This is a genomic window from Pediococcus sp. M21F004, assembly GCF_051122535.1.
Taxonomy (GTDB): domain Bacteria; phylum Bacillota; class Bacilli; order Lactobacillales; family Lactobacillaceae; genus Pediococcus; species Pediococcus inopinatus.
Window position 1 is genome coordinate 458,363 of record NZ_CP177314.1, and the last position, 57,671, is coordinate 516,033.

Below are 57,671 nucleotides of genomic sequence, written 5' to 3' on the forward strand. Positions count from 1 at the left end.
TTTAAAATAATTGCTGACGTTTTTATATGCGTTTTACGAAAATTAGGATCATTTATTTTTGATTCAAATGTTTGAAATCCAACTTGTTTATAATGCTGTTTTCCCTCTGCTGGATCTAAATTCCAAAGCGCCCAACTACTATACTTGCCATACTTTTTTTCTAATTCTTCATAATTTTTATCAGTTAACATAATGAGTCTCTCCTTTAGATGTTATCGTTTTTACTTTTTTAGTTACGCCATTATCTCCTAATCTTCATACTGTTCCAAAGATTTTTTGAGAATCTCTCTAATTTTTCTAACTAAAGAAATTGGTTCAATTACTTGGACGTTATTACCCTGACTTAATAACCAAAGCAGCGCTCCGTCTTCTCTTGCTGTGACTTTAATAATTGGATCGGCATTTTTCTCTGTATGAATAACTTCAGAAATCGGGAAATTGTTTAAGGCCGTGAGTACTGATATCCGACATTTGAATTTAAAAGTTATCGGATTCCCCAGAGGAATTAAATAAGCTTCCTTACGCTGATCCTGTAAATTATAGTGATTCGCATTCCTTTTAGTGTTTCCCGCTTCTTCTTTGATGATTTTATCTATCCGATCTAAACGGTACACCCTTACATTTTTTTGACCTGCGTGTTGCATCACGATATAAAAGAAGTGCGTATCAAAATATAAGATCTCTGGTTGTGCCTCATGAATTGTTATTTCAGAATTCGCATTTTTATAAGCAAACTTCAAAATATTTCTACTGATGATCGCCTGTGTACAGGCAGATATTTTTTTAAATAAGGCCGTTTTTTCGTATAGTTCAATATATCCATATTTTGGTATTTTTAAGTACTCTGTAAATTTTTCTTTTTGCGCCCTATCCATATTTTCAGATAGATAATCAAGCAATTGGTCTCGTTCCTTCTTAATCAAAGCACGACTACCTAGTATAATTTGAGCAATGGTCACGGCATAAGTAAATTTATCTTCTGCAGATGTTTTATTTTTAACATGATACACGGCATGCCGTTTAGAAAACGAACTATTTTGCATCTGACTTACAAGTTGCGTTTTGGACCCCGGAACATCTAGTACTGTTCTAATTTCGGCCAAATCGCGTTGAAACTTTCGTCTTCTAGCTTTCTCCTTCTCACCTTCTATTCCGTAAAAATCTTCCCAACTGTTAAAAGTAAACTGCTCTCCTTCAAGCAAGCGAAACATAACATCAAGGACTCGTTGTCTACTTGTATACTTCATCTCAAACACCCCTCGACCTTGTAAGAATCAATTACTCAACAATATCATTTCCGGAACATTGCCATTTTGCCGATTCTATTTTTTTTAAGCGTTGTGTTATCTCTCCACCATTCATAATTTGTAAGTGTCCGCATTTTTCAAAAAAATCATGTGCTGTTTTTTCTTCTAAACTCGGACCATTCTCTAATTTCTCTCCATCAATAAAAATATCAACATCCTTACTGATTTCTTGTGTCACCCGACCACCATACTTGACTACTAATTGTTTCATCTGAGAATTAGAGATCCCTTCAAATGTGCCGTAAACTACCACCTTTTGATGATCGAAAATACTCTGGTGATGGTTTTTTACCAGTACAGAAGCTAGCTCATCAGCGGCCAGATGCTGATAAACAATCGCTGTGGTTTTACAATCATTTAAAGAGTTATGAGAACGATTGTGAATGTCAAAATAATTTTTGAGCGTAGGTAAACTATATTTAGAGGCCGTTACTCTTTTGGTCTTGGCGAGCAAAAAGGTATCAATGAGTCGATTATCACCAAAAGTCATGCCATTGGCCTTCAAAAATGGGATATCAAAACGAACAATATTATGTCCAACAATTGGATAATTACCAATAAAAGACCGATAGCTAGAAGCTATTTCATGAAATGTCGGTGCATCTTCAAGCATCTGCGCTGTTATTCCAGTAAGATTACTGATGAAGCCTGTGAGTGGTTGTACTGGTTTCACAAACGTATCAAATTGTTCAACCTGTTTATCGTTATAATATTTAATCGCGCTAAGTTGAATCACTTCGTCTTTGTCTCTAGCCAACCCAGTTGACTCGATATCAATGACCACATAATCATGAGGGAGGTTTGCAACTGATCCTTGAGCATTTTTACCGTATTTTAACGTCTGGATAATTATATACATCAAAAATTCTTTTTTGGCTTTAGTTGTCATATCCGCTTCATCCAAATAAGAATTAATTTGGGAATCTTTAACTAGTTTGGCGTACACCTCTTCGTAACTTATCATCTCGATACCACCTATTTTGATTATTCAAATGCTTCGTTATTTGTAATAATACTCATGTTGACGACACCATGTGTCATTCGTAAAGTTTATATTCTCAGGTAAATTTTAAATTGTATTTTTTTTGAACAACCGCAAAAATAGTCATGAAAACAAAAATATTCTTTGATAGGTGATTGTCTTTTATAGACCCAACCTTACCAAAGAATATTTCTTTTAATCTCTTATATTATTTTGACATAAATCTTTTGAAATAACCTGGCGCCGATGGTTTTTCAACAAGAAGTGTCTCAATAATTGATTGAATTCATCCGGAACTTCCGCCATGATTACATGGCCACAATTATTAAGTTTAACGCCGCTGACACAGGAATTGGTGCCCGATACTTCATCCACAAAGGCGGCTTTATAGTATGGACTTTGAACTGCTGACATTAACATTACTGGAACAGTTGTATTGGCTAGTGTTTCTCGCCAATCTTTCCGAAAATGATCCAACAGAAGTTGATAATTAGCTTCACGTCTAAACGGATTTTTATTTTTGGCATTAAACAATTCACCTATCACCCGTTGATCCAATCCATTTAAAGTTTCGTGAACTTCTGGAGAAATTTTTGAAACTTCTTGATAATTATTTTCATTTGCGTTTAAAAAACCAAACGACCAGTCCTTTGTATTCAACATTTTTGGTGTTTGATCCACACCGATTACACCTGCTACATCCGAAAACTGATCAATGTAGCCATAACATACACTAGCCCCCATCGAATGCCCAATTAAAAGGGGCGCGTGGATGTTTAACTTTTGAACAAGTTCCCGTAAATCTAAAATAAGCCTATTCATTGATTGTGGAAAAACATTTCGTTGTGAACCACCCTGATTTCGATGGTCATACGTGATCACACGATACCCCATCTTTAACAAATATTGAACCTGCAACACCCAGATCTCTTTATAGCCACCAAAACCAGTCACCAGAATCACTGGATTTCCTTTACCTTGATCTAGATAATCAATCCAGACACCATCTGTTGTTTGAAATTTCATAAACTCACCATTCTAAGCTAAAAAGCGTCGCAACAATTAGTGTTACGACACTTTCTAGAATTTATTTTTCAGTTACTACTTTCCAAGGATCCGTTACTAAACGCGGGCCCTGATCTGTCTTCATTAAAATTGTTTGACTTCGGTTATTCGCATACTCTTCAAGAGAGAAACCATTTTGCTCCTCAACAACTTGCAAATCAATATGCACGCCATACTGATTTAATTCTGCAAGCAATTTTAAAGCCTCTTTATCACTAATTTTAGGAAATTTCTGAACAATGATATCTAAATCACTATGCACGTTAGCCATGGATCTACCACTGGCCAGCTCGTATCCAGCACTTCCACCAATTCCCCACTCAAACTCACGCATAATTGGAACAATTGCTTCTAGAGCCTGAAAAACCGGCAGTGCCTTTCGGGAAGTATCTACGGAAACCCAAGCCTTTTTATGAACAAGTTCATATGGTGAAACTTTAGTTATGACCGCCTGTTCCGACACCGTCAAAGCTTGTCTTTGACTTCGAGTCTTCCCTCGCACACCCACTGGAATCATTCCAACTTTTTGCTCTCCTCGACGAACAACTACCCAAGGTGCGGATAATAAAGACTGACTTACCCATTCTGGAAAAGTCGGATTCTGTTTTAAAATCTTAACAATGTTTAGTTTAACTAAATCATGCGGGTAAAAATTCATAATTACTCACGCCACTGGTCAGCAACTGCTTGCCGCATCTTGATCGTTGCTACTCGGCCGCTTTCTTTAGCGATCTTTGTTTCATAACGGAAATGAAGGTTGTTGGCATCGCCTTTAGCACTATCAATCGCTTCATTAATAATTTTCTTCACTTTATCCACTGATTGGTTATCAGCATCCCATGAAGAAACACCCTTAACTAATTGATATAAAGCGCCAAGTTTTTCATAATTGTCAATGTCATAGGCCATGGCTGGTACATGTTTGGTTGCTTCTTCAAGTTCTGCAATCGTCCTTTGTGTAATCCGAGCTGCACTAGCTTTGGACATTGCCTGAATTGTAATTGAATCATCATCTAAGGCAATTAGACGGTTAGATTGTAATCCATGGGCCAAAAAGCCACCAGATACTGCATCACCTGGAATAAAGGAGATAACAGGATGTCCAGCTTGACGTGCTTTAGCATATGCTGCAGCACTAGAAGCCAAAGACACATGAATACCAATTAGTTCTTCCTTATATCCGTACGCCTGACTAGGAACATCCACGATAATAATAATTGGTCGTTTATTTTCTTTGTCTGCATCTTCTTTGATCACCTGATTGACCACGTTGGCAATCGCGAATCCTTCTTGTAAACCAGCTTCACCATTACGAACACGTGGAAAATGATTTTTTGGATCGGGCACAATTGCAATATAAGTTTTGCCACTGACGGTTGCTTGTAGAACGGTTGAAACGTTTGTTTCGGCATTTTTAATACCGGTTAATTTTTCAAACCAAAGACGTCCGCGGCTTTTGGCCTTCTCATCTGGTGTAGAAACTGCCTCACTAATTGGGTGCGAAATAGTTTTTACATCTTTGTATAAGTTACGATACTCAGTTGTATTCAATGATTTACTCATATCTAGTTTGTCTAACAACGAAAGATAAAAATCTGCTTTTTCAGTTCGTTTTGCATCTTTCTTTTCAGAAATAGCTTTACTAACAGCATCTCTCATCACTTCAACGGAATCTTCTACAACTTCATCAACAATCCCAGTTACTGAACGCTGTTTTGTCCCCAATGTATCCCAGATAAGATCTTTGTCGCTTGAATCAAATTCACGAACACCAGCTTCTTGTTCAATAACTTCAGGACCATTTAAACCAATCCGTGCTTTCTTGGTCGCAATCAAGTACGACAAAATTGCTGAGGTAATTGACATTCCACCAAAAGAGCCAACCCTTCCAGGCACAAGCCCAATGACTGGCACATATTTTTTAATAGCAACAACGGCATTTTGAATTTCTGAAATTGAAAGCAACCCGTAATTAGCTTCCTGTAAACGAACTCCACCAGTATCCAAAATAATAATTGGATAAATTGTTGTGCCGTTTTGATTGTCTTTTAAAACTTGTTCCAAAGCAGCAACAATTTTGGCACCACTGACTTCACCGATTCCGCCGCCTTGAAAAGCAGATTCAATTGAAATAACTAAAACGTTTTTCTTTTCCAGTTGACCTTTCATTAAGATCACACCATCATCACTCTCAGGCACGATTCCTTGCGGTTCCAGGTGTGGCGAAATCATGTTATCAAATGGTCCGACAAGTTCTCGTCTCGTTCCTTCATCCAATAAGGCGGTCGCTCTGTCACGACCACTTAATTCAACAAAACTATTCTTCATTGTCCAGCGCCTCCATTGCTTGAGTTAAACGTAAGTTCACAACACCGGGAGTAGCTCCGAAATCATTAATTTCAATATCTGCTAATAATGGATAACGTTCAAAGAACCGGGCCAACACATTTTGCCAAACCTCTTTAAAACCGTCACTTCCAGTTACAATATTTAAAGTAGTTTCTTTTGAAGTAGCTGGTTTGAAAATAACTTCCAAGTCCCCTGATGCTACAACACCCACATGAACGGGATGCTGAACAGGTTTTGTATTTTTAAAAGAAAAAGTTAATTTTTCCATTTTTATCCTCCTTATAAATCAAAATTGTGTAAGAAATAGGTTGCAGCAAAAAGATCCGCACATCCACCAGGAGATATTTGATAATGATCCACCGTTTTTTGTAAATCTCGAAAAGCAAGGCTGTTTAAAGTGTCCGATTCTTCATAAGCGGACCGAGCTTCGTTTTGAAACTGCCTCAAAACTTTGAGATTACTCCGATGAATAACATTTGTATCATCGACGTTTGCGTATAGTGTGCACAATACTTTGAGCCATTGGTCTTGATCAATTTGTTTACTAGTCCTGATAATATTTAGGGCCTTTTCTACATTTGGAAAACCATCTGCGGCTTCCTCACGAGCGCCGTTTACATGATACTGTTGCTTAGCTTTAGACCCGTACGTAGGTTTGGCATGCGCATTTACAAACCGATCAGGGATTTGCGCTAACTGTCCTGCTTTTTCAAAAATATCAGTTGTATTAGTGGTGTTAGCACTACTCGTCACGGAAACCAATACGCCTAGCGCCCAAATAGCTCCTTTATGAGTATTAATCCCATGGGTTGTTTCGAACATTTTTTGTTCTCCTTTACGCCCAATTGCCCCAATTTGTTCTCGCAGATCTCGTGAGATTGGTGCATGCTCGGAAACAACTGCAATTTGTAAAAATGTTTCATACAGACTATCAGCAGAACGCAAAAATAAGTCGATGTTCATGTCAGTATGAGATCCGTTAGAGATTTTAGTAACCAGTCCCGGTTTGGGTGAAAACCTGGCTTCCCATTTCAATGCATTTACGGCCTGAGTGGCTAATTTTTCTGCTGAACTTACTCTTATCACAATCCTCACTCCAAATTATTTTATGACCAACTACGGAATTTTGCTGGTGGCGTATAAAGTCCATTCGACCACTCAACTAAATCATCCATTGTCTGGGCCGCCAATAAAGAACGTTTTGCTTGCCCACGAGCTACACCAATATCCTCTGGTAATGCAACAATGCCACGAGCACGTAAATCTGCTAATGTTTTAGCATTACTTCGCAAACCAACAGGTGTTACTCCGGCAATCGCTTCAATTGCAGCTTGGCGTTCCGCCATACTGTCTGTCTTGTAAAGATATGCAATTCCTTCTTCAGTCACGATATGGGTCGTATCCTCACTATAAATCATGATTGGTACATTCTTTAATTTAGCTTCCTTACGAACCTCTTCGGCATCCAAATGATCGACAAAAACTGGTTTCTTGTTAGCTCCAAAGGTTTCTACCATTTGAACAACTAATTTTTGACCTTTACCAAGCGGATCGTTATCAGGTCGCAAACTCTGCCAGGCAGGTGTTGAATGACGACGTCCAGTAGGGTTACTTCCCATGTTTGGGGCACCACCAAATCCTGATAGACGGCCATTTGTAACCGTTGAAGAATTACCAAATTTATCGATTTGTAAAGTTGAACCTACAAACATATCTAAAGCATATTGGCCAGCCATTTGGCCGTAAGCACGGTTGGAACGCATACTGCCATCTTTTCCAACGAAAAAAATGTCAGGTCGGGCCGCAATATACTTTTCCATCCCAACTTCGCCACCAAAACTATGAATAGATTTAATCCATCCACTTTCAATGGCGGGAATTAACGTCGGCGTTGGATTAACTTCCCAGTTAGGAATAATTTTTCCTTTTAATCCAAGTTGTTCGCCATATGTTGGTAAAAGTAATTCAATAGCTGCTGTATTAAAACCAACTCCATGGTTTACAGACTGAACATTGTGCTTTTCGTAAATTCCGCGAATAGCCATCATGCCCATTAAAACTTGCAATTCAGTAATGTTTTGTGGGTCTCTTGTAAACAATGGTTCCAATTGATAAGGCTCATCAGCTGGAATCACCACATCTACCCAATCACTAGGAATATCAACGCGCGGAACTTTATCAACAATTTCATTAGCCTGGACAATAACAATTCCATCCTTGAACGCTGCCGACTCAACAATGACTGGCGTTTCCTCAGTGTTGTTACCTGTATACAAGTTTCCGTCACGATCAACCTTATCTGCTGCAACCAAAACAACATTTGGAATTAAATCAACAAAAAGACGCGCATATAATTCAAGATACGTATGAATATCCCCAACCTGCATCGTACCATCAGCGATCATTTGAGAAACTCGCGTACTTTGCGGACCAGCAAAAGAAAAGTCCATCTTATTTGCAATCCCTAAATCGAACAGGTCCAAATGTTCTGGACGTGAAATACTCGACATAATCATATGCAAACCATGAACCTTTTCAGGATCAACACTGGCTAACACTTTAGATAAAAAGCTTGCTTGTTTCTGATTATCGCCTTCTAAAACTACCTTATCGTCTGAATCGATTAACAATTCTAATAATTCTTTTGCATTTTGAGTTTTAGCAAACTTGCCATCAAGTAAACTAGCAGCATTTTCTATTTTTTGCTGTTTTGCATCCCGATGAGTTGTCCAACTTTTAATTTCACTCATGTTATTTCTCCTCTTCGTAATTAATGTCTATTTTGCTTTCGCATTGCTTTCGCAAAATCTTATTCACATTACCATCAATTCTTTAACTTAATTTCTGCCATTTTGTTAATAAAAACTTAGCATCATCCAAACCCATATCCGCCATTGAAATGGTCCGCATATCTGGTAACTTAGTTTTAAGTAACCCGGTCATAACATGGCCTGGTGAAAATTCAACTGCTGAATCCATCAAATACTCCTTAGCCACATCCATCATGACATCCCAATACACCGGGTAGGCCAAATTATTTCCTAAATCATAAGCTACTTCTTCAACGCTTCTGGTTGCATGGCCGTTATAATCTGCTAAATAAATACAAGTTGGTTTTTGTAATTGAATCTTTCCCAACGCATCCGTTAACTCTTTTGCAACACCTCTCATCAAAGGCGAGTGCGATGGAACTGGGACTCTAAGTAATTTTGCTTTTTGAGCACCCTTTTGCTTTGCTTTTTCCAAAATTTGCTTGATTCCTGCAATATTTCCAGATATCGTAACCTGTAATTGTGAATTTTGATTGGAAACATAAACAGGCGCTTTTTCATCAAATTCACTATCCACAATTGCGGCCACTTCGTTACGCAAAAGCCCAACAATGACGCCCATTCCGTATCCTTTAGGGTATGCATTCTGCATTTCTTTTGCTCGAAGTGCAACAATTTTAATTGCATCTGTCGTCTTAATTACTCCTGCTGCATACGCTGCCGCAAAAACACCCAGAGAATGCCCTGCGACCAGATTGGGCTGCCAACCCGTAGCCTTCATTTCATCTACTTGACTTAACTGTAAAATTAGAATACTTAACTGAATCTGAACAGAATCCATATAACCTTGATCGGTATCTTCCAATTTAATACCAGTTAATTCAGTAACCTGCTTTCGTAAGGATAGTGCCGTGGTTGATAACATTCCTTGGCGTTGTGATCCTTGACCTGGAAACATCCATAAAGTATTCATATTTCACATGCCAGCTTTCATTTTAATTAATCTCACAAGGGTTACTTTAATATCATTTCGGTAATATGTATAATAGAAAGATGGAATGATACATAACCAAATGGTTAACTATAAAAGGAGCGTCATTAAAATGAATCTCACTCACCTACGTTATTTTTCGGTTGTCGCCAGCCAAGAAAGCATTACAAAAGCATCTGAACTTCTTTTTGTATCACAATCTGCTGTAAGTAAGACCATCAAACAGCTCGAATCCGAGCTTAACGTACAGCTCTTTGATCGGGTAGGAAGAACTATCAAACTCAACCGTGCTGGTAAACTATTTTACAGTTATGTGAATGACAGTCTGAACTTGCTTGATCGGGGTATTTCCTCTGTGTCCGGTGGAATCAAAACTTCTGAACAACCAATCTCAATTCTATTTGAAGTCGGTTCTACTTTGATTCCTCAAATAGTGAACCGCATCCAAAAAAATTTACCCAATGTTCGTTTGAATATTGCTCAACATGTTCAAATGGATACGGATTTGCAGCAGTACGACTTTATCGTTACGACCCGGAAGATTCCGAAATATTTTACTGCCCCTATAATTAGTGAAGAGATTTTTGTTGGCTGGAAATCCGACTACCCAAACAACACCATAAATCCATCCACTCTGATTAACACGCAGTTTGTCGGCCTCGGCAGTCATAATCAACTACGAAAAACTATTGATACTTATTTTGAACAACATCAATTAACAATAAAATTTAAATACGAAACTGATGATCCAGCAACTGTCCGCGGCCTGATCGATGAAGGCGTTGGGATGACGTTTATCCCCGCAGTTACCTGGCAAAATGTCGGTAACCATTTGCATCTTGCCCGATTAACTCCTGATGTAATGCGTCGAACGATATATCTTTGTTCATCGACCCATCAACTAAACAATATTCAGCGAGAAATCAGCAACGAATTGGTTGAAATTTTTGTGGATGCTCAAAAACATGAATTAAAAATTTAGTTTGCCAATTTTTAAATAACCTGCTATATTTACTTTGCAATCTACTTTGTCATTTTTAATTGATCTCACAACTTCAATAAAGGTGGCAACTCTATCAATGACAACAAAAACAAACACACCAGCAGCTGATGTTGGTGATTATATGAAAGTTTTTGCCTGTACTGCAGTTATGATGCAAACTGTCCTTTCACTTGTCTTAACAACTGGACCCAGTCTGAATGTGCAAACAGGAATCGGTGTTGTATATAATCTTGTGAAATATACAGCGCCGGCATTTATTTTTGGAATCTTATTCACAACCATTCGAACAAATGAGACTTCTGACCTTCGTAATTACGGAAGTTATATGTCTAAACAGTTTTCAGCTTTGTTCGTACCAACTTTTTGGTGGACGCTAATTTACCTAATTTGTTTACCGAATGTTCAACAAATTACCAAATTTCATAATATCACCAGCTTTTTATGGCAATTTATCAATGGTAATGCGGCTCCTCATCTTTGGTACAACACGATGATGCTTCAATTTATCATTTTGATGCCATTTTTTTGGTGGTTGTCACGGTGGACAGTGAAATCTACTAAACGCTTGTATGTCGTTTTAGCAATCACTATAATTGGTTATTTCTGCTGGCTATTGTTTTATGATCACTTTGTTTTCTACGGATCACAAATGCAAAATTGGTATTTATTGGATCGAATTTTTATTAGTTTTATTATTTACGGTATTTTAGGTGCTTTAGCTTGGAAGAAACACGCTCAGCTAGAAAACCTGCTTCGTAAATTTTGGTGGCTTATTGCGATTGTCCTTGTCCTCTCCTTCGTTTGGACCAATGCCGAATTAAGTGGTTTTGGACATCCCGTAAGTTTGGCCAATGCAATTTACTACAAACCATCAATGACGATCTATGCCTTAGCGGTAATCGGACTGGTTGCTGCTTTAGCATTTATGAATATTCGTCAACGCTCAACAATTTTAAATCCAATGCACTTTTTAGCTACTTATGCTTACCGTGCATATTTATCAAACGTATTTTGGTTACAACTTATCTGGCATGTATTTGGTCATAGTTTAGGGAATGTTCATCCTGTATGGGCAATTATCAGTTGCTATATCATTACTTGGATATTATCTTTTGTTTCTGCGTACCTCTTTCATGTTGGTTGGTTTTCGATTAAAAATAAAATTCATGGTTAATTCCAAAAAAAAGTCTCTGAAAAATATTTTCAGAGGCTTTTTCTATTTTTAAAAGTTTGATTAACCAATATATCTTATTCATTAATTAAGTATTTTCTAATTAAATACGTCGGCGTGCAGCTCCACGCATGGCAATAACTATTAATAATCGGAGAGCCATACGGTGAGAAGTGAAGATCCTCAGGTTTAAAGGCTTCCCAAAAAGTATCAGCACCCAATTGAATCATTTTACCCCAATAATTTTTGATCAATTGAATTCCTTCTTTTTGATGGTCCGATTCAAACAATGCTTCCGCAATGTGATGGTACATGTACGGTGTTGCAATGCCAGTCACCGGGAAAAATCGTTTTATGCCATTGGTCATTAACTGTTTGTTTTGCTCATCAGTCAATACATGTGCCAGAACCATCCATACTTGACTAGCAATATTAATTTCTTGTTTAGAGCCACTAACAAAGAATCCCTTTGTCTTATCAAATAACTGTTTTTGCGCAAAGTTAGAATACTTTTCGATTAACCGTTGATATTTAGCGGCATCTTCGTTTGCTTGCACTTTAGCTAACTCAACAAATTGCTTCAGCACATAGATGAGAATTGCTTGCCCAGCAGTTTGCTTATCAAAATTGTTTGACCAATCAACAAATACTGGCCATTTTTCATTTGGCTGGAGTTTTCCTTGACTGTCTACTTCTTCTAAAGCCAAATCCATTTCTTTTTTTGCAACGGGATATAAGTCGTTAAGAACTTCAGTGTCACGAAAATTATCAAAGTAATCCTTCAATACTGAAATAAAAAACAAACTATAATCATACATAAATGTATCATCCGGTATTGGATTTGAGTTAGTAAAAATATTTGCAGAAATTTTTCCGTCCGTTGTGGGCATTGAGCCAAATAAATACAAGCAGCGTTTAACTAATTTTTGATTATTAAACGTCTTGTAGTTTGCTAAAGCCTGTAACCTTAAATCCCCTAACCAAAGCCTACGATCTCGCTTAGGTCCGTCCTCAAAGACCTCCTGCATACAATCATGCAAGGTCTTAATACTTATCTCATCGATTTTTTTTAACTCAGGATCTTTAATTTCCACTTTTGGAACATCTTGCAACGAAACGGCACTTTCTGTTGTGACAATTGGCTTGCTAAAACTAGCCAGCCATTTAGGTGAAGAATCTTTCACTTCAATTTCAACATATCGAAACGCATATCTTCTTGGTAATTCCAGCCGTGTCGGTAAGACATCTAAATGGATAAATTCTTCTGAAATCCAAGCACTGCTTAACCAACCCTCATAAGAGTTTGCATCAATACCAATTTCAGCCGGCGTTTCAGCAAAGGTTAGATGTAAAAATAGTGGTGAATCCATTGGTGATCCCACTGAATCAATGTTGATACTGAAGCGTCCCACTTGATGATCACCAAAATCTAGAACTAATTTACCATTTTTACCTAAGCTATAATCTGCTAAACTCTCAATTTTATTTTTATTTGACACCGCTTTAAAACCGTTCATTGCCGAGTGATCTGCAATAATATCGACTAAATCAACTGGTTCTACCGTTGTATGGTGAAGTTTTGTGCGATTATCTTCAGTTTTCTTTAATAATTTTTCATTATGATCAAAATTGACATCATGATTAATTTGAAATGTAAAAGCCATAATTTTTACTTCCTTTACAATATGGATTTAAATCCGCTTGGCACTATTAAAGATTAAATCTGTGGATCCTAATTTATTATACCCATTTGATCGGAGAAATCGCGTTTTGCGACTAAAATAAAAACAGGTTTAATTCCAAATATCTTATACTTGGTTTAAACCTGCTTTTAGATATGACTGATAAAGTCATTCTATCATTTTTAAGCAATACTACCTTCAACGCTTTCAATATCTTTCTTACCGTCCATCTCAACAATTGCTTCAATAGCAGCTGTTATCCCACGGACATCATCATTCAAACTCAACGCAGCCGTGTTTGGGCGTGTTGTAACCTGCTCTGGCAAAAATGGAATGTGCATAAATCCAGCTTTCAAATCATGAAATTCTTTATCAATCATATACTGGACCTGATACATAATATGATTACATACATAAGTTCCGGCAGTTGTCGAAACACTGCTTGGCAAACCAACCTTACGGATTGCTTTCGCCATGGCTTTGACTGGCAATTCAGTAAAGTAAGCATTCTGACCATCTTCATGAATTGGTGTATTTAAAGGCTGATATCCTGCGTTGTCTTTAATTCGACCATCATCAAAATTAATTGCCACTCGTTCAGGCGTTAAACCAAAACGGCCACCCGCTTGACCAATGCTTAAAACGTAATCTGGTTTTTCTTTTACAATTGCCTCATGTGTAACTTCGGCACATTTTCCAAAGATTGTGGGAATCTCTACTTTCACAATATCTGCTCCAGCAATCTTATCTGGTAACTTTTTAACAGCCTCTATCGCTGGGTTGATCTTATCATCACCAAATGGGTCAAAACCTGTCACAAGAATTTTCATATTTTATCTCCTCGTTTCTAAAATGCTAGTACATACATTAAAATAATTTGAATCAGCAACATACAAATTGCAATTGGTGCCTGTTGTTTAATGACTCCCAATGTATCCTTCATTTCCATCAATGCGACTGGTAATGTATTAAAGTTTGCAGCCATCGATGTTAGCAACGTACCGCAATATCCTGAAGTCATTCCTAATGCTGCTACAACGACAGCCGCACCACCTTGAGCAACCACAAACGGAATTCCAATCCCAGCAGTGATAACCGCAAAAGCGGCAAAAGCATTACCCATGATAACTGTAAATACCGCCATTGCAACACAGTATAAGACTACTCCCAAGAGATGATTTCCTACAGGAAAGACGCTTGAAATTGCTTTAGCAGTTACAGTCCCAACACCGGAAGCGGTGAAAACCACGCCAAGAGTTGCTAATAATTGTGGTAAAATTCCGGCAGATCCCACCGAACGCACCATTCGTTGACTATCTTCATAAACCGTTTTGCCACCGGCCTTTGTGAGCCACATAGCAACAATTAAGGAAACTATCGCCGCTACACCAATTCCAACTTGTCCACCAAATGGCGTAAATTGTGCAACTAAAATCGCAGTTACAGCTAGAATAATACTTGGCAGGAAAATCCAACCACCCAATCGTTTTGCGGACGCCTCAGATACCTCTTTATTGAGAGGTTTTATGTGACCAACTTTTACCTGTTTCAATAAAGAAAGTGCACCAATCACAAGTAATAAAGCTCCGACAACTGCATTAGGTAACCACTGACCAATTCCAAAGATAATTGCAAATATTAACCAAAATGCTGCGGTACCAAAGCGAGCAGTATTAGTTTTATCACGAACCGATTCGATTGAAGCAATTAAAAACGTTGCTCCAATCAACATGTAAAAGAAAGTCAGAATATTATTAATTAAACTAGTCATTATTCTTTCCCTCTTTCAAAAGTTTACGATCAAACATGTGGTTATACCAGAATACCAATACAATTGTGAGAATAGCCACAGGAATTGAATACAAGGCAATTCCATTTGGAGCTACCTTGTAGCCTAAAGATTTCATTGTGCTTGCCATTAATAAAACTCCTGATGACGCAACGAAAAGGTTCTGTGAAAAGAAGTTTCCAAAATTTTCTGTTGCTGCAGAGCGAGCTTTAATTCGATCGATTTGTTTTTCTGTCAATTTTGTTTCAACACTAGCGGCTGCCTGCGCCATTGGATTGATCAGTGGTCGAATAAACTGAACCTGGCCTTGTAAAGAAATCCCAAACAAAGATGCTGCTTCACGAATCAATAAATAAATGTCAAAGATTCGCCCTGGTGTCAGATTCTTCAATTTCTGAATCAAGTTAACCGCTGATTCTTTTAAACCGTGTCGTTCAATGACACCGATCATCGGCAAGGTTAGAAAGAACAATGACACCATTCGATTATCCATAAATCCTTGTCCTAAGATTTCTAGGAATTTTGTAAAATCAATCCCAGAAGCTAATGCCGTCACTAAGGCCGAAATAATAACCACAGCAACCGTATCCAGCTTAAATGCAAATCCTAGAATAATTACTAAAACTCCAATCAGTTTTATGTATTCCATGTGAAACCTCCTCTAATCAAGTATTGATCATTAGTATGTATATTAAAAACTTATCATTATTTTTTAACCTTTTCAACCATAACTTAATTTTCAAGTTTCGGTTTGATTCCATTTACCAAACGATTGATTTAAAATTAGCAGGTCCTATCAAAAATAATTGATAAAAAACTATTTAAAAATTATATGGAGGCTTGCTAACATTGGTTCTTCACCAATAACGAAATTTGTGAACCAAAAAAGCATTCAGAATCAAATTCTGAATGCTTTTAAAAACCACTAAAACAATTTTTCTTAATTTATTTATTTCGTTTATTTTTCTTCATGCGTTTCTTCTTACGCTTTTTACCCTTACGAACCATTGAGTTCATAGCTAGCTTAGATAAACGACCAGTCACACCTTTACCAAGCATGCCTTCCATGCCATTGAAATTGCCCTTTGACATTTGATTCATCATTCTCTTCATTTGTCCGAATTGCTTGATCATCCTATTCACTTCAACAACTGGGCGACCGGAACCACCCGCAATTCGACGCCGGCGACTTGGATTTAACAAATCAGGATCTTCACGTTCAGCGGGAGTCATTGACATGACAATCGCCTTCATATGCGCCATATCTTTAGGATCAATATTAGCATTCTTCATCGCCGGATTATTGGCCATCCCTGGAATCATTTTCATGATATCTTCCATGGAACCCATATTCTGCATCTGATCCATTTGATCAACGAAATCATTAAAGTCAAAACTATTTTCCCGAATTTTCAGGGTCATGTCTTGCGCTTGTTTTTCGTCATATTCTTTTTGTGTTTTCTCGATTAGGGTAAGCATATCGCCCATCCCTAAAATCCGAGAAGCCATTCGATCAGGATGGAAAACATCCAAATCCGTCATCTTTTCGCCTTGGCCGATAAACTTAATTGGCTTACCAGTCACTGCCCGAATTGAAAGTGCAGCACCACCACGGGTATCGCCATCCAACTTAGTCAAAACAATCCCGGTTACGTCTAACTGATTATTAAACCCTTCAGCCGTGTTTACCGCATTTTGTCCAGTCATGGCATCAACAACTAACAGAATTTCATTTGGATGTGCTAGTTCTTTGATCCGAGCCAGCTCATCCATCAATTTTTCGTCAATTTGGAGACGACCAGCCGTATCAATAATAACGTAATCGTTATTTTCTTCTTGAGCCTTTTGTAATCCTTGACGCACAATTTCTACAGGATCTACATCAGTTCCTAATTGGAAAACGGGGACATCAATTTGTTGACCAACTTGAACTAACTGGTCAATAGCAGCCGGACGATAAACATCCCCTGCAATCATTAAAGGCCGTGCCTTTTGTTCATTCTTTAACTTTAAAGCTAATTTACCCGCAGTAGTTGTTTTACCAGCCCCTTGTAAACCAACCATCATAATAATTGTTGGAATTTTTGGTGACTTATTCAAATCAACCGCACTGTCACCCATGACTTTAACCAACTCATCATTAACAATTTTAACGATTTGTTGCGTTGGGTTCAGGCCTTCTAAAACATCAGCTCCAATTGCCTGGTCACGGACTGTTTTAACAAAGTTTTTAACAACGGTAAAATTGACATCCGCATCTAATAAGGCAAGACGGATTTCCCGCATTGCACTCTTTAAATCTGTTTCAGAAACTTTACCTTTTTTTCTTAATTTACTGAAAGCATTTTGAAGTCGTTCTGTTAAGCTTTCAAAAGCCATAGGTTAATCCCTACCTTTCATTCTGCTTCAATTGATTCTAAACTATCAATCAATTTGAGAAGCGTTTCATCATGTGCATAATTTTTTTTAACATAGGCCATCAAACGATCCGTCTGATGATTACGCGCCAAAAAATCGCCATAAATATGCAGTTTTTCCTCATAATCTTCAAGAATCTGAACGGTCCTCTTAATATTATCATACACTGCCTGCCGACTCACAGCGTAATTTTCTGCAATTTCTCCAAGAGAATAATCATCGGCATAATAAAGTTCCATATAGTTGCGTTGTTTTTTTGTTAATAATGACCCATAAAACTCAAAAAGGAAGTTTATGCGATTATTTTTTTCAATCTCCATCCAATCACACCAATCCTATTTTTCGTTTTCTAAGAAACCGCTAAACAATCCGTCTACGAAGTCCTTTGGTGAAAATGGACTCAGATCATCCACTTGTTCACCTAAGCCAACGTACTTAACCGAAAGATGCAACTGATTACGAATCGCCAAAACGATTCCACCTTTGGCCGTTCCATCCAACTTAGTCAAAATAATTCCAGTTACCGCCGTCGTTTCTTTAAATACCTTGGCTTGATTCATCGCATTTTGGCCCGTTGTGGCGTCCAAAACTAAGAGAATCTCTTGCGGCGCATGGGGAATTTCCCGCGTAATTACCCGTCGCATCTTATCCAGCTCATTCATAAGATTAACTTTATTTTGTAAACGACCAGCCGTGTCCACTAAAACCAAATCGTAATTCTCTTTTTTAGCTTTTTGAACCGCGTCAAAAACAACCGCTGCGGGATCACTTTTTTCCGGACCGGCCACAACAGGGACGCCATCACGTCGACCCCATTCTTGCAGCTGTTCAATCGCGCCGGCTCGGAAAGTATCGCAGGCAGCTAACAAAACTTTTTTGCCTCGCTTTTTAAACCGATTAGCCAATTTACCAATGCTGGTTGTTTTACCAACACCGTTAACACCAACAAACAAAAAGACACTGGGACCCTCTGCCGCAAAAATTAAATGGTTATCTTCAGTTGTGCCGTTTCGAGTATAGAGTGAAACTAATTTAGAAACAATTAAATTTGAAATTAGTTTTTGATCAGTTACGTGCTGTGATTCAATTTCTTCACGAACTTCATCACTAATTTGAACTGCCGTTTCAAAACCCACATCCGCGCCAATCAAGGTCTCTTCCAGGTCATCATAAAAATCATCATCGACCCCATTAAAATTTGTAAATAGTGCTGCCAATTTTTGACCAAAAGTCCGCCGAGATTTTTCAAGACCGCGATTATAGCGATCAACCTCTTCAGCTTGTTCTGTGGTCGCGTTTTGTGGATTAACTGGTATTTCTGGAGCTTTCTCTTCAACGGGTTTAGGAACTTCTTCTTTTTTTTCAGTTGGTTTTTCGGTAATTACTTGTTCTTTTTTTTGTTGCTCTTCCAAAGCTTTTTGTTCTTCTAGAGCTTGTTGTTCTAATTTCTTTTTCTTTCTCCGACCAAATATACTCATTGTGTTTTAGTTTCCTTTCGTGAAAGATCTTCTAAGGATACCGAAGCCATTTTTGAAACTCCTGATTCCTGCATAGTTACCCCATACAAGACGTCGCATTCTACCATTGTACCCTTTCGATGGGTAATCACAACAAATTGCGTCTTTTCTTGGAAGTTACGAAGGTAATCAGCAAAACGACTAACATTAGCATCATCAAACGCCGCTTCAACTTCGTCTAGGATACAAAATGGCACTGGATTAACCTCTAAAATTGAGAAGAGTAGGGTAATTGCTGTCAATGCCCGTTCACCACCTGAAAGCAAACTTAAGCGTTGGAATTTCTTGCCAGGGGGCTGAGCCTTAATCTCAAGTCCGGTTGTCAATAAATGTTCCGGATCTGTAAGCTCAAGTTTTGCTTTACCACCGCCAAATATTTTAACAAACACTTTTGAAAATGACGCCGAAACTTGATCAAAAGTTGTTTTAAACCGGGTTGCCGCTTCTGTATCAATCTCGTTGATCGTTTCCAATAATTGTTTTTGGGAAGTCATCAAATCATCTTTTTGATCTGTTAAGAATTGATAGCGCGTAGATACACGTTGATATTCATCAATTGCACCCACATTTACATCGCCAATCTCAGCCAAACCTTTTTTAACAAGCTTTAACTGTCGTTCAAGATCTTCTTGGTCAATGGTCAAACAATCCTTTTTGGGTAATTCAAAACTTAATTGGTATTTTTCACTTAAATCATTCAGCGCATGATCGACTTGTTCGCTGACCCGGGTTTGCTTAACCTTGATCGTTTGTAAATCATCCGTTGCAACAGAACTTAATTCTTGAATCCGCTGAAAATCAGTTTCTTTTTGCGTCAATGTTTGTTCAAGTACTTCAAAGCTGGCTTTTTGCGTACTTAGCTTCGATTGAAGGTCGTCAATTTGTTGTTGTCCTGCTACCAATTCCTGCTGAGTAGCCTGACTTTTAGAGCCTTGTGCCTGTTGTTGCTCCAACAAAGTTGCCTGACGACCTTTAGTATTTAAAATTTGTTGTTGCAGATTCGCTATGTTTTGTTCACGTTCGTTCAACGTTGTTTTCGCTTGTGATAATTTCACTTGAACTGTAGCCAATTGTTCTCGAATCTGTGTAATTGACTGCTGACCGGCACTTTGCGTTTGTCGCAATTGAGCTAATTCAGCCTTTTTGGTCTCTGTTTTCGTCGTAATGGTCGTCAAATCTGTATTTAGTGCTTTTTCTTGATCTGCTAAACTGGTCGATTGATTTTCAAAACTATTTTTGAAATCACCTTTTTGATTAAACTCATAACCAACCGCGGCAATTCGGCGATTCAGATCCTTAACCTGGTCATCAATAGTATCAAGTTGTCTTTGGGAATCCTTATATTGATCATTGACGGTATTAAAGTTCTGTCTGAGATCATTTCCTTTTGTTTCTGTTGTTGCCATTTTTTGTTTCAAATTTTGTACAAGTTCTTCTCGGCTCTCGAGTTCAGATTTCATTTGCGCAACTTGCTTGCTTAAATCATCACGTTGTTGCTTTTGCGTCAATAACCCCGCCGTTTGATGTCGATTAATTCCACCTGTCATCGAACCAGACGGATTAATAATTTCACCATTTAAGGTCACAAACTTCAACCGCATTGGTAATTTTTTTGAAATTTTAGAAGCATGATCTAAGTCGCTGGCAATTAAAATGTTCCCCAATAAATATTGTTTAACAAGCTCCAACTTGGGATCCGTTTCAACTAGATCTGAAGCAATTCCTTCAAATCCCTCAACAGTTTCAAGTTCCGTACGAATCTTTGGAGAAACTTGTTTCGCTCGAATCGTGGTTAAAGGTAGTAAGGTAACTCGTCCCGCGCGGTGTTGCGTTAAATACTGAATAATTTGCCGTGCGTCTTCATCCTTTTGAGTCACCAATTGTTGCAGCTGACTACCTAAAACCGTTTCGATCGCCTTGGTGTACTTTGCAGGCACTTTAAGCAAGTCCGAAACAACTCCAACCAGCCCACGAAATTGGTTCCGGTTCTTTAACACACTCTGGACACCCTGATAGAACCCCCGCAATTCAGTTTCCGAACTACTAAGCGTTTCCAAACGAGTCTTAGCCTGCTGATAAACTTGAATTGCTTGAAGCCAGCTGTCTTGGCCTTGTTTTTGCTGATCGGAAAATTTTTGATAATCAGCTAATGCAGCCTTCAACTGGTGCTCTGCTTCCGAAGTTTTGTCCTTTAACTCTGTAACTTGTGTTTGTTGCTCTGCATAGGTCTGCTTCAAGTTTTGTAACTGGGTCTGTAATTTAACAAGATCTGCATTCACGTGTAATTGCTGTTGACTATCTTGTTCGTAGCTCTTCTTTAGATTTGTTTGCTCGTTATGCACCTGTGCCAACTGTTGCATTTTCTCAATATAGTCAGCCTGTAACTGATCAATCATTTTCTGTGCCATTTGTTGGCGCTGTTGCATTTCTTTTTCTGAAAGACCTGTCAACTGCTCCTTCAAATCCGCAACCGTCTTCTGATAGCCACTAATTGCTGTTTCCAGCTGATGTTTTTTCTCTTGGTTTTCAGATAACTGCTGCTCATTTTTTTCAAGTGCTTGGTTTAATTCTTGAACCTGCTGTTGCTGATACTTAATCTTTTCTGAATCCACATTTTGCTGACCAGATAAATTTTCATACTTTCTGGTGGCTTCAAGCAAATCAGATTGCAACTGATCTTTTTGTGTCTCAGAAGCTTGTCTTTGGTTTTTCAACTCTGTGACATCAACATCTAATTTTTCTTTTTGATCAGCATATTGGGTAACCAACTGTTCAGCTTTATCAATGTCTGCTTGCTTGGTATTACTTTGGCCTTGCAAATCGTCAATCAGATTCACTAATCGAGTTTTATCTAATTGATCAAATTGCTTTTTTTGATCCAAATAATCCTGTGCTAAACTACTTTGTTCTTCTAAAGGTCCGATTTGTGAATGAAGTTCTGCAATTAAATCACTTACCCGATCCAAATAATCTTTTGTTTTCGTTAATTCTTGTTCAGCTTTTTGTTTATCTTGTTTGTACGCCAAAACACCGGCGACTTCTTCAATAATCGTACGTCGGTCTTCCGGTTTGCTATTAAAAATCGCCTCAACGCGCCCTTGAGAAATTACTGAAAAAGAGTCACGCCCAAGACCGGTATCAATAAATAAATTTAAAACATCTTTTAAACGACAATCATTTTGATTAATTAAATACTGACTATCACCATTTCGAAAAAGTTTGCGAGTCACACTAACTTCTGTATAATCAGTCTTCAAAAAATGATCCGAATTATCAAAAGTAATGGTCACGGCAGCCCGATTTAAAGGCTTGCGATCTTGTGACCCAGCAAAAATAACATCTGGCATTTTACCACCACGGAGGCTTTTGGCAGACTGTTCTCCCATGACCCAGCGGACAGCTTCAATAATGTTACTCTTTCCACTCCCGTTCGGACCCACGATTCCGGTAATACCATCTTCAAAATTAATTGTCGTTTTATCAGCAAAGGATTTAAAGCCGCTGATCTGTAAGGCCTTAAGTTTCATGAACATCTAACTCCCAACTAAACATTTTTAACGCGTAATGCCTGTAAAGCATCCTTTGCTGCTGATTGTTCCGCAACTTTCTTTGATTTTCCAGTGCCGACGCCCAGTTTTTGCTTATCATCAAAAACAGCCACCTCAAAATCAAGGTCATCTTCAGGACCCACTTCGTTTAAAAGCTCATAGTGAATCAAGGCATCCCCATCACGCTGAAGCACTTCTTGCAGGTTGGTCTTGTAATCAATGACATGGTCAAATGCGCCCGTATCCAGTTTGGGGAAAATAACCGTGTGCACAAACTTCTCAACGGCTGGACGTCCCTGATCAAGATATAAGGCCCCAACAAAAGATTCAAAAATATCACAAAGAAGTGAAGAACGATTCCGGGCGCCACCTTTTTCTTCACCTTTACCAAGGCGAATGTATTGGTCAAAATGGCATTCCCGAGCGAACTGACTGAAACTAGCCTCACAAACCATCGCCGCTCTAAGACGAGTTAATTTTCCTTGTGGCATTTCTGGATACCGTTTAAAAATATATTCCGATACAATTAATTGTAAGACAGCATCACCCAAAAATTCGATTCTTTCATAAAATTTCAATCCTTGATTAGGATGTTCATTTACATACGAAGCTTGCGTTAATGCTTCATCCAAAAGGCTTTCATCGTTAAATTCAATTTGAAAGTTTTTCTTCAGTTCCGCATCAATCGATTTTTTCATCTTTTAACATCCTTTCTATAATTCCTACTCTAACAGTATATCGTTTTTCGAGGAAACTGCCTACTACTGGATCTAGATACAAGTTGAGACCAGAACAATTTGTTCCAGCCTCAATTTATAAAAACCTATTTAGTTTTTTGATTGGCAGTAATAAAATCAACGGCCTGTCCGACAGTTGTGAGATTTTCAGCATTCTCATCGGAAATTTCAGCACCAAATGCATCTTCCAATTCTAGCACAAATTCCACAATATCAATGGAATCCGCATTCAAATCTGTTTTGAAATTTAAGTCGTTTGTAACTTTTGCCTTATCAACGTCAAAATGATCGACAATGATATCTGAAATCTTGTTAAATACTTCTTCTTTAGTCATGTGCTACTCCTTAGTCATTTAAATACTCAAACAAGTTTAATGTTTTTTTACCAATTTGTCTACAAAAAACATTAAATTTCCTTGTTTTGCTCACTTCGGGTTGCAAAATAATCTGCCAAATTAGTAGTTAAATTTGTATCAACCATTTGTCGAAGTTGACTTAAAGCGTGATAAACTTGCGTTTCGTTACTTGAACCGTGTGCTTTAACGACTGGCGCTTTGACGCCCAATAAAACGGCGCCTCCATGTTTTGAGTAGTCCATTTTATCTTGAACAACTTTAAAGACTGGTTTTAACATCAAACCGCCTAACTTTCCTTGGACACCCGAATCTAAAATACTGTGCTTAATCAATTTCAAAAGCGACAAAGCAGTCCCTTCAGTATTTTTCAAAACAGCATTTCCGGTAAAACCATCCGTTACCACAACATCGGCAGTCCCGTTTAGTAGTTCTCTTGATTCAATGTTACCAACGAAATTTAAATTGGGATCATCAGAAAGAACCTGGTAAGTTTCCTTATGAAGAGTATCACCCTTATCTTCCTCCGCACCATTGTTTAAGAGGGCAATTCTTGGACTAGTTACGCCCATCACATTGGCACTGTAAAAATTCCCCAAAACGGCAAATTGCTGTAAGTTTTTTACTTTACTTTCAGCATTTGCACCCACATCTAACATGGTAAATGAATCTTGAGGTCCCTCCAAGGAAGGTAAAGTTGTGGTCATCCCTGGACGATCGATTCCTTTAATTCTCCCAATAATAAATAGGCTTGCTGCCAAGAGTGCTCCAGTATTTCCAGCTGAGAAAAGCGCATCTGCTTTACCATCTTTAACTGCCTGAGCAGCTAAAACAAGTGAAGAAGTTTTTTTCTGACGAACAGCTCGAACGGGCTCATCACCCATTTCAATCTCTGAATCTGTATGCACAATTGTAATTCGTTCTCCGTTTTTCAAGTACTTCTTTATTTGATCTTCTTTACCAAATAAAAGAAACTTGGTATCTGCAAATTCATCTCTTGCCAATTCGACCCCTTGAACAACTTTTTCAGGAGCGTAATCGCCACCCATTGCGTCAACTGCTAATTTCATCTGCTATCCCTCATTTTTAATTTTTTTAATCAAAGTTTGCATTTTTCTGCATCACAATTTCTAAATACTCATTTAAAGCTTTAAACGCAGGTTCTGCTTGCCAATTTTCCGTATGGACAATTTTGCTAGCTTCAAGTTGAGCTGTTTGTAAGGCGCCAATATCCACCACTGGGTCGCCAATCCGAAACTCAGGAATCCCGGATTGTTTATTTCCAAACACATCCCCTGAACCTCGCAACTGAAGATCAGCCTCTGATATCTTAAACCCATCATTGGACTGGGTCATAATTTTCATCCGTTTGATACCAGTTTCATTTTTAGGATCCGCCACCAAGATACAGTACGCCTGGTCTTTTCCTCGGCCAACTCGGCCCCGCAACTGATGAAGCTGTGCCAATCCAAACCGATCAGCGTCATATATAATCATCACGGTTACATTAGGAACATCCACGCCAACTTCAATTACAGTTGTAGAAACTAATAATTGAAACTCGTTATCTTTAAATTGACGCATGATTTCGTCTTTTTCATCAGATTTCATCCGGCCATGAAGCAGTCCCACTTTATAATCTGGGCTGAATTCAGTTTGTAATTGTTCATACAAAGCCATGGCGTTTTTCAAATCTAAGGTTTCTGATTCTTCAATTAACGGTGTAACCACAAACGCCTGATGACCTGAGTCAAACTGCTTTTTAACAAAATCTAGCATACCATTCACATTGCTGCTTTTAACCCAACTTGTTAAAACTGGTTTCCGGCCCTTTGGCATCTGGTCAATGATTGACACATCCATCTCACCATAAGCAGTAATTGCTAAAGTTCGTGGGATAGGAGTTGCCGTCATTGCCAATACATCGGCGTTCATGCCTTTTTTTCGTAGCGTTTCGCGCTGTTTGACGCCAAATCGATGCTGTTCATCAATCACAACTAATCCAAGATTTTTAAAAACGACATCATCTTGAATCAATGCATGGGTCCCAATCACCAAATTAATGTCGCCTTGTTCAATGCCATTTAATAAAGCGCGCCGTTGTTTCGACTTCGAACCAGATGCTCCTGTCAGCAAGCCAATATTGACGTCTGTGCCTTCAAAAATCTTTGTTAAGTTATTAGCGTGTTGTTCTGCCAAAATCTCTGTAGGCGCCATTAGAGCTGTTTGATAGCCGGCAGTGATTGCAGCATACATCACGATGGCTGCCACAATCGTTTTTCCGCTCCCAACATCACCTTGCAACAACCGATTCATTCTAATGGGGCGTTTAAGATCATAACAGATCTCATTAACCACACGTTTCTGAGCATCTGTTAATTCGTACGGTAATTTAGCGATGAAATTTTTAATCTCTTCGATGTCATATGCGATTGCTGTTCCATTAGCGACTTGATCGCGTCGTTTAAGAAGTTGTAGTTCCATTTGAAAAATAAAAAACTCTTCAAAAGTTGCCGTCCGTCGTGCAATTTTTGCTGCCTTGACATCTTCTGGAAAATGTAAATCATGAATCATTTTCCGTCGATCTATCAAACGATACTTTTTGACCAAAGAATCGGGAATAAGCGTCTCAATTTGATCTTGATAGAGGTCAAAGGTCTGTGTAACAAGTTTTTTGATTGTATTCTGCCGTATATGCTGGTTGGCAGGATAAATAGCTTCAATATCTGCCGTTGAGCCTGCCGTCGAAAAAGGCAATAATTTCATCCCGGTTAAACTTCGACGACGGGCATCCCATTTACCATAAACCGCAAATTTTTCATCCATAGTTAACTGTTTCTTTAACCAAGGCTGATTAAAAAAAGTGACCATCACCGATTCCTGGTTAGTCAATAGGCGAAAGTTAAGCCGATTTTTTTTGCGGCCATAACGAGCTAAAACTGGCTCTGAGGCAATCGTTCCCTCTAGAGTCACTTTTTGTTGATCGACCAAGTCCGCCATATTCTGTGGCCGTAAATCTTCATATCGGAAAGGAAAATACAATAATAAATCTTCAATTGTAAAAATTCCTAGTTCATTTAGTGCTTTAGCTCGTTGCAGCCCAACTCCTGGAATCTCAGTAACAGGCGAAGTAAGCGAATTTTCTTCAGTCATCTGTCGACTTCCTAACTACAAAAAGAGGTGGAAGAATCCCAGCCTCTTTATTTTTCCAATTATTCAACTGATACGATGAACGGATAAACAGGTTGATCTCCCTCATGGATCTCAATCTCAAGTTCATCATCTAACCCTTGAATCGTGTCTGCAAGTTTTTCAGCTTCAGACTTTTTCGTGTCAGCACCGTAAATGATCGTAACAATTTCACTGTCTTCATCCAACATTAATTTGGCCATTTCACCGGCCGCATCAAGAAGATTAGCTTTTGAAGTTTCGATTGTCCCATCAACGATCCCAATAAAGTTACCTTTTTTAATTCTTTTTCCTTGAACTGTCGTGTCACGAATGGCCGTTGTTACCTCACCACTCTTAACAGAACTCAAGTTATCTTCCATTGCATCTATGTTGCTATCCAGATTACTATCTGGATTAAAGCCCATTAGTGCAGTCATCCCTTGCGAAATGTTGCGACTATGCACAATTTGTGCTGGAATTTCTGCAACTTGAATGGCTTGTTCAGCTGCAAGAAAAATATTTTTATTGTTTGGTAAAACGATTGCCCGTTCTGCATGGGAATCATTAATTGCAGCAACAATATCAGCAGTACTTGGATTCATCGTTTGCCCACCGTTAATAATGTGAGTGACACCCAAACTGCGGAATAATTTAGCTACTCCAGTTCCAGAAGCAATCGCAATAATTGCTGTCCCTTTAGTATCTAAAACGGGTTCCGGAACTTCGGTTGGTTCATCTTTTTCGATGATTTCTTCTTGTTGTTGGCGCATGTTGTCGACCTTCACAGTAGCCAAATCACCAAACTGCTGTCCCCAAGCCAAGACCTTGCCAGGATGTTCAGTATGCACATGAACTTTAACAACGTCTTCATCATTAACAACTAACAATGAATCACCTAGTTTTGCTAAATAATTATAGAAAGTATCATAGTCAAAATCCTGTTTTACTTGTAGTCCTTTACCAATCCGAACCATAATTTGGGTACAGTAACCAAACTTAATGTCGGCGGGATCAATTTTTCCTTGGACACTTTGATGATGCTTTGCTTCTACCATCTCGTCCATCTGCTCTTCATCTGGTTCATCATCAGCCTCCGCACGTCCATTCAAAACATCATCAAATGCATCAAATACGAATACTAACCCTTGACCACCAGAATCCACAACTCCAACTTCTTTTAAGACGGGTAAAAGATCCGTTGTTTTTTTCAACGCCTCTTTACCGGCCTTAGTCACTGCATCCATGACGTAAACAACACTGTCTTCTTCCTCAGCAGCGTCATTACCGGCCTTAGCAGCCTCACGAATCACTGTGAGGATAGTTCCTTCGGTAGGCTTCATAACCGCCTTATAAGCCGTCTGAGCCCCATCTGCGAACGCATCTGCTAAATCTTGTGCACTTAAGCTTTCTTTATCTTCAACACTCTTAGAAAATCCACGGAAAATTTGAGAAAGAATCACACCAGAATTTCCACGAGCTCCCATTAAGAGTCCCTTAGCAAGTGCGCTTGCCAATTTACCAACATGTTCACTCGGTTCGTCCATCTCATATTTTGCACCGCTCTCCATTGATAGACTCATATTAGTTCCTGTATCTCCATCGGGAACTGGAAAAACATTTAATGAGTTAATGAAATCCGCGTGCTTTTTTAATTTTCGTGCACTTGCTTGAATCATTTTATCAAATTCTTGGTTAGTGATTTCAGTCGTTGCCACTTTCAATTATAAATTCCTCCTTGTTTCAGTCCTTCGTAATTAAGCCTCTAAGACCTTTACACCCTGGACAAAAACGTTCACAGAGTTTGCTGAAACACCTAACATTGATTCCAAATTATATTTTACTTTTGATTGTACATTTTTTGAAACTTCTGAAATTTTTGTACCATAGCTCACAATAATGTAAACATCGATAGCAACGCCATTATCCTGTTGGCGCACAACAACGCCTTTAGCATAATTTTCTTTACGCAAAATTTCATTTAAATTGTCGCGAAGTTGGCTTTTACTTGCCATGCCGACAACTCCATAGTTATCTGTTGCCCCGCCACCTACTACTGTTGCAATCACATCGTTTGAAACATCAACTGTTCCATTTTTTGTCTGAATTTTTACAGCCATTAGTAATAGCCTCCTTAAATCAAATCATCGTTTTGATATCAACGATATTTTACCATACTTCAACAAAGCAATAAACGCAACACTCTTTCGTGCAATTACGGTGAGTTAACTTCTAGAATGGTTGCCTTAAAGCTATTCTACCAAAAATTTCAACATTTCTAAATGGTTACATTTAATTCATACTCGTCACGCTTGACTAATTGCCTAAAACTATTTAGAATAACTCAGAGTTCAGTAAATATAGCTCTATCTTCTAAATATAATTCTTGAAAAGATGATTTCAAACTAACTGTCAAGTAAATATACTTGAAAGAAAAACATTGCATTCACCTGGTATCTATGATAAGTTATTTAGGTGAGTTAAAAAGAATTCTATGATAAATATAGAAGCGACAAAGGAGGATTTTAAAAATGGCAAAAGACTTTGTCACCGGTCGTCGTACCCACTTTGGCAACACACGTTCACATGCTTTGAATCATAGTCGCCGAAGCTGGAAACCAAATTTGCATAAGGTCCGCATTCTTGTGGATGGAAAACCAAAACGCGTTTGGGTTTCTGCTCGAGCATTAAAATCAGGCAAAATCAAACGTGCATAAAAAAAGATTGAAGCAAATGCTTCAATCTTTTTTTATTGCTTTTTACTAGTCAGCTACATCGTGGCTATAAATAACCGCTACAATTCCCGATGAAAAACTAAAACTGGCTGTTGATTTCAGGAATTCGTTACTTACATAAGCAATTGGAAAACGATCAGATTGATCATGTAACTGATACTTCTCGTCCGGAAGCGTTAGATTACTAACATTCCCTAACGAAACAAACGACAAATATTTATACGCTGATAGCTCCTCTAAAGTATATTGTCCAGCTTTAAAAAAGCGCATATAGTTTTGTCGATCGATTAACCGAACCCGCTCGATGTACGGATTAAACCGAGGTTTTAGAAACATAAAAATATTACTAAGTAAATGGTCTAATCGTCCACCTGTCATGCCATACAAGTGAACCTCATCTGTATCTGTCTGTAATCGCTCAAAAGCCGCTTTGAGCGCTAATTCTGTATCCGTGTCATCTTTAATTGCATTTACCTGAATAATTTTTGAAATATTATTTTTCACTTCCGAAAATTCTTCAACTGACATTGAATCAAAATCACCGACTGCTATTTGGGGCGTAATATGATGTTGAATCAAAACTAAAGCTCCTCGGTCTACACCAATCCAGCTTCCTTTTTGCTCAAACATTTTTCGCGGATATTGTTGTGCAGGTCCGCCAGCTAAAACATTAATTTGCATTATGCTGTCGTCCTTGTTTTTAATTTTTGAATTTGTGCAACCGGATCTTCACTATTAAAAACATAGGAACCTGCAACTGCAATGTCTGCACCAGCTTTATAAACTGACTCAACTGTTTCATCAGTAATTCCACCGTCAACCTCAATGGCAAAATCATTTTCGCCAGTTTGTCGTAGCTGATTCAACTGCTGAATTTTTGGAATCATTTGTGAAATGAATTTCTGACCACCGAATCCAGGATTTACTGTCATTACCAATACTTGATCAACGATTGGGAGCACTTCTTTGACCATACTGATTGGCGTACCAGGATTCAGCACAACCTCAGCCTTCACCCCATGTTGTTTAATCATTTCTAGTGCCCGATAAATATGTGGTGTACTTTCGACATGGACGCCCACAATATCTGCGCCAGCCTGACAAAACTGTGTCACAAATCGTTCTGGATTTTCAATCATCAAATGGCAATCTAATGGCATGCTTGTAATTGGGCGAATGGCTTCTACCATTCCTGGACCAAAACTTAAATTGGGAACAAACTGCCCATCCATCACATCAATATGTAAAAGATCTGCACCACCCGATTGAGCAATTTCAATATCTGGTTTTAAATCGACAAAATTTGCACTTAAAATTGATGGAGCCACTTTAATCATAGTTATTTCCCCTTTTTCTTGGAATAGCCTTTTCGCTGATAATCAGGCTTCTGGGCCTTAATAATATTAAAAAACTGGACATAATTATCATAACGGCTTTGCATTATTTCTTCATTTTGGACAGCTTCTTTTACCGCACAATCTGGTTCATTAATGTGCAAACACTCACGAAAACGACAGTTCAATCCAACATTGGCAATTTCTGGAAACAAACTTTTCAAATCTTCCAAACGCATCTCAAAAACAGTGTAACTTGAGAATCCAGGTGTGTCTGCGACCAAACCATCCCCAACTGGGAACAAGGCTACTTTTCGAGTTGTATGTTTTCCTCGGTTCAAAGCCGCCGATACTTCCCCCGTTTGAAGTGCTAAATCCGGATCAATATGGTTAAGCAAGGTTGATTTTCCGGCGCCAGTTTGACCCATAAAAATCGTTAATTGATCAGCAAAATCACCGGTTAAATTGTTAATTGCATCCCCATTAAATGCCTGCCAATCTAAATAAACCTCATACCCAATTTTGCGGTAGCCAGCAACTTTTTCTTCAAAAATTGGTTGCTGCTTTTCTTCAACCAAATCGCCTTTTGTAAAGTAAATAATCGGTTTAATTTGTTTTTCTTCTAAGGCAACTAATTGCCGATCCAAGAGATTGGTTGAAAAGTCAGGTTGAACACAGGCTGTCACAACAACTGCTTGATCAATATTTGCTAGTGGTGGCCGCACTAATTGATTGCGCCGCGCTTCAATCTTTAAAATGTACCCTTCATTTTCGGCTTGGCTTTCAAATTCAACCCAATCACCGACTAATGGTGAAATTTTTTGTTTTCTAAAATTACCGCGAGCTCTTGTTCGAAAAATTTTATCGTCAGTTTTCACATCATAAAAACCACTTAACGATTGAATAATCTGTCCTCTGTGCATTAAACCCCTCCCGATCTATTCTTATTCTGTGACAGAAAAACGAATTGTTGTTGCCCTGGGCACGACGACTTGGTCCGGAACAACACTTTGATAAATAATTTTGCCACGATCAAACTCCATGGTTTGTACTTTTGTCTTTTCTACTTTAAATCCCTTTGCTTGTAACTTTTTGGCCACAACACTGTACGAATCACCAATATAATTTTCAACCACATAACTATTAGGCCCTTGGCTAATTACAATGTTGACCGTTACGCCCGCTTGGACCTGCTTTTTCTTTGTGGGCAAAGTTTCAATAACACGCTTATAATTAACCTTTTGATTGCTAGTCCGGGTGATGTGCCCAATTTTAAGATCTTTCTTTTTTAAAGCCACTGCTGCCTGCTGTTGAGTCATTCCAGTTACATTAGGAATCGAAACAACTTTCGGAAAACTTAAATAAAAAGCAATAGCAATTCCTCCAATAAATAAAGCTAGCAAGCCTAAAAAGATGCCGATTTTTTTTCTTAAAGGATGCCGATTTCTTCTCTTTTTGGTTCCCGAAGTTGTTGTTTTCGAACCATCATTTTGCGAAACAGCCTTCACTTCAGCCACGTCTTTAACTGCCGATGATGTGAAGTCAGAAACATTGGCAATAATTGTTTCATCATTAGCGGATTGTGCTGTAAAACGGGGTTCACCAGCTCTCCTGGGGGAAAGTGATGTACTGAGGTCGTTTGCCATTTCCGTCACCGATGGATAGCGATCAAATGGATTCTTGGCCGTGGCTTTTAAAATAACATTTTCGAGAGCCTGCGGGATTCGCGGATCAAAATCACGCACAAGGGGAATTTGATTCTGATAATGTTTGATGGCAATTGAAACCGCGTTTTCACCTTCAAATGGTACGCGACCGGTTAACATTTCATATAAAATAATCCCCAACGAATAAATATCTGAACGTTTGGTTGCTAAATGACCGCGTGCTTGTTCTGGAGACAGATAGTGAACAGACCCCACTACCGCATTGGTTTGCGTTAGCGTTTGTTCTTCTTGAGCTAACGCAACTCCAAAATCAGAAATTTTGGCATTTCCTTTTTTATCCATTAAGACATTTTGTGGCTTTAAATCACGATGAATAATGTCATGAGCATGTGCTGCAGCAACCCCACTTAAAATCTGTTCCATAATATCAATTACTTTTTGATAAGGAATTGGAAAATGATCTTTGATATATTGTTTTAAATCTGTCCCGTCAACATACTCCATGACCAAATAATGCATGCCGTTGTCTTCGCCAACGTCATACACGCTCACAATATTTGGATGCACAATTTCCGTGGTCGCTAAAGCTTCTCGCTGAAAACGTTGAATTGTTTTTCCATCGTTTTGAAGATCAAATCGGATTAGTTTAACAGCAACGTCACGGTTAAGAATAAGATCATGTGATAAGTAAACATCAGCCATACCGCCTTCACCAAGCGAGCTAATCACACGATAACGTCCGTTAAGCGTTTGATTCGGTGTCATTTACTTATTCACCTCATCTTCCGCTTGAATGATAAGGACGGTCACATTATCGCGACCACCAGCCTGATTTGCTAATTCAATTAGTTTTAAACATTTTTTTTCTAAACTTAAAGGACCAGCCAAAACATTAGCAATCGTTTGATCGGTCACCATATTGGTCAATCCATCCGTACACAAAAGGAGCTGGTCATTAACTTTCCATACATAGGAATGCACATCGATATCCGAATTATTTGAGATGCCCAGTGTTTTGGTAATAATATTTTTTTGAGGATGATTTCGTGCTTCCTCAGGAGATAACTTTCCTTTTTTAATCAGTTCATTGACTAATGAATGATCAGAAGTCAGTTGCTTTAATTCATTTCCTTTAAATAAATAGCACCGACTATCACCTAAGTGAGCTACGATAAACTGATTTTTCAAAATTATCGTAACTACTATGGTTGTGCCCATCCCATTTAAATCTGAATACTTCTGTGCCGTTTCTAAAATCTCATCATTTTCTTGAGTAACTTCTGTTTGGAGCCAATTGACCGCGTTAGTCACATCATCAAAATCGGTATTTTGGAATAAATAACCTAAATGAGAAACCGCCATTTCAGAAGCGACATCCCCGCCCTGACGACCACCAATTCCGTCCGCAACGATGCTAAATAAGACGCTTTGTTTATTCTTAAAAACGCCTACATAATCTTGGTTTTCGTCACGATGGTTACCGATATCAGATTGAAATGCATACTTCACGAATCATCACGCTCTCTTTTGTAAACAAGCAATGAAAAAGCCATCGGAACCAAAATCATCCGGATAAATATTCAGATACGGAACAAAACGATCTTCCTTCAATTTTTTAGTCGTTTGTGTAGGAACCAACGTAAACTCAGGATGAAGTTCTATAAACGCTGAAATTGTTTTTTCATTTTCCTGTTCTAATATGGTACAAGTACTGTAAGTTATTATACCGTTATCTTTAACTTTTGGAGCCATTGCATTCAAAATTCCTAATTGAATTTCATGCAAATTTTGACTATCTTCTGGAGTCTTTTCATAACGAATTTCTGGTTTGCGGCGCATTAATCCAATTCCGGAACATGGCGCATCAACCAAAATACGATCAAAGTAATCATCTTCAATAATTGAATCAATTTTACGGGCGTCTAATGCTTTAGCTGTAACTCGTTCGTCAAGTCCCATTCGTTTGGCATTTTGTTTGATCAAACCCACTTTTTTTGGATGGAGATCCAGTGCAAGTACATGTCCTTCGTCGCCAATTTTTTGGGCAATGTGGGTTGTTTTCCCGCCTGGTGCAGCACAGGCATCAAGCACTTCCATACCAGGTGCTAACTGCATTGCTTCTGCAACTAACATGGCACTTTCGTCTTGAATTGTTAAAGCCCCGTTCCCAAAAAGTGGTGATCGGCCAATACTGCCTTCAGTAACAATGACACCATCTTCTGCTATATCACTTGGTTCTGCTTGATAGCCGTCTTCATCCAGTTGATTAATCACTTCTGTTTGTGTAGTTTCATTCGTATTAACACGAGCAGCTTGTCGAGAAGGATGATTGATTGATTCCAAAATTTGATCAGTCTTCTCTTCTCCTAATTCTTTATCAAGCTGTTCAATTAACCATGGCGCAACGCTGTATTTGATACTTCGAAACTCGGTTGGATCCGTAATTGCACTTAGTTCTGGAAGTCCTTCTCTTTGAATTGAATGCAAAACTCCGGTCACAAACGCCCGAATTCCACTATGGCCACGGACTTTTGCAATTTCAATTGTTTCATTAAAAATTGCTCGCGTAGGAACTCGGTCTAAATAGACCATTTGAAAAACGGCTGAAAGTAAAAGTTGTTTAACCCAATCTTCTACTCTTTTATGTCCTATAAAGGGTTCTAAGTCATACTCTAACGTTAATTTGTGTTGAATAACTCCGTACACAATTTCTGTCAACAAATTAATGTCAAGCTGCGAAAGTCTACTATCGCCAATCGTATTTTTTAATTCAATATTTGAATAAGCACCTTTGCTTACTTTCAATAAAACGTCAACTGCAAGTGCCCGTGGATTCTTTGCTTTATCTGTCATAGTTTAATAACCTGCTCGCCTTCATAAAATGCTTCTTGACTACCATTTAAGTAATCAGTAATATCCATTTGTGGTTTACCTGCTGGTTGTACACGGTCCAAACTAACCACACCATTTTCGCCAGTAGCGATAAGGAGTTCGTGCTTTGTTTTTTGAACAACCTGGCCTGGTAACAAATCTGTTGTTTGGGTCAGCGGTGTCACCTGCCACAGTTTTGTTCGTACCCCGTTTAAAATTACATAACTTACTGGGAAAGGACGAAGCCCCCGCACTTTTGCATCAACCAGCTTTGCACTTTTGGAAAAATCAACTTTTTCTTCTTCTGGCTTGATATTAGGTGAAAACGTAACATCCTCTTCATTTTGAGGCACACTTTTAATTTCCCCTGCAATTAATTTAGGCAACGTTTCCAGTAAAAGATTACGTCCCAAAATACTCAGTTTTTCAAACATCGTCCCAACATCATCTGTCGGTTCGATAGCTAATTTTCTTTGGGCTAGCATTTCGCCAGCATCCATTTTTTTAACCATATAAATTAGCGTCACACCAGTTTCGTGATCCCCATTCATAATAGCATATTGTACCGGTGCACCGCCGCGATATTTAGGCAACAACGAGCCGTGGACATTAACGGCTGCAATTTTTACAGAATTGATTAATTTCATTGGTAAAAATTGTCCAAAAGCTGCGGTCACAATTAAATCGGCATGCATATTAATTAAGATTTCCATTTCGTCTGAACCGCTAATTTTTTCGGGTTGAAAAACGGGAATGTTGTTTTCTACTGCCACTTGCTTCACAGGTGACATGGTCATCTTGTGTTTTCGTCCTGTTCGCCGATCGGGTTGTGTCACAACTGCCACGACATCATAGTTTGCATCCTGAACTAAACTTGTTAAAATGGGCGCCGCAAACTGTGGTGTGCCCATAAATATGATTGACTTCATTTTATTGAATTCCTCCTACATAAATGATTGTGGTTCTGAATCGATAGAAAGTTGAATTCCTAGTCGATAATCAGCTTGAGATTCCTGTAAAATTTTAGTGACAGCCTCATGTAATTGAGGTTCATTTTTATATTTAATCACAATTTGATAATAATATTTATTTTTAACTCTCGCAATTGGCTTCGGCGTTGGTCCAAGCACAATGGCATCCGGACTTAAAGATGGTTTTAACTCATTTAAAACAGTATACATCTTTTGAGCCGCAACTTTTTCTTCTTTATGAGCAGCAGTGATCTGAAGCGTGTAATAGTACGGCGGATATTTTTCCTGATGACGAATATACATTTCTTTTCGGAAAAAGTTTTCATAATTTTGAGATTTGGCAAGCTGAATTGCATAATGGTCAGGATTAAATGTTTGAATAAAAACTTCGCCTAATTTATCAGCCCTGCCGGCCCGGCCACTAACTTGCGTTAAAAGCTGAAAAGTCCGCTCACTAGATCTGAAATCTGGCAATTCTAAAGCCGTATCTGCGTTTAAAACACCAACTAAGGTTACGTTAGGAAAATCTAGTCCCTTAGCGATCATTTGTGTTCCTAACAAAATATCGGCTTGTTGTTGCCCAAATTTCTGTAAAATTCGTTCATGGGAACCTTTCCGCCTTGTAGTATCAACATCCATTCTCAAAATTCGTGCTTCCGGAAATTGAGCCTGAAGCTCTTTTTCAACTTTTTCAGTCCCCGTTCCATAGTAACGAATTTTTTCACTATGACAATTAGGGCACTGTTTTGGAATTGGCTCTTCATGTCCACAATAGTGACATTTCATCCGGTGATTATCCATGTGCAAGGTTAAGGAAATATCACAATTAGGACATTTCAAAACGAACCCACAGTCTCGACACATAATGAAGGATGAATACCCACGCCGATTTAGCATCAGAATACTTTGTTGTTTCAAATTCAACCGATTTTTAATTGCTGCCAACAACGGATCAGAAAAATTTTGATTTGCGCCGCTCTGTAGCTCTTCACGCATATCCACAATTTTTACTTTTGGTAATGGATGCCCGTTGATACGATCTGGTAAACGAAGTAATTGGTAAACATTGCGCTCACTACGCGCTCTGGATTCCAACGAGGGAGTTGCACTTCCAAGCACTAACGGACAATTATGATATTCACTCCGCCATTGAGCCACATTTCTTGCGTGATAACGCGGTGTATCATCTTGTTTATAACTGGTTTCATGTTCTTCATCGATAATGATGACTCCGACATTTTCAATTGGTGCAAAAATTGCCGACCGCGCGCCAACAACTACTTGGGCTTCATGCCGCTTGATTCTGCGCCATTCATCATACTTTTCACCATCTGATAACCCACTGTGCAAAACAGCAACTTGTTTGCCAAATCGTCCCTTGACCCGACTAACCATCTGCGGTGTCAAAGCAATTTCTGGAACCAACATAATAGCCGTTTTATTTTGCGCCAACGCATAAGCGATTGTTTGCAAATAGACTTCTGTTTTTCCACTTCCAGTAACACCTTCTAATAGAAAAGTCCGTGATTGCTGGTCTTTTATGCTTTTAGTTACCTGATCTAAAGCAACCTTTTGTTCTGAATTCAACTGCAATGGTAAAGTTAACTTCTTGTTCATAGCATACGGGTCTCGATACTGTTCCACTTTTTTACGAGTAAGCCAGCCCCGTTCCTCTGCATTCTTAATTGTAGCAGCTGTAATTTTCAATTCTTTTTCAATCTCAACCTGCTTAATTGCAGTCTGATGAAACGCCAAATAATGAACAAGATTACGCATCTTGACTGCATTTTTGCGTAATGATGCCATAATTTTTGGTTCTTCTTCTTCACTTAATTGCGACTTGATTTGAAAAACTTGCTTAGAATGAGCTTGATTCTTAACCTTATAAATAATTTCAATTTGATTTTTTTTTCGTAGTTTTAATAACTCACTTTGTTGTTTCGGTGTTAATTGATCAGGCTGAAAATCTTTCCACTCATCTTCGGGGAGAATTTTTGCCAAACTCTCACTCGAAACTTCAGGATCAAGGATCTTCAATTGTTTTGTATACTTTGCCCGCATAACATTAGGTAACATGGTTAAAAGACAGGTAATCTGAAAAGCAAATGTTGTATCTGCCAACCAACTAGATAACTGAATCAATTCAGGATTTAAAACGGGCTCCAAATCCATTAAGCTTTCGATATTCTTTAGCGGGTTTTTCTCTTCTGCTTTTGTTTCAAGTGCAACGACAAATCCTTGGATTTTTCGATTACCATTGCCAAATGGCACAACAACCCGCATCCCAACCTGAATGTCAGTTTCAATTTGGGTTGGGACAAAATATGAATACGGATTATTTGTTTGCATTGTAGGAACATCAACAATTACTTTGGCAATCTGGACCATACTTTCACCTGCTTTATGACAATCGTTTTACAATAACTTCTAAAACCTTTTTGGCAATAATTTGCTTGTTTGCCTTTGCAACTTTAATATTGGTCGCATTGTGTTGCAAAATGGTGACCGCATTATCTTCTGAACCAAACCCAATATCCGATTGGGAAACATCATTGGCGACAATTATATCTGCACCTTTAGAATCCAATTTTTTCTTGGCATTATTGAGTAAGTCATTAGTTTCGGCAGCAAACCCCACAACAATTTGTTTGGTTCGGCGCGATTTTAAACTTTTTAAAATATCAGTTGTCTCTTCCAATTCTAACGTCAAATTGGCAGAATCTGCTGATTTTTTTATTTTATGATCAACAAAATGTACGGGACGATAATCTGAAACAGCTGCGGCCATTATGAATACATCTGTAGACACAAACTGCGTCTGAACAGCCTGTGCAAGTTCTTCAACTGTTTCAACTTGAATAACGTCAATCCCAGCCGGAATTGGTAATTTTACATTTGCGGAGATTAAGGTAACTACTGCCCCGTTTTCTTGTGCAACTTTAGCAAGTGCATACCCCATTTTACCAGAGGATTTATTAGAAATATAGCGAACAGGATCAATATACTCACGAGTCCCACCCGCTGTAATAAGCACCTTTTTCCCCCGTAGCTTAGCTAATTTTGAATTATCAACATCTTCTGTTTGCTCAACGATATAATTAAATATTTCATCATTACTTGGAAAACGACCCTTTCCCGAATAGCCCTCCGCGAGCGGTCCATTATCCGGATCCATAACTTGAATATTGTCATTTCGCAACGTTTGAATATTCCGCTGTGTGGCTGCGTTATTCCACATATGCACATTCATTGCGGGAACGACTATGACTGGTACCGAAAGTGCCAAAAGTGTTGTACTCACAAAATCATCAGCCATGCCATTTGCCATTTTACTCATGATATTGGCTGTTGCAGGAGCCACGATTGCCAAATCAGTCCAGTCTGCCAATTCAACATGGGCAACGGCGGCTGAAGTTGTTTGGTCGAATAAATCAGTTTGCACGGGGTGTTTACTAATTGTTTGGAAAGTACTTTTACCCACAAATTGCATAGCCGTTTTTGTCATCGCAACTCGAATTTCTGCACCTGCTTTTTGAAATGTTCGAATTAATTCGACAACCTTATAAACTGCAATTCCGCCTGTTATAAAAAATGTAATGTGTTTATTTTTCCACATAGCCATTCTCCTTATTAAAAAATTGAAAAAAAGGTCTGAAAGAAATTTCTCTCAGGCCTTACATCAAATACTCATTAAAATTCGGTTTTATCAGGATCGATCACAACGTCACCCGCAACAATTTCTTCAAGCGCCTGTCCAACACTCTTGGTTGATTCATATTTATCCAAAAGAGGCTGTGCGCCAGCATCAAGTTCATGCGCACGTTTGCTGGCCAACATAATTAAAGAATAACGTGAATCAACTCGTTCTAATAAATCATCAACTGAGGGATATAAAATCATTTTATTTATCTCCTAACATTTCTTCATATTCTGGAAAAACTCTAGCAACTCGGAATCGTTCACTTTTTATGATTGTTTTAATGCTTTCAACAGCATTCTCAACTTTATCATTAACTACGGCAAAATCATAGTCTTGCATCATTCGAATCTCTTCTACGGCCTTTTCCATCCGCTTGTTGATTGTTTCCATATCTTCTGTGCCGCGATTTATAATGCGCTGTTTTAACTCCATTAAATCGGGTGGTGTCAAAAATACGAAAACTCCTTCTGGTGATCGTTTTCTTACTTGTAGAGCACCATTTACTTCAATTTCTAAGAAAACATCTTTGCCACGATCTAACGTTTCATTGACGTACTTCAAAGGGGTTCCGTAATAATTATCAACGTACTTTGCATACTCTAACATCTGACCAGTTTCAATATTATGCTCAAACTCTTCTTTAGAAACGAAGTAATAATCGACCCCATTTACTTCGCCTTCGCGAGGTTTTCTTGTTGTCATTGAGATTGAATACTGAAAATCATTACCACCCTGATCAAAGATTGCCTTACGTACCGTTCCCTTACCAACCCCAGATGGTCCGGATAAAACGATAAGCATCCCTCTTTTTGCCATAATTAAAATCTCCTAAATATAATGTAACTCCTATTATCGCTTTTTTAATCGGTCTTTTCAAGCTCCAATCAACGTTATGACGCGATTTTTATGGATTTAAAAAATATTTTATATTTAATATTGCATTTGTGAACGTTTGTTCGTATAATGAAGAGGCAAACAAACGTTCGAGGTGGAAATTAATGGAAAATTTACAACACAATAACAAGGGTGTATCCAAGTTCGTATATAACTCATATCAAAAGCTCTTTTCAGAGCCAAATTTCAAAGGCATCGAACCTCAAATGCCTCTGTTTCAATTAACCAATTTTTTAAAACAAGCTGTTCAAAATCATTATCTGGTTACTATCCAAATAAATGGGACTGATGCTGTCTATGAAACCACTGGTTTTTTAACAGAAGTATCTGAAAATCGGTTTATTTTATCGCGTAGCCATCAAAACGTCACATATTTACTTCAATTGCATAACATTCGCTTTGTAAAGCGTCTGAGCATTAACTAGGTCAATTATTTATTCTGTTTAGATCGCTTGTATTCAGGATCCAGACGGTTTTGTAACCAACCTAACACCAAATCAGAGATAATCGCCATTAAAGCCGTTGGTAAAGCACCGGCTAAAATAATTGCACCCCCGTTAGTGGCGTTTGTTCCTCGTATAATAATATCCCCAAGTCCACCGGCACCAACGAAGGTTCCAATGGCCGTGATTCCAATGGCTAACACTAACGCATTTCGAATTCCAGCCATGATGACTGACATAGAAAGTGGCAACTCAACCATATACAAAAGTTGAAAACGAGTCATTCCCATTCCCTTACCAGAATCTAAGATGCTAGGTTCAACACTTTGCATCCCACTGTAAGTATTTTTGATGATCGGCAACAATGCGTATAAGAATACGGTCGCAATAACTGTATTAACTCCTAATCCTAAGCCCAACATAATAATTGAGAGCATAGCTAACGACGGTACAGTTTGGATCACGTTAGCAATCCCAATTACTGTTGAGCTTAATTTAGTATGGCGAGCAATTAGAATCCCTAAAGGAATCCCCACAATTGCAGCAAATATTACGCCATAAATTGAAATCAAAAAGTGACGACTGAACTGCTCCAACACATACATACCATTATGAGAAAAATAGTAAATCAGTTGTTGAAAAATATTTAAATTTGTCATTTTTATTTACCATCCTTCCCATCAAAGTAGTTGTGTTGCTCTAAATATTGCTTTGCAACAACTTGTGGTTCAACTAATTGATTATCGACCTTAGCATTCAAGTTTTGCATTGTGGTGAGTGAAATTTTTCCTTTTAATTTTAATAGAACCTTTTTTAGCTCTGGATGTTCTTTTAAAATTTTATCTGTTGCTAAGGGACTAGCATTATAAGCTGGGAAAAACTTCTTATTATCTTTCAAAACTTTTAAGTCGTAACTTTTGATCCGCCCATCAGTTGAATAACCTAAAACAGCATTCATTTTTCCTGATTGAACAGCACTATATACTAATCCAATTTGCATTGGGTAAACCTTTTTGAACTGGAAACCATAAGCTTGAGAAAAACCAGCATACCCATCGCCCTTTCGGTTAGTCCAGATTTGGTCAGCACCGACTGTCATATTAGGCGCCAGTTTTTTTAAATCACTAACACTTTCTAAATTCTCTTTTCGAGCCAATTTTCCCGTCACCATAAACGCATAGGTATCAGCAAAACCATAGGTTGGAAAATAAGTCATATGATATTTATTTTTGTAAATTTTACGGACTGTTTCGCTAGATTTTTTTGAATTTGTAATTGGATCCCGATTAAAAATCGTAGTTAAGTCAGTTCCGTTATAACGAATTGCCGAAATGTCAGCATTCCCATTTTTAACTGCCTGAAAGCTCACTGTTCCTGAACCCAAGTTATTGATGAGTGTCGTTTTTAAATTAGTATCGTGTTCAATCAAGTCTGCAATCATATAAGCCATAATTTGCTGCTCCGTTGTATTCTGAGCCGTAATTCGAACAGTATCTTTAGAGGAAGAATTCAGTCCTGGAAACCCACAACCGCTCAACAAAAGGGTCGAAATCAACATTAAAATGCCAACTCTAAAAAATCGTGATATTTTTTTCATTGTGATCCCCCTCCTATGATTTTGCAGTCGTTGTTGTTGGTGTCAACCAAACTTCTAGTTTTCCCAATAACCAATCAACCAATAAAGCCAACAAAATAACCGGAATGGAACCGCCCAAAATTAAATCTGTACGATATAAATTGAGACCATTAAAAATAAAGTCACCAAGACCACCAGCACCAATGTATGAAGCCAAAGCGGTCCAAGCAATCACATACGTTGCTGACAAACGAATTCCACTCATAATAACCGGCACAGCCATTGGCAATTCTAATTTGATAACTGATTGGAGACTAGTCATACCCATTCCTTTTGCAGCATCTTTTAAACTAGGATCCACACCTTTAATTCCTAAATAGGTGTTTCTTAAAATTGGCAACAAAGAATAAATAAATAACGCAACAATCGCCGGAATGGCACCAATCCCAAATAAGGGAATCATCATCGCTAAGAGCGCAAGGGCCGGAATTGTTTGAAGCACACTAGCGATCTCAATGATAATCCCAGATCCTTTTTTCATCCGCGTCAATAAAACACCTAGCGGAACGGCAACTAAGATCCCTAGTCCGAGTGAAATTCCTGAAATGTAAATATGCTGCCAGATTTTATACAATAACTGGCCACCATATTGTTGAATGAAAGTAATCATACTTGGCCGTCACCCACCTTTGTTGAAGCAGCCGCATCTTTCGAATCTTCATGAGTTGAAGGATCTGTTTCACCCCATAAAGCATCGTACACAATATCAACCAGAGAGGCTCGCGTCACAATTCCAACTAATTTCTTGTTTTCATCTACAACGGGAACGTTTTTGTATCCCCGTTTTAAAATTCTTTCGACAGTGTCACGAATAATTGAATTTTCATGAACATAGAAAACTTTCCGAGTCATGACATCATCAACACTGGTTGCCGTATTGTAGTTGTAATCAATTTGTTCAATATCTACATAACCCTTCAGAACTCCCGAGTCATCTGTAACCAATAACGTATCGACTCGTTTTTCATGCATCAACTTCAATGCCTCTTTCAAAGACCGACCTGGCGTAATTGAAACGGCGTTGTTATACATAACCTGACCAACAGTCGTGATACTTGGTCGTGCTTGGATTAAACGATCTTTTCCAATCAAGTTTTCGACAAATTCATTTGCTGGATGACGTAAAATTTCGTCTGGTGTGGCTACTTGGACCATCTTTCCATGACTCATAACCACAATCCGAGTAGCCAATTTCAAAGCTTCATCCATATCATGCGTTACAAAGACTAGCGTTTTACCTAAGCGTTTCTGCAAATCTTGAACAAAATCTTGCAGTGATTCACGCGTAATTGGATCCAAGGCCCCAAAAGGTTCATCCATCAAAACCAGATCCTGATCAGCTGCCAAAGCTCTCACAACACCAATTCTTTGCTGCTGACCACCTGATAATTCTGAAGGATAGCGATCTAAATATTCTTCAGGTAATTCAACCATCTTTATCATTTCTTTTGCCCGTTCAGCTCTTTTCTCATCAGACCATTTAAGTAATTTGGGCACAAGTGTAATGTTATCCCGAATTGTCATATGAGGCATTAGCCCAACATTTTGAATCACATACCCAATTCTGCGACGTAGTTTCACAGGATCAGCTTTTAAAATGTCTTCACCTTCTAATTTTATCGAACCAGATGTCGGATTTAACATTCGGTTAATCATTCTCATTGTAGTTGTCTTACCTGAACCAGAAGTTCCAATAAAACAAATAAACTCACCCTTTTTTACGTCAAGATTAAAATCATCTACGGCTTTTTTTCCACCGTACACTTTAGAAAGATGTTTCATTTCTAAAAACACATACGTCAACTCCATTCAATTTCAAGTACAAATAGGATTATGTTATCGTACATTGACCACTTTCTGCAAATGTTACGATTAACCACTATTGATAATTTATGCTAAAAAGTTACCTTTTAGATACAAAAAAGAACTTTTTAAGAATGGGCCATCTTAAGAAGTTCTTTTGCGTGTTGAATACTTAATTTAGTTACGGTACTCCCTGCCAACATTCTAGCTAACTCTTGTACCCGCCCCTCATCATTTAGATAACTTAAATCAGTTTCTGTGCGACCATCTTTGACCGTTTTGGAGACAAAGAATTGATGGTCGGCCTCAGCTGCAACCTGGGGTAAGTGGGTAATACATAGAACTTGAGAATAACTTGCAATTAGTTTTATTTTTTCGGCGATTGCCTGGGCAACACGCCCGCTAACACCTGTATCAACTTCATCAAATATGATACTAGTAACTCCCTGTGACTTAGCAAAAATTGTTTTCAAAGCCAACATAATTCGCGAAAGTTCACCACCAGATGCAATTCGTGTTAAAGGCCCCATTTTTTCACCAGGATTGGTCCGCAAATAAAATTCCACACTATCAACACCACTTGTTTTAAACTTTGTAGGCTGAGTCGTGTCAAAATGAACCTCAAATTCCGCCTTGTCCATATACAACTGTTTTAATTGTTCATGAACATCACGCTTCAATTGTTGAGCCGCTTTTTTGCGTGCGGCGGTCAATTGATGGGCTAGCTTTTCCAACTTAGTTTTCAGTTCATCCAACTGAACTTCCATTTGTCCCTCGTCTGATTCTAAATCAATCATATTATGTAACTCTTCAGAGACTTTCTGATCATACTTTAAAATTTGATCAACTGTATCGCCATATTTTCTTTTCAATTGATAAATTTCTTCCAAACGTTTTTCAATTTGGTCTAAACGCCCTTCATCCCATTCCATGCCATCTAACTCACCACTAATTTCACTAGCCGCATCTTGCAGTTGGTAATAGGCTGAAGCAACTACTTCAGAAATTGCTTTATAATGATCATCTAGCTCTTCAATTTCACGCAGACCGTTCATTGCCTCACCGGTCCGATCAATTGCCCCAGGAGTCTCCTCAGCGCTTTCTAAAGCAAGCTGAGCGGCTTGAAGAGCACTGTTGATCTTCTGGAAGTTTTCCAAATGCTCTTTTTCAGAATTAAGTTGCTCTTCTTCTCCACTTTGAAGATTAGCGTCCTCGATTTCTTTAACTTGAAATTTAAGCATATCTACGCGTTGGACCCATTCTTTTTCATGTGCTTTTTTTTGATCAAACTTTTTTCTCAAAACTTGGTAACGTTCAAAGTAAGCTTGATAACTTTTCAACAGTGGCTGGACTTCAACGCGAGCATACTCATCCAGCATGCCTAAATGCTTATCAGCTTGCATTAATTCTTGATGCTCATTTTGTCCATGGATATCAATTAGAGTCTCTCCAACTTGTTTTAGGATTGTGGTGTTAACTAACGACCCATTGACGCGACAGACATTGCGCCCACTTGCTTGAATTTCTCGCTGTAAAATAAGCGTAGGATCAGCATGTTCAATTCCATACTGGTCCAACAATTCTAATGTTTCTCTATTTTTATCCAGACTAAACATGCCCTGCAAAACAGCTTTTTTGGTTCCTTTACGAATGAAGTCAGTAGAACCTCTCCCACCCGCTAATAAACCCACAGCATCAATAATGATTGACTTTCCGGCCCCAGTTTCACCAGTCAAAACAGTCATTCCTGAATTAAATTCGATATTTAGTTTTTCAATAATTGCGAAATTTCGAATCACCAATTCTTGCAGCATTTTTTCACCTCATGTAAGTTTCTAACTTCACATAATCACTCTAAACGCATCGTTGTAATCAATTGTTTGATGTTTTCCACGCCTTCAACACTGTTGGTGACAATTAAAACAGACCCATCATCGCTAATGGCACCTAAAATATCATCACTATTCAATTGATTTAATAAACTGGCAATTACAGGTCCACTTCCGGGTTGTACTTCAAGAAATATGAACGTTGCGTTGCTCGTCATTTTTTTTACAGACTCTTTAAGCGTTCGTGCCAACCGTAATTTAATATTCTCATCTTTTTTTGGTGGTAACGCATAATGGTAACCCCCATTTTGAGATGGTAACTTAATCAACTGCATGTCTCGAATATCACGAGAAATGGTTGCCTGAGTTACCTGAATACCACTTTTATTCAAATACGTAACTAATTCTTCTTGTGTTTGCACATCATTTTGCGTTAATATGTCCCGAACATGCTGCTGCCGTTCACTTTTTTTCATACTGGTTGACCCCTTGCTAATCCTCTTTGGTCTGATTTAATTGTGCATAAGCAGATTCCAAAGTTTTCTTAATTGAAACAGACTCATCAATTTTTGCTTCCCCATCAGTGGCAACAATGTGCATGAGAAATTCGATATTGCCCTCTCCACCTTTGATCGGTGAGAAATCTAAGCCTACCACATTATACCCATTTTCAACTGCCATATTGAGTGTATTCGTCAAAACTTCTTCATGAACTTTAGGATCATGAATAATACCATGTTTTCCGACCTTGTCTTTTCCCGCTTCAAACTGGGGTTTTATTAAAGCAACTACCCCACCGTTAGATTTGATTATATCTTTTAAAGCGGGCAATATTAATTTTAGTGAAATAAAAGAAACATCAATCGAAGCAAACTCAGGCTGGCCATGCGTAAAATCAGTTAATTTAGCATATCTGAAATTAGTATTTTCCATCACCACAACCCGAGGATCTTCGCGAAGCTTCCAAACTAACTGATTTGTGCCAACATCTAGAGCATAGCTCAATTGGGCACCATTTTGTAGCATGACATCCGTAAATCCACCCGTAGAAGAGCCAATATCTAAAACAATTTTATCTTGGACACTAATTTTAAAAACTTTTAACGCCTTTTCTAACTTCAAACCACCACGACTAACATAAGGCATTGGTTTCCCTTTAAAATGAAGTTCTGTTTCTACTGGAATTTTGCTTCCGGGCTTATCTAAACGTTCTTCATTTTCTCCTAAAATTTCACCGGCCATCACTGCCCGCTTTGCTTTTTCTCGTGTCTCAAACAATCCCTGCGAAACCAATAATACATCTACCCGTTCTTTTTTCATTTTTCTTCCTCATCTACCTGAAAGTAAGTCAAAAATCCTTGTAATAATTCTGTTGAAACCCGATTTTTTTGAAGATTTACAAGCGCCTGCTGACACGCCTGGACACACTGCTTCAAATCAAGAATTGCTTGCGGTGTTCCTCTTAGTCCTGGATAGGTATTTTTATGTTCACCAGCATCTTTATGAACCGCTTTTCCCAATGCCTGTGTAGAGCCCAGTACATCTTCTAGATCATCGTAGATCTGAAATGCCAACCCAAAATTCTCGGCAAATTGAAGCAAAAATTGCTGATTTTCAAGACTTGGATTCATAATAGCATTTGCAGCTTGTGCGGTATATGTAATCAGTGCACCTGTTTTTTGCCGATGCAACTGTTTTAATTGCTCAAAGGTTAACCGCTCATTTTCACCCAAAACATCACTAGCCTGCCCGGCCACCATTCCAGACGGTCCTGCAGCTTGCGCTAGACTCTTCGTTAAACGCGTAGTCACCGCAGCATCTAGGCCGGTTGTCGCTACCCATTCAAACGCCAAAGTTAATAAACCATCACCAGCCAAAATAGCCAATGCTTCACCATATTTTTTGTGATTAGTGGGCATGCCGCGACGTAAATCATCGTTGTCCATAGCGGGTAAGTCGTCGTGAATTAAAGAATAAGTATGGAGCAACTCTAAAGAAGCGGCGACTCTCAATATGTCATTGTTCAATGGCCCACCAAAAGTTTTAACCATCGCTAATAAGAGAATGGGCCGCAACCTTTTTCCCCCTGCCAAAACGGAATATTGCATAGCTGCCCGTAATTGTTCATTCGAAATGTCAGTAGCTAAGTTTTCCTTTAAATACTTATTTAGTAATATCGTGTTTTCTTGGACAAAGTTTTTGGTTATTGGATTACTCATTGGTTTTATTGGCCTCTGCAGTTGGCGCTGGTGTTTCGAACGGTACCTCTTGTCCATCTTCGCTCATCATTTTAGTTAAGGTTTTTTCCGCATTTTGTAATGTATCCTGCAAATCCTTGCTCAAGGTCACACCATGCTTAAATTCATTTAAAGCCTTTTCCAACGGAACATCACCTTTTTCTAAATTAGTGACAATTTCATCTAGTGATTTTAAATTTTCTTCAAAAGTTGGTTTTTCAGTCATTATTTAATCCTCCATCTTTTATAGCAGTTATTTTTGCTTGAGCTGTCCCGTCACTCAGGTGCAGTTCAATTTCCGTATTAATTTGTAACTCTGAAACCTGTTTCACAACTCGATCCTTTTTGGTTACATAACTGTAACCACGCCCCATAATTTTTAGAGGGCTCAGATAATCTAATGAAGTAATTGAATGCTGCAACTGGGTTTCTTTGGCAGTAAAAACAGCCTGAATTGCCCTGGTTAATCTTACTTGGAGATTATTGACCAATTGTTCATTTTGTTTAATTCGGTTCAGCGGTGTATTTAAATAAAGGCGTTGATTAATTTTTGTCCATTGATTCTCATAACGATTCAAAGTGGTTAACATATCTTGCTTCAACTTATCATTTAAGTAATCCACATTTTGAATATAGCCTTCATACAATCGCCGAGGATCTTGAAATACGTAGGACTGATTCAACCGATTTAGGCTTTGGCGCTCTTTTTTTAGCTGATTCATAAACGCGTTAAAAATTCTTGTACGCCGCTGCGTGAGATACAATATTTCTTCACTTAACACCGGTGTTGCTAATTCAGCAGCTGCAGTTGGTGTTGCAGCTCGAACGTCTGCCACAAGATCCGCAATGGTTGTATCTGTTTCGTGACCCACCGAAGATATAATTGGAATTTGACTTTCAAAAATTGCCCGAGCAACCACTTCTTCATTAAACGGCCATAAATCTTCAATTGAACCGCCCCCACGTCCAATAATAAGCGTATCAAAATTTCCAATTTTATTCACTTGTTGAATTCGCGCGGCAATCTCTTTAGCCGCCTCTGTCCCCTGAACTTGGGCAGGAAATAAAACAAGCTGGGCAATTGGAAAACGGCGCCGAGTTGTCGTAATAATATCTCGAATGACTGCCCCAGACGGACTAGTCACAACTGCAATTCGTTTGGGATACCTCACTAGTGATTGCTTTGGTGCTGTAAATAATCCTTCAGTACTAAGCTTTTTCTTTAGTTGCTCATAGGCCTGATATAAAGCTCCAACCCCATCTGGCTGCATACTATCAATATAAATTTGATAACTACCAGTTGCCTCATAAACAGAAATTCGTCCTGTGACTAAAACTTTCATTCCTGTTTCAGGGGTAAATTTTACTTTTTCAAACGCAGATTTAAACATAATGGCACTTATTTTAGCTTGATCGTCTTTTAAGCTAAAATACTGATGTGCATGGGGTCGAATGCGTAAATTAGATATTTCTCCAACTAAATAAATCCGACCTAGATAAGGATCCACTTCAAATTTACGTTTAATATACTTTGTGAGTGCTGTTACCGTCAAATAATTTTCTTTATCCATTTTGTTCGCTACTCCACTTAGTTAAGGAAACTGTTTGGGCCATTAACATACTAATTGTCATTGGACCCACACCGCGCGGAACTGGGGTGATATAAGCAGCTTTATTTTTAACCTCGTCAAAATCAACATCGCCAACTAGTTTATGTTGGGCATCACGATCCATCCCAACATCAATGACTACAGCACCATTCTTAACATCGACTGCTTTAATAAAGTGAGCAACTCCAACCGCTACCACTAAAATATCAGCCTCTTGTGTTAGTTCGGAAAGTTTTTTGGTATGACTGTGAGCAATGGTTACCGTCGCATTAGCATTAACTAACAGGGCTGCCATCGGTTTCCCAACGATGGTGCTTCTTCCAACAACGACCGCTTTTTTCCCGTCTAAAGAAATATGATATGCTTTAAAAAACTTCATAATACCCGCTGGTGTGCACGCAATAGGGGTCTGTTCAGTCCGATTCACAATTAGTTTACCAAGATTTACCGGGTGAAAACCGTCTGCATCTTTTTGTGGAGCAATTGCCGTCGTAACATGGAACTCATTTATGTGTGCTGGCAAAGGTAACTGCACTAAAATTGCATTAATCGTTGGATCCGCATTGTATGAATGAATAATTTGAATTAACTCTTCTTCAGTAATGGTCTCTGGTAGATTTCTGACAACTGAATGGATACCCATTTTTCTTGCCCGTTTATCCTTATTACGCACGTAAAGCTGACTAGCTTCATCGTGGCCGACTAAAATAACAACTAATCCAGGAATAATTCCACGATCAGCTAAGTCTTGAATTTCAATTTTAGTATTTTCATCAGTTTTAGCTGCAAGTGCTTTTCCATCTAATATAGTTGTCATCGCGTACCCTCATTTTCGTTTATTCTTACTTCCTAGTTTAGCATAATAGAAAATACGAAAAAACCAGAAAAAACAATTTGTTTTTTCTGGTTTCTGTTAATCTAGTTTATTTGAAAGCACACCATTAATAAAATTCTTCTCAGTATCATCAGCATATTTTTTTGCTAACTCTAAAGCTTCATTAACAGCTACTTTGCCAGGAACCTCTTCTACATAATTAATTTCGAAAAAAGCAATTTGTAAAATGAGATGATCAGTACGTGCCAACCGTTTGATTGACCACGTTTTCTTTAAATATTTACTGATTTCTTCATCCAAGTCAGCCTGATGTTCTAAAACACCATCAACTAACTGTGCTAAGTAAGCAGGAGGCTCTTCTTGATCATGATAGCCATCCAAAACTTGTCGATAAAGTTCTTCGTGCGAAGCGTCTGAGTTACTGCCTAACGCAAATAAAACTTGAAAAGCAGCTTCTCGAATTTGATGTCGATTTAAACTCACTTTTCGTCACCATCATTTTCCGCAAAAATATCATCAGGATCCACTGTCGAGGTTGTTTTAGCCGGGATAATCCCTTCAACATGAATATTTACTTCTGTAACCTCAAGTTCTGTCATAAACAATAACTGCTGATTAACTTTGCTTTGAATTTTCTTAGCTATATCTGGCACGGAAGTACCGTAGTCTAAGTATACGTAAACATCTACTCGAAGTTTGCCTTCACTTAAACCCAGCTTAACGCCTTGTCCCTTTGTATTTCTTGTTAAAAAGGAAGTGACACTTTCGCTCAAGCCACTGCTACTCAAATGAACACCAGCAACTTCACCTACAGCAATTCCAGCAATAATCGAAACAACCTCTGGGGCAATTTTGATCTCACCCAGAGTTGGTTTATGCTCTGCCAGTGCTAAATATTTATCTTCTGCCATTTTACAAACCTCCTACCAATTATGCTCGTGAAACATAAGTCCCATCAGTTGTATTAATGATTAACACGTCATCCTGGTTAACAAAAAACGGTACTTGGACTGTTAAACCAGTCTCCAAAGTTGCTGATTTTGTTCCACCAGTTGCTGTGTCGCCTCGAATACCAGGCTCCGTGTCAGCAACCTTTAAATTAACTGTATTTGGTAAATCAACACCTAAAGTTTCTTCTCCAAACATGATGACACTGACTTCCATATTCTCAATGAGATAATTTTTTTCGTCAGTTAACTTATCACCAGGAATCTCTAATTGCTCGTAAGTCTTGTTATCCATAAACACATAATTTTCACCATCATTGTACAAATACTGCATTTTCTTTGTCTCAATAATAGCCTGTTCCATCTTTTCACCAGCACGGAATGTTTTTTCTTGTACACCATCCGTCCGTAAATTCTTTAACTTTGTTCGGACAAAAGCACTACCTTTTCCAGGCTTGACATGCTGAAATTCAACAATTCGCCAAATTCCGCCGTCGAATTGAATGGTTAGACCATTTTTAAAATCTGAAGTCGAAATCATATTTTTTACCTCCAAAATTCATTACACCTAACTATAGCAATATCAGTGGGTCAAAAGCAAGCGAAGTTAGGTTTAGATTATCTCAAAATTAAACTATTTTTGACAAAAAAAGAACCAGAACAAAACTCAGTTGTTCTGATTCTTCACATTAAAAACTATTCTGCATCTGCTGCAGGATAAACAGAAACTTGACGCTTGTCTCGTCCCTTACGTTCGAAACGCACAACACCGTCAGTTAATGCAAATAATGTGTCATCATTTCCACGACCAACGTTTGTTCCAGGGTAAATATGTGTTCCACGTTGACGGTAGATAATCATACCGCCCTTAACGGGTTGTCCATCAGCACGTTTTGTACCTAAACGACGACCTGCTGAATCACGACCATTAGAGGTGGAACCACCACCCTTATGATGACTAAAGAATTGTAAATTCATTAACATAGCTTTACACCTCCGAATATTTATTCTTGAATATTCACTTTTATAAATTGTGAATAATTATTTGCAACATCATTCATACCAATCACAAAGCTTCTCAAAATTGCTTGCATTTGTAAAAGCTGATCGCGAGTATGGTCTGCTGAAAATTTAGCGGTTAATAAACCACCATTTTCAGAATCCTCACTCGTCTCCGGTTTTACACCAACAATCTGCTCAATACTATTAATTGTATTAATTGCTAATACTGAGGCAGCCGCACAAACGATATCCTGTCCATACGGACCAGAATCAGCGTGTCCAATCATTTTAAATTGTTCAACGCCCGTTTTACTGTTCAATTTAATCGTTACTTTGATCATCGGTAATCACCAAAATTAAGCATTAATTGCATCAATCATAACTTTTGTATATGGTTGACGATGACCCTTCTTAGAATGCTGATTCTTCTTGGCTTTGTACTTGAAAGTAGTTACTTTCTTTTCTTTGCCTTGTTTTTCAACAGTTCCATTAACAGTTGCGCCATCAACGATTGGTGAACCAATCTTTGTTGCTTCGCCACCAACGAATAAGACTTGGTCAAATGTAACCTTATCGCCTTCGTTGACATTGAGCTTTTCAACAAAAATAGATTGGCCCTGTTCAACCTTAAGTTGTTTACCACCAGTTTCAATAATTGCGTACACAGTGTGCACCTCCTCATTTTCTAATACTCGCCAGCTTTAAGTGTCTATTTCTAGAACTTAAAACTCAAGCCGAGCGGTTGTAGCTGTGGAAGCCACAAATACAACATTACAATGATACCAAAAAGAACCGAGAAAATCAACCAGTACCTTAAATAACAAAGAAATCAGTCGCATCAATTTTTTCTGAACTGTTCTGATGCAACAGTTCATAAACTTTGACACTGATAAAATGCGGGGTATAGATCATTCCTTGGGCCAGCCAATCTTGAATTAATCCTATAAAACCAGAAATGACGAATTCTCTTTTTAAAGTATTGGGTATTTCCTGTGAACTTGAATCTAAATCAAGCTTTTCCGAAAAATTTCTCAACCACTGTAAAAATTCAGATTTTATTTCTTCACTAAATTCATTTTCGCCTGTCAGACCAAACAAAACCATAAACGTTTGGTATTCAGTTGCAATGTATTTAAATCCTGCCTCCAAAGAAAACACTTGAACTTGGTGTTCTGAAATTTCAATTTTACTTTCTAAAAAAGGCTTGGCATCTACCAAAGAATTCCGAAAAAAGTCTTCCACAAAGTCATGAACGACTCTTTGAACGAAATCTTTCTTATCTGTGTAATGCAGATAAAAGGTCCCTCGTGTCACTTTAGCGGTCTGCGTAATTCGTTGAATATTCAAGCTCTGCACACTTTGCTTGGCTAACAAAGATATGAGTGCCGCTTTAAGTTGCCGTTTTGTTTTAATAACCCTCGGATCCGATTTGTTTTCCATGGCAAGCCTCCACTAACCCTAGTCCTTACAGCCTTTTATTTTACGGCACCTTTCCTCAAAAAACAAAGAAAAAAGATTATTAGAATAATTCGGTCAATAAATTAATCATTAGTAATCTTTTGGCGAAGCAAAATCATATCGTGAAGCCTTAAACCATTTTCTACAATTGGCTTCTTATAATTATCACTAAAAAAATCTACCCGAATTGCAAAGCAACGAAAACCCATTTTCTGATAAAGATAAAGTTGCTCAAAACTTGTACTCCCAGTACCCACAATCATTTCACTAAATTCGTGCTGTTTAGCATACCGAAGAACATTTTTGATTAGCTTTTGCGCAAGACCTTTATGTTGATAATCGGGTCTGACTGCAATATTTTTCAGCTCAATTTTTTTGGAATTCATTGGCACTAAAAGCACAATTCCAACTACTTGGTCTCCATCAACCAACTGAAATCCAATACTTTTCGGTAAATAACCTTCCACCATTTGAAGATCTGGATCGGCAGTCAATAATAATTTATAATGTTCAGCACTATATTTTGTTATGCATTTTATTTCCAAAGTTCGTCCTCTTATATTTAGCTATTTTCAGTCAAAAACTGGGTTAAGGCAATTAATTTGGGCCTGATTTCCCCACTAGCATCACTCGGAATTGTAAAAATCAATAAATCGCCCGCGACGATCAATGTATCTCCACTAGGGACTATTTCATGGCTACCCCGGCGAATGGTCGTTAGAATGCTATTTTGTGGCCACTCCACACGTCTGACTTGTTGGTCCTCTGCCAGACTTTGCGCGTAAACTGGAATTTGTACTTGTTCATTACGACCTTTAAAAATTGGCAACTGTTTAAACGTGGCTAATCGTTCAGCAAGTGATTCATAGATTGGAGCCCCATTTGTTAAATCAACAACCAAATAGGCAATTAAAACAACAAAAGCAAGTGGCATAAAGTTTCGCATACTTCCTACTAATTCAGTAATCAACATAATTGCTGTAAACGGGGCCTTACTAATTCCCGCAAAATATGCCGCCATACTAAAAATAATCAGGTTGTTCACAAACCCTAAATCAAGTAAATTTGCACTATATAATAGATTGCCAACAATAGCGCCGATCAAAGCACCAACAGCTAAAATAGGCATGAAAAATCCGCCCGCAACACCCGCACCATACGAAATCATGGCGAAGACAAATCGAACAACAAGTAAAATTAGTAAAACGGTCAGACTAGGCATTACATGAGAAATATTTAAAACGACGTGACTACCACTTCCTAATGTGATTGGTAAAAATACCCCAATTGGGATAACCAATAACATCGGAATCAAACTTTTGTAATACCAGGGAATTTTTTTAATGCGATCGAACATCCCTGGGACTTTCAATAGGCCAATCTGATATAGACGGCTGGCCAATCCCAAAATAATTCCTAACAATAATAATTGCCAATAATGGCTAAGTGGAAAGATATTTTGATAATTAATTGGCAATACTGGTCCCAGTCCAAAAACATAGAGTGAAATAAAATTAGCACTTAATGCGCTGGTAAGTGATGTGATCCAAACTAAAGGTGAAAAATTATGATAAATTTCTTCCATTACAAAAAAGGTCCCAGCTAATGGCGCATTAAAAGCAGCAGCCAGACCAGCCGCTGCCCCATTTGCAATCAGAATCCGTCTCTGTGAAGCTGAATAATGTCTGGTTTCTGCTAGTCCTTGTCCAACGGCCGCTCCTAGTTGAACAGATGGGCCTTCACGACCAACAAAAATACTTGTACTCATTGTTAACACACTAGCAAAATATTTGCGCCAAATCACCGAGTGCCAATCCATCTCCATAAATCCAGATAATTGGGACTCCACCTGAGGAATACCGGCACCTTTAATATTTGGATCACCCCGCATCAGCAAACTAACTATGTACGTAACTACAAATGCTAATGCAATTAAAACTAAGAGTAGCCAATGGTTTTGGCCAACTTGTTTGTAAATACTTAAACTAAAATTTCCCGCCAATTCAGCCAGCCACCGAAATGAACTGACCACTACCCCGGTGATTAAGCCTACACATAAAGCTTTAAGAATAAAATTCAATCGAATATTGCTAGTATGACTATTAATAAAATGCATTGTTCTTTTGCTCCTTTTAATATAATGATCGTAAATTATTGCTATGTAAATTGTGATTCCATTTAAAAAACTCAGAAAATAACTATACCATAATCGCTTAAAACTCAACAAATCACGAGGCAGGCTCTTAACCCCTTGTTGCCTATTAACTATTTAGTGACTGCTCATTTAAAATGTGGAGTGCTTCTAACGTAGTTTGGGTGTTTTCTCAATATACAAAAAAAGAATGCCTTAGATTAGCATTCTTGAATTATGTAAAAATTCCATTCTATTCTTTAATGAACCGGGTGAGGTTCGAACTCACGACCCTCCGCTTAGAAGGCGGATGCTCTATCCAGCTGAGCTACCGGTCCGCGTTATTGATTATAAAGTAAAAAAAAATGTTCGTCAACACTGTTTAGATATCTGTAACTGCTTTTCTAGTTTGCACCAAGGAAATCTTCCGAATATTTTAGTTATTCTGAATAAGAGCTACGTAAATGCTTTCATTTTTGCCCATTTTTCGGTATCATGTGAGTAGTAAGTATGAAGGAAGTTGATGACATGAAAAAGAAGATCTATTGGTTACTTCCCTTTCTCATCATAGGACTGCTGTTGACGGGATGTAATCGAAACAAAGTGTACGGCACGGTTGTAGTTAGTTCTGCAAAATATACTCAAGTTCAAACTGATAAAAAATATTTAAACCACTTGTTACAGGCACTAGAAAAATTTGATTCTGAAAAACCTAAA

The 57,671-nt window shown here is 38.2% G+C and carries 60 protein-coding genes, 1 tRNA gene and 1 other annotated feature (2 of these 62 running past the window's edge); of the genes, 5 read left to right on the forward strand and 56 right to left on the reverse strand.

All coding sequences use genetic code 11. The annotated features are described in order from the left end of the window. From ACLHK8_RS02375 to ACLHK8_RS02420, 10 genes are all read right to left on the reverse strand, one after another. A protein-coding gene (locus ACLHK8_RS02375) for a hypothetical protein (protein WP_057772936.1) crosses the window boundary here: on the reverse strand, positions 1 to 191 show its beginning. Its footprint begins 436 nt before the window's first position; the window shows 191 of its 627 coding nt (coding positions 1-191); the start codon lies at positions 189 to 191; its stop codon lies off the left edge, out of view. A gap of 57 nt (positions 192 to 248) precedes the next feature. After that, positions 249 to 1,247 carry a WYL domain-containing protein gene (locus tag ACLHK8_RS02380; protein ID WP_057772934.1) on the reverse strand — a complete coding sequence of 333 codons (999 nt, stop codon included), beginning with the start codon at positions 1,245 to 1,247 and terminating at the stop codon, positions 249 to 251. Between the two features lie 31 nt (positions 1,248 to 1,278). After that, the gene (locus ACLHK8_RS02385; RefSeq protein WP_063697416.1) at positions 1,279 to 2,271 is read right to left on the reverse strand and encodes an exonuclease domain-containing protein; all 993 of its coding nucleotides are present in this window, start codon (positions 2,269 to 2,271) and stop codon (positions 1,279 to 1,281) included. Positions 2,272 to 2,484: 213 nt separating this feature from the next. Further along, complete coding sequence (locus ACLHK8_RS02390; protein ID WP_063697414.1) at positions 2,485 to 3,315, reverse strand: alpha/beta fold hydrolase; 831 nt, start codon at positions 3,313 to 3,315, stop codon at positions 2,485 to 2,487. 61 nt (positions 3,316 to 3,376) lie between these two features. Beyond that, the gene (locus ACLHK8_RS02395; protein WP_057772927.1) at positions 3,377 to 4,012 is read right to left on the reverse strand and encodes a malonate decarboxylase holo-ACP synthase; all 636 of its coding nucleotides are present in this window, start codon (positions 4,010 to 4,012) and stop codon (positions 3,377 to 3,379) included. Between the two features lie 2 nt (positions 4,013 to 4,014). Beyond that, entirely contained in the window at positions 4,015 to 5,682 is a 1,668-nt protein-coding gene (gene mdcD / locus ACLHK8_RS02400; RefSeq protein ID WP_063697410.1) for a biotin-independent malonate decarboxylase subunit beta, read from the reverse strand. Next, positions 5,672 to 5,971: a malonate decarboxylase subunit delta gene (locus ACLHK8_RS02405; RefSeq protein ID WP_057772923.1), complete on the reverse strand. Its 300-nt coding sequence runs from the start codon at positions 5,969 to 5,971 to the stop codon at positions 5,672 to 5,674. Before ACLHK8_RS02405 ends, mdcD begins: the two co-directional genes overlap by 11 nt. A gap of 11 nt (positions 5,972 to 5,982) precedes the next feature. Next, the gene (locus ACLHK8_RS02410; protein ID WP_063697408.1) at positions 5,983 to 6,789 is read right to left on the reverse strand and encodes a triphosphoribosyl-dephospho-CoA synthase; all 807 of its coding nucleotides are present in this window, start codon (positions 6,787 to 6,789) and stop codon (positions 5,983 to 5,985) included. Positions 6,790 to 6,809: 20 nt separating this feature from the next. After that, positions 6,810 to 8,453, reverse strand: coding sequence for a malonate decarboxylase subunit alpha (mdcA, locus tag ACLHK8_RS02415; protein ID WP_063697406.1), 1,644 nt, complete (start codon positions 8,451 to 8,453; stop codon positions 6,810 to 6,812). Between the two features lie 82 nt (positions 8,454 to 8,535). Further along, positions 8,536 to 9,447, reverse strand: coding sequence for an ACP S-malonyltransferase (locus tag ACLHK8_RS02420; protein WP_057772917.1), 912 nt, complete (start codon positions 9,445 to 9,447; stop codon positions 8,536 to 8,538). Positions 9,448 to 9,577: 130 nt separating this feature from the next. On the opposite strand from ACLHK8_RS02420, the gene ACLHK8_RS02425 reads away from it, so the two are divergent. Both ACLHK8_RS02425 and ACLHK8_RS02430 read left to right on the forward strand, forming a co-directional pair. Further along, positions 9,578 to 10,447: a LysR family transcriptional regulator gene (locus tag ACLHK8_RS02425; protein WP_057772915.1), complete on the forward strand. Its 870-nt coding sequence runs from the start codon at positions 9,578 to 9,580 to the stop codon at positions 10,445 to 10,447. A gap of 97 nt (positions 10,448 to 10,544) precedes the next feature. Beyond that, a complete protein-coding gene (locus tag ACLHK8_RS02430; RefSeq protein WP_057772913.1) occupies positions 10,545 to 11,642 on the forward strand; it encodes an acyltransferase in 1,098 nt (365 codons plus the stop codon). A 74-nt stretch (positions 11,643 to 11,716) separates the two neighbouring features. On the opposite strand, the gene ACLHK8_RS02435 is transcribed toward ACLHK8_RS02430, so the two are convergent. From ACLHK8_RS02435 to ACLHK8_RS02500, 14 genes are all read right to left on the reverse strand, one after another. After that, on the reverse strand, positions 11,717 to 13,303 hold the full coding sequence (locus ACLHK8_RS02435; protein ID WP_323709130.1) for an alpha-rhamnosidase: 1,587 nt from the start codon (positions 13,301 to 13,303) through the stop codon (positions 11,717 to 11,719). A 200-nt stretch (positions 13,304 to 13,503) separates the two neighbouring features. Then, a complete protein-coding gene (gene pcp, locus ACLHK8_RS02440) occupies positions 13,504 to 14,151 on the reverse strand; it encodes a pyroglutamyl-peptidase I (RefSeq protein ID WP_057772909.1) in 648 nt (215 codons plus the stop codon). A gap of 17 nt (positions 14,152 to 14,168) precedes the next feature. Beyond that, positions 14,169 to 15,092: a DUF979 domain-containing protein gene (locus tag ACLHK8_RS02445; RefSeq protein ID WP_320531811.1), complete on the reverse strand. Its 924-nt coding sequence runs from the start codon at positions 15,090 to 15,092 to the stop codon at positions 14,169 to 14,171. Next, positions 15,085 to 15,759 (reverse strand): DUF969 domain-containing protein, encoded by a 675-nt coding sequence (locus ACLHK8_RS02450; RefSeq protein ID WP_057772905.1) that lies wholly within the window; start codon positions 15,757 to 15,759, stop codon positions 15,085 to 15,087. Before ACLHK8_RS02450 ends, ACLHK8_RS02445 begins: the two co-directional genes overlap by 8 nt. Before the next feature lie 296 nt (positions 15,760 to 16,055). Further along, on the reverse strand, positions 16,056 to 17,489 hold the full coding sequence (ffh, locus tag ACLHK8_RS02455) for a signal recognition particle protein (protein ID WP_057772903.1): 1,434 nt from the start codon (positions 17,487 to 17,489) through the stop codon (positions 16,056 to 16,058). A 17-nt stretch (positions 17,490 to 17,506) separates the two neighbouring features. Further along, positions 17,507 to 17,848 (reverse strand): putative DNA-binding protein, encoded by a 342-nt coding sequence (locus ACLHK8_RS02460; protein WP_057772901.1) that lies wholly within the window; start codon positions 17,846 to 17,848, stop codon positions 17,507 to 17,509. A gap of 15 nt (positions 17,849 to 17,863) precedes the next feature. Continuing rightward, positions 17,864 to 19,006 carry a signal recognition particle-docking protein FtsY gene (gene ftsY / locus ACLHK8_RS02465; protein WP_434520387.1) on the reverse strand — a complete coding sequence of 381 codons (1,143 nt, stop codon included), beginning with the start codon at positions 19,004 to 19,006 and terminating at the stop codon, positions 17,864 to 17,866. Beyond that, positions 19,003 to 22,572, reverse strand: coding sequence for a chromosome segregation protein SMC (gene smc / locus ACLHK8_RS02470; RefSeq protein WP_434520388.1), 3,570 nt, complete (start codon positions 22,570 to 22,572; stop codon positions 19,003 to 19,005). Before smc ends, ftsY begins: the two co-directional genes overlap by 4 nt. A gap of 17 nt (positions 22,573 to 22,589) precedes the next feature. Next, positions 22,590 to 23,291, reverse strand: coding sequence for a ribonuclease III (gene rnc / locus ACLHK8_RS02475; protein WP_063697396.1), 702 nt, complete (start codon positions 23,289 to 23,291; stop codon positions 22,590 to 22,592). 125 nt (positions 23,292 to 23,416) lie between these two features. Further along, on the reverse strand, positions 23,417 to 23,665 hold the full coding sequence (gene acpP, locus ACLHK8_RS02480) for an acyl carrier protein (RefSeq protein ID WP_057772895.1): 249 nt from the start codon (positions 23,663 to 23,665) through the stop codon (positions 23,417 to 23,419). A 71-nt stretch (positions 23,666 to 23,736) separates the two neighbouring features. Beyond that, positions 23,737 to 24,753, reverse strand: a complete 1,017-nt coding sequence (gene plsX / locus ACLHK8_RS02485) for a phosphate acyltransferase PlsX (protein WP_063697393.1) — start codon at positions 24,751 to 24,753, stop codon at positions 23,737 to 23,739. 25 nt (positions 24,754 to 24,778) lie between these two features. Then, on the reverse strand, positions 24,779 to 26,836 hold the full coding sequence (gene recG / locus ACLHK8_RS02490; RefSeq protein ID WP_063697391.1) for an ATP-dependent DNA helicase RecG: 2,058 nt from the start codon (positions 26,834 to 26,836) through the stop codon (positions 24,779 to 24,781). 59 nt (positions 26,837 to 26,895) lie between these two features. Continuing rightward, positions 26,896 to 28,575 carry a DAK2 domain-containing protein gene (locus ACLHK8_RS02495; RefSeq protein WP_406827436.1) on the reverse strand — a complete coding sequence of 560 codons (1,680 nt, stop codon included), beginning with the start codon at positions 28,573 to 28,575 and terminating at the stop codon, positions 26,896 to 26,898. Between the two features lie 33 nt (positions 28,576 to 28,608). Then, positions 28,609 to 28,971, reverse strand: a complete 363-nt coding sequence (locus ACLHK8_RS02500) for an Asp23/Gls24 family envelope stress response protein (RefSeq protein WP_057772889.1) — start codon at positions 28,969 to 28,971, stop codon at positions 28,609 to 28,611. Positions 28,972 to 29,382: 411 nt separating this feature from the next. Between ACLHK8_RS02500 and rpmB the strand changes: the two genes are divergently transcribed. Further along, positions 29,383 to 29,568 (forward strand): 50S ribosomal protein L28, encoded by a 186-nt coding sequence (gene rpmB / locus ACLHK8_RS02505; RefSeq protein WP_046870836.1) that lies wholly within the window; start codon positions 29,383 to 29,385, stop codon positions 29,566 to 29,568. 45 nt (positions 29,569 to 29,613) lie between these two features. Here the strand turns inward: rpmB and ACLHK8_RS02510 are convergent, their stop codons facing one another. From ACLHK8_RS02510 to gmk, 11 genes are all read right to left on the reverse strand, one after another. After that, positions 29,614 to 30,267 (reverse strand): thiamine diphosphokinase, encoded by a 654-nt coding sequence (locus tag ACLHK8_RS02510; protein ID WP_063697389.1) that lies wholly within the window; start codon positions 30,265 to 30,267, stop codon positions 29,614 to 29,616. After that, on the reverse strand, positions 30,267 to 30,923 hold the full coding sequence (rpe, locus tag ACLHK8_RS02515) for a ribulose-phosphate 3-epimerase (RefSeq protein ID WP_057772610.1): 657 nt from the start codon (positions 30,921 to 30,923) through the stop codon (positions 30,267 to 30,269). The genes ACLHK8_RS02510 and rpe overlap by 1 nt, the downstream gene beginning before the upstream one ends. 2 nt (positions 30,924 to 30,925) lie before the next feature. Beyond that, the gene (gene rsgA / locus ACLHK8_RS02520) at positions 30,926 to 31,843 is read right to left on the reverse strand and encodes a ribosome small subunit-dependent GTPase A (RefSeq protein WP_057772608.1); all 918 of its coding nucleotides are present in this window, start codon (positions 31,841 to 31,843) and stop codon (positions 30,926 to 30,928) included. Between the two features lie 21 nt (positions 31,844 to 31,864). Then, on the reverse strand, positions 31,865 to 33,352 hold the full coding sequence (pknB, locus tag ACLHK8_RS02525) for a Stk1 family PASTA domain-containing Ser/Thr kinase (protein WP_057772606.1): 1,488 nt from the start codon (positions 33,350 to 33,352) through the stop codon (positions 31,865 to 31,867). Beyond that, positions 33,353 to 34,096, reverse strand: coding sequence for a Stp1/IreP family PP2C-type Ser/Thr phosphatase (locus ACLHK8_RS02530; protein WP_057772604.1), 744 nt, complete (start codon positions 34,094 to 34,096; stop codon positions 33,353 to 33,355). It abuts the gene before it with no gap. 6 nt (positions 34,097 to 34,102) lie between these two features. Next, complete coding sequence (gene rsmB / locus ACLHK8_RS02535) at positions 34,103 to 35,440, reverse strand: 16S rRNA (cytosine(967)-C(5))-methyltransferase RsmB (protein ID WP_057772602.1); 1,338 nt, start codon at positions 35,438 to 35,440, stop codon at positions 34,103 to 34,105. Continuing rightward, entirely contained in the window at positions 35,437 to 36,387 is a 951-nt protein-coding gene (gene fmt, locus ACLHK8_RS02540; RefSeq protein WP_057772601.1) for a methionyl-tRNA formyltransferase, read from the reverse strand. Before fmt ends, rsmB begins: the two co-directional genes overlap by 4 nt. Positions 36,388 to 36,402: 15 nt before the next feature. After that, complete coding sequence (priA, locus tag ACLHK8_RS02545; protein ID WP_320531813.1) at positions 36,403 to 38,817, reverse strand: primosomal protein N'; 2,415 nt, start codon at positions 38,815 to 38,817, stop codon at positions 36,403 to 36,405. A 13-nt stretch (positions 38,818 to 38,830) separates the two neighbouring features. Next, complete coding sequence (gene coaBC, locus ACLHK8_RS02550) at positions 38,831 to 40,051, reverse strand: bifunctional phosphopantothenoylcysteine decarboxylase/phosphopantothenate--cysteine ligase CoaBC (protein WP_082623233.1); 1,221 nt, start codon at positions 40,049 to 40,051, stop codon at positions 38,831 to 38,833. 68 nt (positions 40,052 to 40,119) lie between these two features. After that, positions 40,120 to 40,329, reverse strand: a complete 210-nt coding sequence (rpoZ, locus tag ACLHK8_RS02555; RefSeq protein WP_057772594.1) for a DNA-directed RNA polymerase subunit omega — start codon at positions 40,327 to 40,329, stop codon at positions 40,120 to 40,122. Position 40,330: 1 nt separating this feature from the next. After that, positions 40,331 to 40,945: a guanylate kinase gene (gene gmk / locus ACLHK8_RS02560; protein ID WP_057772592.1), complete on the reverse strand. Its 615-nt coding sequence runs from the start codon at positions 40,943 to 40,945 to the stop codon at positions 40,331 to 40,333. A gap of 182 nt (positions 40,946 to 41,127) precedes the next feature. On the opposite strand from gmk, the gene ACLHK8_RS02565 reads away from it, so the two are divergent. After that, positions 41,128 to 41,448 (forward strand): hypothetical protein, encoded by a 321-nt coding sequence (locus ACLHK8_RS02565; protein WP_063697378.1) that lies wholly within the window; start codon positions 41,128 to 41,130, stop codon positions 41,446 to 41,448. Between the two features lie 5 nt (positions 41,449 to 41,453). Here the strand turns inward: ACLHK8_RS02565 and ACLHK8_RS02570 are convergent, their stop codons facing one another. From ACLHK8_RS02570 to ACLHK8_RS02670, 21 genes are all read right to left on the reverse strand, one after another. Continuing rightward, a complete protein-coding gene (locus ACLHK8_RS02570; protein WP_063697376.1) occupies positions 41,454 to 42,125 on the reverse strand; it encodes an ABC transporter permease in 672 nt (223 codons plus the stop codon). Positions 42,126 to 42,127: 2 nt separating this feature from the next. Further along, positions 42,128 to 43,063 (reverse strand): osmoprotectant ABC transporter substrate-binding protein, encoded by a 936-nt coding sequence (locus ACLHK8_RS02575; protein ID WP_063697374.1) that lies wholly within the window; start codon positions 43,061 to 43,063, stop codon positions 42,128 to 42,130. Between the two features lie 13 nt (positions 43,064 to 43,076). After that, positions 43,077 to 43,712 (reverse strand): ABC transporter permease, encoded by a 636-nt coding sequence (locus ACLHK8_RS02580; RefSeq protein ID WP_057772586.1) that lies wholly within the window; start codon positions 43,710 to 43,712, stop codon positions 43,077 to 43,079. Then, on the reverse strand, positions 43,709 to 44,884 hold the full coding sequence (locus ACLHK8_RS02585; protein WP_063697550.1) for a betaine/proline/choline family ABC transporter ATP-binding protein: 1,176 nt from the start codon (positions 44,882 to 44,884) through the stop codon (positions 43,709 to 43,711). The genes ACLHK8_RS02580 and ACLHK8_RS02585 overlap by 4 nt, the downstream gene beginning before the upstream one ends. Before the next feature lie 149 nt (positions 44,885 to 45,033). Further along, a complete protein-coding gene (gene recN, locus ACLHK8_RS02590) occupies positions 45,034 to 46,719 on the reverse strand; it encodes a DNA repair protein RecN (protein ID WP_063697368.1) in 1,686 nt (561 codons plus the stop codon). A 35-nt stretch (positions 46,720 to 46,754) separates the two neighbouring features. Then, positions 46,755 to 47,210, reverse strand: coding sequence for an arginine repressor (locus ACLHK8_RS02595; RefSeq protein ID WP_063697366.1), 456 nt, complete (start codon positions 47,208 to 47,210; stop codon positions 46,755 to 46,757). A 16-nt stretch (positions 47,211 to 47,226) separates the two neighbouring features. Next, on the reverse strand, positions 47,227 to 48,054 hold the full coding sequence (locus tag ACLHK8_RS02600; RefSeq protein ID WP_057772581.1) for a TlyA family RNA methyltransferase: 828 nt from the start codon (positions 48,052 to 48,054) through the stop codon (positions 47,227 to 47,229). Continuing rightward, a complete protein-coding gene (locus tag ACLHK8_RS02605; RefSeq protein WP_063697364.1) occupies positions 48,051 to 48,953 on the reverse strand; it encodes a polyprenyl synthetase family protein in 903 nt (300 codons plus the stop codon). The genes ACLHK8_RS02600 and ACLHK8_RS02605 overlap by 4 nt, the downstream gene beginning before the upstream one ends. Next, a complete protein-coding gene (locus tag ACLHK8_RS02610; protein ID WP_063697362.1) occupies positions 48,946 to 49,197 on the reverse strand; it encodes an exodeoxyribonuclease VII small subunit in 252 nt (83 codons plus the stop codon). Before ACLHK8_RS02610 ends, ACLHK8_RS02605 begins: the two co-directional genes overlap by 8 nt. Beyond that, complete coding sequence (gene xseA, locus ACLHK8_RS02615; RefSeq protein WP_057772574.1) at positions 49,190 to 50,542, reverse strand: exodeoxyribonuclease VII large subunit; 1,353 nt, start codon at positions 50,540 to 50,542, stop codon at positions 49,190 to 49,192. The genes ACLHK8_RS02610 and xseA overlap by 8 nt, the downstream gene beginning before the upstream one ends. Continuing rightward, entirely contained in the window at positions 50,535 to 51,398 is an 864-nt protein-coding gene (gene folD, locus ACLHK8_RS02620) for a bifunctional methylenetetrahydrofolate dehydrogenase/methenyltetrahydrofolate cyclohydrolase FolD (RefSeq protein ID WP_057772572.1), read from the reverse strand. The genes xseA and folD overlap by 8 nt, the downstream gene beginning before the upstream one ends. 96 nt (positions 51,399 to 51,494) lie before the next feature. Next, on the reverse strand, positions 51,495 to 51,899 hold the full coding sequence (nusB, locus tag ACLHK8_RS02625; protein ID WP_057772570.1) for a transcription antitermination factor NusB: 405 nt from the start codon (positions 51,897 to 51,899) through the stop codon (positions 51,495 to 51,497). Then, on the reverse strand, positions 51,896 to 52,327 hold the full coding sequence (locus tag ACLHK8_RS02630; RefSeq protein ID WP_057772568.1) for an Asp23/Gls24 family envelope stress response protein: 432 nt from the start codon (positions 52,325 to 52,327) through the stop codon (positions 51,896 to 51,898). The genes nusB and ACLHK8_RS02630 overlap by 4 nt, the downstream gene beginning before the upstream one ends. Before the next feature lie 19 nt (positions 52,328 to 52,346). Further along, entirely contained in the window at positions 52,347 to 52,904 is a 558-nt protein-coding gene (efp, locus tag ACLHK8_RS02635; protein WP_057772566.1) for an elongation factor P, read from the reverse strand. Positions 52,905 to 53,059: 155 nt separating this feature from the next. Further along, positions 53,060 to 53,347: a 50S ribosomal protein L27 gene (rpmA, locus tag ACLHK8_RS02640; protein WP_057772564.1), complete on the reverse strand. Its 288-nt coding sequence runs from the start codon at positions 53,345 to 53,347 to the stop codon at positions 53,060 to 53,062. A 20-nt stretch (positions 53,348 to 53,367) separates the two neighbouring features. Continuing rightward, the gene (locus ACLHK8_RS02645) at positions 53,368 to 53,706 is read right to left on the reverse strand and encodes a ribosomal-processing cysteine protease Prp (protein WP_057772562.1); all 339 of its coding nucleotides are present in this window, start codon (positions 53,704 to 53,706) and stop codon (positions 53,368 to 53,370) included. A gap of 15 nt (positions 53,707 to 53,721) precedes the next feature. Further along, the gene (gene rplU / locus ACLHK8_RS02650) at positions 53,722 to 54,030 is read right to left on the reverse strand and encodes a 50S ribosomal protein L21 (RefSeq protein WP_057772560.1); all 309 of its coding nucleotides are present in this window, start codon (positions 54,028 to 54,030) and stop codon (positions 53,722 to 53,724) included. A 13-nt stretch (positions 54,031 to 54,043) separates the two neighbouring features. After that, positions 54,044 to 54,119, reverse strand: a sequence feature (ribosomal protein L21 leader region). A gap of 59 nt (positions 54,120 to 54,178) precedes the next feature. Next, the gene (locus ACLHK8_RS02655; RefSeq protein ID WP_057772558.1) at positions 54,179 to 54,805 is read right to left on the reverse strand and encodes a TetR/AcrR family transcriptional regulator; all 627 of its coding nucleotides are present in this window, start codon (positions 54,803 to 54,805) and stop codon (positions 54,179 to 54,181) included. A 101-nt stretch (positions 54,806 to 54,906) separates the two neighbouring features. Further along, positions 54,907 to 55,368, reverse strand: coding sequence for a GNAT family N-acetyltransferase (locus tag ACLHK8_RS02660; protein ID WP_063697360.1), 462 nt, complete (start codon positions 55,366 to 55,368; stop codon positions 54,907 to 54,909). 17 nt (positions 55,369 to 55,385) lie between these two features. Beyond that, positions 55,386 to 56,939 carry a ClC family H(+)/Cl(-) exchange transporter gene (locus tag ACLHK8_RS02665; protein WP_320531815.1) on the reverse strand — a complete coding sequence of 518 codons (1,554 nt, stop codon included), beginning with the start codon at positions 56,937 to 56,939 and terminating at the stop codon, positions 55,386 to 55,388. A gap of 279 nt (positions 56,940 to 57,218) precedes the next feature. Further along, a tRNA-Arg gene (locus ACLHK8_RS02670) sits at positions 57,219 to 57,292 on the reverse strand. Between the two features lie 190 nt (positions 57,293 to 57,482). Between ACLHK8_RS02670 and ACLHK8_RS02675 the strand changes: the two genes are divergently transcribed. Continuing rightward, a protein-coding gene (locus tag ACLHK8_RS02675; protein ID WP_063697358.1) for a hypothetical protein crosses the window boundary here: on the forward strand, positions 57,483 to 57,671 show its 5' end (the start). Its footprint extends 324 nt past the window's final position; 189 of the gene's 513 nt are visible here — the first part of the coding sequence; its start codon is at positions 57,483 to 57,485; its stop codon lies off the right edge, out of view.

Coding starts and splice junctions, on each gene's coding strand:
- ACLHK8_RS02380 (WP_057772934.1), bottom strand. CDS start 1,247: ATGAAGTATACAAGTAGACAACGAGTCCTTGATGTTATGTTTCGCTTG.
- ACLHK8_RS02385 (WP_063697416.1), bottom strand. CDS start 2,271: ATGATAAGTTACGAAGAGGTGTACGCCAAACTAGTTAAAGATTCCCAA.
- ACLHK8_RS02390 (WP_063697414.1), bottom strand. CDS start 3,315: ATGAAATTTCAAACAACAGATGGTGTCTGGATTGATTATCTAGATCAA.
- ACLHK8_RS02395 (WP_057772927.1), bottom strand. CDS start 4,012: ATGAATTTTTACCCGCATGATTTAGTTAAACTAAACATTGTTAAGATT.
- mdcD (WP_063697410.1), bottom strand. CDS start 5,682: ATGAAGAATAGTTTTGTTGAATTAAGTGGTCGTGACAGAGCGACCGCC.
- ACLHK8_RS02405 (WP_057772923.1), bottom strand. CDS start 5,971: ATGGAAAAATTAACTTTTTCTTTTAAAAATACAAAACCTGTTCAGCAT.
- mdcA (WP_063697406.1), bottom strand. CDS start 8,453: ATGAGTGAAATTAAAAGTTGGACAACTCATCGGGATGCAAAACAGCAA.
- ACLHK8_RS02420 (WP_057772917.1), bottom strand. CDS start 9,447: ATGAATACTTTATGGATGTTTCCAGGTCAAGGATCACAACGCCAAGGA.
- ACLHK8_RS02425 (WP_057772915.1), top strand. CDS start 9,578: ATGAATCTCACTCACCTACGTTATTTTTCGGTTGTCGCCAGCCAAGAA.
- ACLHK8_RS02430 (WP_057772913.1), top strand. CDS start 10,545: ATGACAACAAAAACAAACACACCAGCAGCTGATGTTGGTGATTATATG.
- ACLHK8_RS02435 (WP_323709130.1), bottom strand. CDS start 13,303: ATGGCTTTTACATTTCAAATTAATCATGATGTCAATTTTGATCATAAT.
- pcp (WP_057772909.1), bottom strand. CDS start 14,151: ATGAAAATTCTTGTGACAGGTTTTGACCCATTTGGTGATGATAAGATC.
- ACLHK8_RS02445 (WP_320531811.1), bottom strand. CDS start 15,092: ATGACTAGTTTAATTAATAATATTCTGACTTTCTTTTACATGTTGATT.
- ACLHK8_RS02450 (WP_057772905.1), bottom strand. CDS start 15,759: ATGGAATACATAAAACTGATTGGAGTTTTAGTAATTATTCTAGGATTT.
- ffh (WP_057772903.1), bottom strand. CDS start 17,489: ATGGCTTTTGAAAGCTTAACAGAACGACTTCAAAATGCTTTCAGTAAA.
- ACLHK8_RS02460 (WP_057772901.1), bottom strand. CDS start 17,848: ATGGAGATTGAAAAAAATAATCGCATAAACTTCCTTTTTGAGTTTTAT.
- ftsY (WP_434520387.1), bottom strand. CDS start 19,006: ATGAGTATATTTGGTCGGAGAAAGAAAAAGAAATTAGAACAACAAGCT.
- smc (WP_434520388.1), bottom strand. CDS start 22,572: ATGAAACTTAAGGCCTTACAGATCAGCGGCTTTAAATCCTTTGCTGAT.
- rnc (WP_063697396.1), bottom strand. CDS start 23,291: ATGAAAAAATCGATTGATGCGGAACTGAAGAAAAACTTTCAAATTGAA.
- acpP (WP_057772895.1), bottom strand. CDS start 23,665: ATGACTAAAGAAGAAGTATTTAACAAGATTTCAGATATCATTGTCGAT.
- plsX (WP_063697393.1), bottom strand. CDS start 24,753: ATGAAATTAGCAGTTGACGCAATGGGTGGCGATTACGCTCCTGAAAAA.
- recG (WP_063697391.1), bottom strand. CDS start 26,836: ATGACTGAAGAAAATTCGCTTACTTCGCCTGTTACTGAGATTCCAGGA.
- ACLHK8_RS02500 (WP_057772889.1), bottom strand. CDS start 28,971: ATGGCTGTAAAAATTCAGACAAAAAATGGAACAGTTGATGTTTCAAAC.
- rpmB (WP_046870836.1), top strand. CDS start 29,383: ATGGCAAAAGACTTTGTCACCGGTCGTCGTACCCACTTTGGCAACACA.
- ACLHK8_RS02510 (WP_063697389.1), bottom strand. CDS start 30,267: ATGCAAATTAATGTTTTAGCTGGCGGACCTGCACAACAATATCCGCGA.
- rpe (WP_057772610.1), bottom strand. CDS start 30,923: ATGATTAAAGTGGCTCCATCAATTTTAAGTGCAAATTTTGTCGATTTA.
- rsgA (WP_057772608.1), bottom strand. CDS start 31,843: ATGCACAGAGGACAGATTATTCAATCGTTAAGTGGTTTTTATGATGTG.
- pknB (WP_057772606.1), bottom strand. CDS start 33,352: ATGACACCGAATCAAACGCTTAACGGACGTTATCGTGTGATTAGCTCG.
- rsmB (WP_057772602.1), bottom strand. CDS start 35,440: ATGACAGATAAAGCAAAGAATCCACGGGCACTTGCAGTTGACGTTTTA.
- fmt (WP_057772601.1), bottom strand. CDS start 36,387: ATGAAGTCAATCATATTTATGGGCACACCACAGTTTGCGGCGCCCATT.
- priA (WP_320531813.1), bottom strand. CDS start 38,817: ATGGTCCAGATTGCCAAAGTAATTGTTGATGTTCCTACAATGCAAACA.
- coaBC (WP_082623233.1), bottom strand. CDS start 40,051: ATGGCTATGTGGAAAAATAAACACATTACATTTTTTATAACAGGCGGA.
- rpoZ (WP_057772594.1), bottom strand. CDS start 40,329: ATGATTTTATATCCCTCAGTTGATGATTTATTAGAACGAGTTGATTCA.
- gmk (WP_057772592.1), bottom strand. CDS start 40,945: ATGGCAAAAAGAGGGATGCTTATCGTTTTATCCGGACCATCTGGGGTT.
- ACLHK8_RS02565 (WP_063697378.1), top strand. CDS start 41,128: ATGGAAAATTTACAACACAATAACAAGGGTGTATCCAAGTTCGTATAT.
- ACLHK8_RS02570 (WP_063697376.1), bottom strand. CDS start 42,125: ATGACAAATTTAAATATTTTTCAACAACTGATTTACTATTTTTCTCAT.
- ACLHK8_RS02575 (WP_063697374.1), bottom strand. CDS start 43,063: ATGAAAAAAATATCACGATTTTTTAGAGTTGGCATTTTAATGTTGATT.
- ACLHK8_RS02580 (WP_057772586.1), bottom strand. CDS start 43,712: ATGATTACTTTCATTCAACAATATGGTGGCCAGTTATTGTATAAAATC.
- ACLHK8_RS02585 (WP_063697550.1), bottom strand. CDS start 44,884: ATGAAACATCTTTCTAAAGTGTACGGTGGAAAAAAAGCCGTAGATGAT.
- recN (WP_063697368.1), bottom strand. CDS start 46,719: ATGCTGCAAGAATTGGTGATTCGAAATTTCGCAATTATTGAAAAACTA.
- ACLHK8_RS02595 (WP_063697366.1), bottom strand. CDS start 47,210: ATGAAAAAAAGTGAACGGCAGCAGCATGTTCGGGACATATTAACGCAA.
- ACLHK8_RS02600 (WP_057772581.1), bottom strand. CDS start 48,054: ATGAAAAAAGAACGGGTAGATGTATTATTGGTTTCGCAGGGATTGTTT.
- ACLHK8_RS02605 (WP_063697364.1), bottom strand. CDS start 48,953: ATGAGTAATCCAATAACCAAAAACTTTGTCCAAGAAAACACGATATTA.
- ACLHK8_RS02610 (WP_063697362.1), bottom strand. CDS start 49,197: ATGACTGAAAAACCAACTTTTGAAGAAAATTTAAAATCACTAGATGAA.
- xseA (WP_057772574.1), bottom strand. CDS start 50,542: ATGGATAAAGAAAATTATTTGACGGTAACAGCACTCACAAAGTATATT.
- folD (WP_057772572.1), bottom strand. CDS start 51,398: ATGACAACTATATTAGATGGAAAAGCACTTGCAGCTAAAACTGATGAA.
- ACLHK8_RS02630 (WP_057772568.1), bottom strand. CDS start 52,327: ATGGCAGAAGATAAATATTTAGCACTGGCAGAGCATAAACCAACTCTG.
- efp (WP_057772566.1), bottom strand. CDS start 52,904: ATGATTTCGACTTCAGATTTTAAAAATGGTCTAACCATTCAATTCGAC.
- rpmA (WP_057772564.1), bottom strand. CDS start 53,347: ATGTTAATGAATTTACAATTCTTTAGTCATCATAAGGGTGGTGGTTCC.
- ACLHK8_RS02645 (WP_057772562.1), bottom strand. CDS start 53,706: ATGATCAAAGTAACGATTAAATTGAACAGTAAAACGGGCGTTGAACAA.
- ACLHK8_RS02655 (WP_057772558.1), bottom strand. CDS start 54,805: ATGGAAAACAAATCGGATCCGAGGGTTATTAAAACAAAACGGCAACTT.
- ACLHK8_RS02665 (WP_320531815.1), bottom strand. CDS start 56,939: ATGCATTTTATTAATAGTCATACTAGCAATATTCGATTGAATTTTATT.